This is a genomic window from Sphingomicrobium sp. XHP0239 (assembly GCF_039555325.1).
Lineage (GTDB): Bacteria > Pseudomonadota > Alphaproteobacteria > Sphingomonadales > Sphingomonadaceae > Sphingomicrobium > Sphingomicrobium maritimum.
Map to the genome: position 1 here is coordinate 1,400,755 of NZ_CP154608.1, position 54,091 is coordinate 1,454,845.

60 protein-coding genes and 2 tRNA genes (2 of these 62 running past the window's edge) are annotated in these 54,091 nt (G+C 65.6%); 20 read left to right on the plus strand and 42 right to left on the minus strand.

All coding sequences use genetic code 11. The annotated features are described in order from the left end of the window. On the plus strand, positions 1-936 hold the 3' end of the coding sequence (locus WJT74_RS07085) for an ATP-dependent helicase (RefSeq protein ID WP_432215216.1). Its footprint begins 1,458 nt before the window's first position; 936 of the gene's 2,394 nt are visible here — the last part of the coding sequence; the start codon falls outside the window, past its left edge; it ends in the stop codon at positions 934-936. A 16-nt stretch (positions 937-952) separates the two neighbouring features. Here WJT74_RS07085 and WJT74_RS07090 read toward each other — a convergent pair whose 3' ends face one another. The 5 genes from WJT74_RS07090 to WJT74_RS07110 all read right to left on the minus strand — a co-directional run bounded on the left by WJT74_RS07090 (position 953) and on the right by WJT74_RS07110 (position 5,484). Next, positions 953-1,519, minus strand: coding sequence for a hypothetical protein (locus tag WJT74_RS07090; protein ID WP_343343153.1), 567 nt, complete (start codon positions 1,517-1,519; stop codon positions 953-955). Positions 1,520-1,559: 40 nt separating this feature from the next. Further along, positions 1,560-2,570 (minus strand): sensor histidine kinase, encoded by a 1,011-nt coding sequence (locus tag WJT74_RS07095; RefSeq protein ID WP_343343155.1) that lies wholly within the window; start codon positions 2,568-2,570, stop codon positions 1,560-1,562. Positions 2,571-2,743: 173 nt separating this feature from the next. Next, positions 2,744-2,983 (minus strand): hypothetical protein, encoded by a 240-nt coding sequence (locus WJT74_RS07100; protein WP_343343157.1) that lies wholly within the window; start codon positions 2,981-2,983, stop codon positions 2,744-2,746. 269 nt (positions 2,984-3,252) lie between these two features. Then, the gene (locus tag WJT74_RS07105; RefSeq protein WP_343343159.1) at positions 3,253-4,221 is read right to left on the minus strand and encodes a L,D-transpeptidase family protein; all 969 of its coding nucleotides are present in this window, start codon (positions 4,219-4,221) and stop codon (positions 3,253-3,255) included. A gap of 30 nt (positions 4,222-4,251) precedes the next feature. Then, entirely contained in the window at positions 4,252-5,484 is a 1,233-nt protein-coding gene (locus WJT74_RS07110) for a serine hydrolase domain-containing protein (RefSeq protein ID WP_343343161.1), read from the minus strand. Between the two features lie 125 nt (positions 5,485-5,609). Here WJT74_RS07110 and WJT74_RS07115 point away from each other — a divergent pair, with 125 nt between their 5' ends. Genes WJT74_RS07115 through WJT74_RS07130 form a run of 4 tightly spaced genes read left to right on the plus strand, consistent with a single transcriptional unit; the run spans position 5,610 to position 8,817 of the window. Further along, positions 5,610-5,891, plus strand: coding sequence for a hypothetical protein (locus tag WJT74_RS07115; protein WP_343343163.1), 282 nt, complete (start codon positions 5,610-5,612; stop codon positions 5,889-5,891). Positions 5,892-5,904: 13 nt separating this feature from the next. Further along, the gene (gene pyrF, locus WJT74_RS07120; RefSeq protein ID WP_343343165.1) at positions 5,905-6,591 is read left to right on the plus strand and encodes an orotidine-5'-phosphate decarboxylase; all 687 of its coding nucleotides are present in this window, start codon (positions 5,905-5,907) and stop codon (positions 6,589-6,591) included. 55 nt (positions 6,592-6,646) lie between these two features. Then, a complete protein-coding gene (gene accD / locus WJT74_RS07125; protein ID WP_343343167.1) occupies positions 6,647-7,507 on the plus strand; it encodes an acetyl-CoA carboxylase, carboxyltransferase subunit beta in 861 nt (286 codons plus the stop codon). Further along, a complete protein-coding gene (locus WJT74_RS07130) occupies positions 7,507-8,817 on the plus strand; it encodes a bifunctional folylpolyglutamate synthase/dihydrofolate synthase (RefSeq protein WP_343343169.1) in 1,311 nt (436 codons plus the stop codon). The genes accD and WJT74_RS07130 overlap by 1 nt, the downstream gene beginning before the upstream one ends. Here WJT74_RS07130 and WJT74_RS07135 read toward each other — a convergent pair. Then, complete coding sequence (locus WJT74_RS07135; protein ID WP_343343171.1) at positions 8,814-10,526, minus strand: AmpG family muropeptide MFS transporter; 1,713 nt, start codon at positions 10,524-10,526, stop codon at positions 8,814-8,816. The genes WJT74_RS07130 and WJT74_RS07135 overlap by 4 nt on opposite strands. A 119-nt stretch (positions 10,527-10,645) precedes the next feature. Here WJT74_RS07135 and WJT74_RS07140 point away from each other — a divergent pair, with 119 nt between their 5' ends. Then, positions 10,646-11,788: an aromatic ring-hydroxylating oxygenase subunit alpha gene (locus tag WJT74_RS07140; RefSeq protein ID WP_343343173.1), complete on the plus strand. Its 1,143-nt coding sequence runs from the start codon at positions 10,646-10,648 to the stop codon at positions 11,786-11,788. A 9-nt stretch (positions 11,789-11,797) separates the two neighbouring features. Here WJT74_RS07140 and WJT74_RS07145 read toward each other — a convergent pair whose 3' ends face one another. Beyond that, positions 11,798-12,262: a response regulator gene (locus tag WJT74_RS07145; RefSeq protein ID WP_343343175.1), complete on the minus strand. Its 465-nt coding sequence runs from the start codon at positions 12,260-12,262 to the stop codon at positions 11,798-11,800. Between WJT74_RS07145 and WJT74_RS07150 the strand changes: the two genes are divergently transcribed. Beyond that, positions 12,246-13,025 carry a pseudouridine synthase gene (locus WJT74_RS07150; protein WP_343343177.1) on the plus strand — a complete coding sequence of 260 codons (780 nt, stop codon included), beginning with the start codon at positions 12,246-12,248 and terminating at the stop codon, positions 13,023-13,025. The two genes, WJT74_RS07145 and WJT74_RS07150, sit on opposite strands and share 17 nt — an antisense overlap. Then, entirely contained in the window at positions 13,022-13,567 is a 546-nt protein-coding gene (gene rsmD, locus WJT74_RS07155; RefSeq protein WP_343343179.1) for a 16S rRNA (guanine(966)-N(2))-methyltransferase RsmD, read from the plus strand. Before WJT74_RS07150 ends, rsmD begins: the two co-directional genes overlap by 4 nt. Here the strand turns inward: rsmD and WJT74_RS07160 are convergent. Then, on the minus strand, positions 13,547-13,978 hold the full coding sequence (locus WJT74_RS07160) for a hypothetical protein (protein WP_343343182.1): 432 nt from the start codon (positions 13,976-13,978) through the stop codon (positions 13,547-13,549). The two genes, rsmD and WJT74_RS07160, sit on opposite strands and share 21 nt — an antisense overlap. 10 nt (positions 13,979-13,988) lie before the next feature. After that, positions 13,989-14,579, minus strand: coding sequence for an SOS response-associated peptidase (locus tag WJT74_RS07165; protein ID WP_343343184.1), 591 nt, complete (start codon positions 14,577-14,579; stop codon positions 13,989-13,991). A 78-nt stretch (positions 14,580-14,657) separates the two neighbouring features. Between WJT74_RS07165 and WJT74_RS07170 the strand changes: the two genes are divergently transcribed. After that, positions 14,658-15,791 carry a hypothetical protein gene (locus WJT74_RS07170; protein ID WP_343343186.1) on the plus strand — a complete coding sequence of 378 codons (1,134 nt, stop codon included), beginning with the start codon at positions 14,658-14,660 and terminating at the stop codon, positions 15,789-15,791. On the opposite strand, the gene WJT74_RS07175 is transcribed toward WJT74_RS07170, so the two are convergent. After that, entirely contained in the window at positions 15,772-16,107 is a 336-nt protein-coding gene (locus tag WJT74_RS07175; protein ID WP_343343188.1) for a DUF2794 domain-containing protein, read from the minus strand. The two genes, WJT74_RS07170 and WJT74_RS07175, sit on opposite strands and share 20 nt — an antisense overlap. After that, on the minus strand, positions 16,104-16,787 hold the full coding sequence (epsC, locus tag WJT74_RS07180; protein WP_343343190.1) for a serine O-acetyltransferase EpsC: 684 nt from the start codon (positions 16,785-16,787) through the stop codon (positions 16,104-16,106). Before epsC ends, WJT74_RS07175 begins: the two co-directional genes overlap by 4 nt. A 149-nt stretch (positions 16,788-16,936) precedes the next feature. Here epsC and WJT74_RS07185 point away from each other — a divergent pair, with 149 nt between their 5' ends. Next, positions 16,937-17,851 carry a hydrogen peroxide-inducible genes activator gene (locus WJT74_RS07185; RefSeq protein WP_343343192.1) on the plus strand — a complete coding sequence of 305 codons (915 nt, stop codon included), beginning with the start codon at positions 16,937-16,939 and terminating at the stop codon, positions 17,849-17,851. Here WJT74_RS07185 and pgsA read toward each other — a convergent pair. Continuing rightward, complete coding sequence (pgsA, locus tag WJT74_RS07190; RefSeq protein WP_343343194.1) at positions 17,848-18,420, minus strand: CDP-diacylglycerol--glycerol-3-phosphate 3-phosphatidyltransferase; 573 nt, start codon at positions 18,418-18,420, stop codon at positions 17,848-17,850. The genes WJT74_RS07185 and pgsA overlap by 4 nt on opposite strands. Positions 18,421-18,502: 82 nt before the next feature. On the opposite strand from pgsA, the gene WJT74_RS07195 reads away from it, so the two are divergent. After that, the gene (locus WJT74_RS07195; RefSeq protein WP_343343196.1) at positions 18,503-19,798 is read left to right on the plus strand and encodes an MFS transporter; all 1,296 of its coding nucleotides are present in this window, start codon (positions 18,503-18,505) and stop codon (positions 19,796-19,798) included. Here WJT74_RS07195 and WJT74_RS07200 read toward each other — a convergent pair. The 6 genes from WJT74_RS07200 to cmk all read right to left on the minus strand — a co-directional run bounded on the left by WJT74_RS07200 (position 19,795) and on the right by cmk (position 24,954). Then, a complete protein-coding gene (locus tag WJT74_RS07200) occupies positions 19,795-19,968 on the minus strand; it encodes a hypothetical protein (RefSeq protein ID WP_343343198.1) in 174 nt (57 codons plus the stop codon). The genes WJT74_RS07195 and WJT74_RS07200 overlap by 4 nt on opposite strands. A gap of 93 nt (positions 19,969-20,061) precedes the next feature. Beyond that, positions 20,062-21,672: a putative bifunctional diguanylate cyclase/phosphodiesterase gene (locus WJT74_RS07205; protein ID WP_343343200.1), complete on the minus strand. Its 1,611-nt coding sequence runs from the start codon at positions 21,670-21,672 to the stop codon at positions 20,062-20,064. 126 nt (positions 21,673-21,798) lie between these two features. Beyond that, positions 21,799-21,887 (minus strand) — tRNA-Leu (locus WJT74_RS07210). 72 nt (positions 21,888-21,959) lie between these two features. Continuing rightward, entirely contained in the window at positions 21,960-22,262 is a 303-nt protein-coding gene (locus WJT74_RS07215) for an integration host factor subunit beta (RefSeq protein WP_343343202.1), read from the minus strand. A 147-nt stretch (positions 22,263-22,409) separates the two neighbouring features. After that, positions 22,410-24,116: a 30S ribosomal protein S1 gene (rpsA, locus tag WJT74_RS07220; RefSeq protein WP_343343204.1), complete on the minus strand. Its 1,707-nt coding sequence runs from the start codon at positions 24,114-24,116 to the stop codon at positions 22,410-22,412. A 187-nt stretch (positions 24,117-24,303) separates the two neighbouring features. Next, a complete protein-coding gene (cmk, locus tag WJT74_RS07225) occupies positions 24,304-24,954 on the minus strand; it encodes a (d)CMP kinase (protein ID WP_343343206.1) in 651 nt (216 codons plus the stop codon). A gap of 106 nt (positions 24,955-25,060) precedes the next feature. Between cmk and WJT74_RS07230 the strand changes: the two genes are divergently transcribed. The 3 genes from WJT74_RS07230 to WJT74_RS07240 all read left to right on the plus strand — a co-directional run bounded on the left by WJT74_RS07230 (position 25,061) and on the right by WJT74_RS07240 (position 26,842). Next, on the plus strand, positions 25,061-25,375 hold the full coding sequence (locus WJT74_RS07230; protein ID WP_343343208.1) for an FYDLN acid domain-containing protein: 315 nt from the start codon (positions 25,061-25,063) through the stop codon (positions 25,373-25,375). Positions 25,376-25,458: 83 nt separating this feature from the next. Further along, a tRNA-Ala gene (locus WJT74_RS07235) sits at positions 25,459-25,534 on the plus strand. 183 nt (positions 25,535-25,717) lie between these two features. Then, positions 25,718-26,842, plus strand: coding sequence for a glycosyltransferase (locus WJT74_RS07240; RefSeq protein ID WP_343343210.1), 1,125 nt, complete (start codon positions 25,718-25,720; stop codon positions 26,840-26,842). Here WJT74_RS07240 and WJT74_RS07245 read toward each other — a convergent pair. The 7 genes from WJT74_RS07245 to WJT74_RS07275 form a co-directional block, all read right to left on the minus strand. Continuing rightward, entirely contained in the window at positions 26,779-27,684 is a 906-nt protein-coding gene (locus WJT74_RS07245) for a glycosyltransferase family 2 protein (RefSeq protein ID WP_343343212.1), read from the minus strand. The two genes, WJT74_RS07240 and WJT74_RS07245, sit on opposite strands and share 64 nt — an antisense overlap. After that, positions 27,681-28,802 carry a glycosyltransferase gene (locus tag WJT74_RS07250; protein WP_343343214.1) on the minus strand — a complete coding sequence of 374 codons (1,122 nt, stop codon included), beginning with the start codon at positions 28,800-28,802 and terminating at the stop codon, positions 27,681-27,683. The genes WJT74_RS07245 and WJT74_RS07250 overlap by 4 nt, the downstream gene beginning before the upstream one ends. Next, a complete protein-coding gene (locus tag WJT74_RS07255; protein ID WP_343343216.1) occupies positions 28,799-30,844 on the minus strand; it encodes an HAD-IIB family hydrolase in 2,046 nt (681 codons plus the stop codon). Before WJT74_RS07255 ends, WJT74_RS07250 begins: the two co-directional genes overlap by 4 nt. A 97-nt stretch (positions 30,845-30,941) precedes the next feature. Continuing rightward, positions 30,942-31,721: a Crp/Fnr family transcriptional regulator gene (locus WJT74_RS07260; protein WP_343343218.1), complete on the minus strand. Its 780-nt coding sequence runs from the start codon at positions 31,719-31,721 to the stop codon at positions 30,942-30,944. A gap of 19 nt (positions 31,722-31,740) precedes the next feature. Further along, a complete protein-coding gene (locus WJT74_RS07265; RefSeq protein ID WP_343343220.1) occupies positions 31,741-32,265 on the minus strand; it encodes a DUF421 domain-containing protein in 525 nt (174 codons plus the stop codon). Positions 32,266-32,402: 137 nt separating this feature from the next. Continuing rightward, complete coding sequence (locus tag WJT74_RS07270; RefSeq protein WP_343343222.1) at positions 32,403-32,558, minus strand: Flp family type IVb pilin; 156 nt, start codon at positions 32,556-32,558, stop codon at positions 32,403-32,405. 185 nt (positions 32,559-32,743) lie between these two features. Then, positions 32,744-34,744 carry a transglycosylase domain-containing protein gene (locus WJT74_RS07275; protein WP_343343224.1) on the minus strand — a complete coding sequence of 667 codons (2,001 nt, stop codon included), beginning with the start codon at positions 34,742-34,744 and terminating at the stop codon, positions 32,744-32,746. 123 nt (positions 34,745-34,867) lie between these two features. On the opposite strand from WJT74_RS07275, the gene WJT74_RS07280 reads away from it, so the two are divergent. The 3 genes from WJT74_RS07280 (at position 34,868) to WJT74_RS07290 (ending at position 37,664) form a co-directional block, all read left to right on the plus strand. Next, complete coding sequence (locus tag WJT74_RS07280) at positions 34,868-36,304, plus strand: ABC transporter substrate-binding protein (RefSeq protein WP_343343226.1); 1,437 nt, start codon at positions 34,868-34,870, stop codon at positions 36,302-36,304. Further along, positions 36,301-36,714 carry a DUF4112 domain-containing protein gene (locus WJT74_RS07285; RefSeq protein WP_343343229.1) on the plus strand — a complete coding sequence of 138 codons (414 nt, stop codon included), beginning with the start codon at positions 36,301-36,303 and terminating at the stop codon, positions 36,712-36,714. The genes WJT74_RS07280 and WJT74_RS07285 overlap by 4 nt, the downstream gene beginning before the upstream one ends. 242 nt (positions 36,715-36,956) lie before the next feature. After that, positions 36,957-37,664: a L,D-transpeptidase family protein gene (locus WJT74_RS07290; RefSeq protein ID WP_343343231.1), complete on the plus strand. Its 708-nt coding sequence runs from the start codon at positions 36,957-36,959 to the stop codon at positions 37,662-37,664. 71 nt (positions 37,665-37,735) lie between these two features. On the opposite strand, the gene nadA is transcribed toward WJT74_RS07290, so the two are convergent. The 10 genes from nadA to WJT74_RS07340 form a co-directional block, all read right to left on the minus strand. Beyond that, positions 37,736-38,737 carry a quinolinate synthase NadA gene (gene nadA / locus WJT74_RS07295; protein WP_343343233.1) on the minus strand — a complete coding sequence of 334 codons (1,002 nt, stop codon included), beginning with the start codon at positions 38,735-38,737 and terminating at the stop codon, positions 37,736-37,738. Continuing rightward, positions 38,737-39,489: a DUF4230 domain-containing protein gene (locus WJT74_RS07300; protein ID WP_343343235.1), complete on the minus strand. Its 753-nt coding sequence runs from the start codon at positions 39,487-39,489 to the stop codon at positions 38,737-38,739. The genes nadA and WJT74_RS07300 overlap by 1 nt, the downstream gene beginning before the upstream one ends. Beyond that, positions 39,471-40,328 carry an MBL fold metallo-hydrolase gene (locus WJT74_RS07305; RefSeq protein ID WP_343343236.1) on the minus strand — a complete coding sequence of 286 codons (858 nt, stop codon included), beginning with the start codon at positions 40,326-40,328 and terminating at the stop codon, positions 39,471-39,473. Before WJT74_RS07305 ends, WJT74_RS07300 begins: the two co-directional genes overlap by 19 nt. A 62-nt stretch (positions 40,329-40,390) precedes the next feature. After that, on the minus strand, positions 40,391-41,986 hold the full coding sequence (locus tag WJT74_RS07310; RefSeq protein WP_343343238.1) for a M56 family metallopeptidase: 1,596 nt from the start codon (positions 41,984-41,986) through the stop codon (positions 40,391-40,393). Next, positions 41,983-42,357 (minus strand): BlaI/MecI/CopY family transcriptional regulator, encoded by a 375-nt coding sequence (locus WJT74_RS07315; protein ID WP_343343240.1) that lies wholly within the window; start codon positions 42,355-42,357, stop codon positions 41,983-41,985. The genes WJT74_RS07310 and WJT74_RS07315 overlap by 4 nt, the downstream gene beginning before the upstream one ends. Positions 42,358-42,498: 141 nt before the next feature. Then, positions 42,499-43,752, minus strand: coding sequence for a glycosyltransferase (locus WJT74_RS07320; protein ID WP_343343242.1), 1,254 nt, complete (start codon positions 43,750-43,752; stop codon positions 42,499-42,501). Between the two features lie 225 nt (positions 43,753-43,977). Then, positions 43,978-44,298: a Grx4 family monothiol glutaredoxin gene (gene grxD / locus WJT74_RS07325; protein WP_343343244.1), complete on the minus strand. Its 321-nt coding sequence runs from the start codon at positions 44,296-44,298 to the stop codon at positions 43,978-43,980. Between the two features lie 11 nt (positions 44,299-44,309). Then, the gene (locus WJT74_RS07330; protein WP_343343247.1) at positions 44,310-44,555 is read right to left on the minus strand and encodes a BolA family transcriptional regulator; all 246 of its coding nucleotides are present in this window, start codon (positions 44,553-44,555) and stop codon (positions 44,310-44,312) included. Then, entirely contained in the window at positions 44,555-44,881 is a 327-nt protein-coding gene (locus WJT74_RS07335; RefSeq protein WP_343343249.1) for a DUF1476 domain-containing protein, read from the minus strand. The genes WJT74_RS07330 and WJT74_RS07335 overlap by 1 nt, the downstream gene beginning before the upstream one ends. 70 nt (positions 44,882-44,951) lie before the next feature. Further along, a complete protein-coding gene (locus WJT74_RS07340; protein ID WP_343343251.1) occupies positions 44,952-46,271 on the minus strand; it encodes a L,D-transpeptidase family protein in 1,320 nt (439 codons plus the stop codon). 202 nt (positions 46,272-46,473) lie between these two features. Here WJT74_RS07340 and WJT74_RS07345 point away from each other — a divergent pair, with 202 nt between their 5' ends. After that, a complete protein-coding gene (locus WJT74_RS07345; RefSeq protein WP_343343253.1) occupies positions 46,474-47,397 on the plus strand; it encodes a P44/Msp2 family outer membrane protein in 924 nt (307 codons plus the stop codon). 188 nt (positions 47,398-47,585) lie between these two features. On the opposite strand, the gene WJT74_RS07350 is transcribed toward WJT74_RS07345, so the two are convergent. The 6 genes from WJT74_RS07350 to WJT74_RS07375 are packed head-to-tail and all read right to left on the minus strand — an operon-like array spanning position 47,586 to position 51,050. Next, entirely contained in the window at positions 47,586-47,879 is a 294-nt protein-coding gene (locus WJT74_RS07350; protein WP_343343255.1) for a hypothetical protein, read from the minus strand. Further along, on the minus strand, positions 47,879-48,877 hold the full coding sequence (locus tag WJT74_RS07355; RefSeq protein WP_343343257.1) for an NADPH:quinone oxidoreductase family protein: 999 nt from the start codon (positions 48,875-48,877) through the stop codon (positions 47,879-47,881). The genes WJT74_RS07350 and WJT74_RS07355 overlap by 1 nt, the downstream gene beginning before the upstream one ends. 13 nt (positions 48,878-48,890) lie before the next feature. Further along, positions 48,891-49,178 (minus strand): hypothetical protein, encoded by a 288-nt coding sequence (locus WJT74_RS07360; protein WP_343343259.1) that lies wholly within the window; start codon positions 49,176-49,178, stop codon positions 48,891-48,893. Continuing rightward, entirely contained in the window at positions 49,175-49,816 is a 642-nt protein-coding gene (locus tag WJT74_RS07365) for a 3-oxoacid CoA-transferase subunit B (protein ID WP_343343261.1), read from the minus strand. The genes WJT74_RS07360 and WJT74_RS07365 overlap by 4 nt, the downstream gene beginning before the upstream one ends. Continuing rightward, complete coding sequence (locus WJT74_RS07370; protein WP_343343263.1) at positions 49,816-50,346, minus strand: hypothetical protein; 531 nt, start codon at positions 50,344-50,346, stop codon at positions 49,816-49,818. Before WJT74_RS07370 ends, WJT74_RS07365 begins: the two co-directional genes overlap by 1 nt. Further along, positions 50,343-51,050, minus strand: a complete 708-nt coding sequence (locus tag WJT74_RS07375) for a CoA transferase subunit A (protein ID WP_343343265.1) — start codon at positions 51,048-51,050, stop codon at positions 50,343-50,345. The genes WJT74_RS07370 and WJT74_RS07375 overlap by 4 nt, the downstream gene beginning before the upstream one ends. A gap of 142 nt (positions 51,051-51,192) precedes the next feature. Here WJT74_RS07375 and WJT74_RS07380 point away from each other — a divergent pair, with 142 nt between their 5' ends. Then, entirely contained in the window at positions 51,193-52,107 is a 915-nt protein-coding gene (locus WJT74_RS07380) for an ABC transporter ATP-binding protein (RefSeq protein WP_343343267.1), read from the plus strand. Continuing rightward, positions 52,104-53,594 carry an ABC transporter permease gene (locus tag WJT74_RS07385; RefSeq protein WP_343343270.1) on the plus strand — a complete coding sequence of 497 codons (1,491 nt, stop codon included), beginning with the start codon at positions 52,104-52,106 and terminating at the stop codon, positions 53,592-53,594. Before WJT74_RS07380 ends, WJT74_RS07385 begins: the two co-directional genes overlap by 4 nt. Before the next feature lie 27 nt (positions 53,595-53,621). Here WJT74_RS07385 and WJT74_RS07390 read toward each other — a convergent pair whose 3' ends face one another. Further along, positions 53,622-54,091, minus strand: the 3' portion of a protein-coding gene (locus WJT74_RS07390) for a hypothetical protein (protein ID WP_343343272.1). 112 nt of this gene lie beyond the right edge of the window; the window shows 470 of its 582 coding nt (coding positions 113-582); its start codon lies off the right edge, out of view; it ends in the stop codon at positions 53,622-53,624.

The following is a 54,091-nucleotide window of genomic DNA, read 5'->3' on the forward strand; positions in this document are numbered from 1 at the left end:
CGCTGGCGCACGCTGGCCGCCGGCACGTCCGCCGCACCCAGCGAGAACGGCGAACGACAGGTCATGGAGAGCGGTACGCGCGCCCTCACCCCGTCCGAGCTGATGCAGCAGGCCATGGAGGAATCGGGCTATGTCGCGATGCTCCAGGCCGACAAGTCCGCCGAGGCGCAGGGCCGGCTAGAGAACCTCGCCGAACTCGCCCGCGCGATGGAGGAATATGACAGCCTCGAGAGCTTCCTCGAACATGTCAGCCTCGTCATGGACACCGACCGCGACAAGGACGGCGAGCGGGTGACGCTGATGACCATCCACGCCGCCAAGGGGCTCGAGTTTCCGATCGTCTTCTGCGCAGGCTGGGAAGAGGGTCTGTTCCCCTCGCAACGTGCGCTGGACGAAGGGGGGCAGGCGAGCCTCGAGGAGGAACGCCGCCTTGCCTATGTCGCCATCACCCGCGCACGCGAGCGGGCGACCGTGCTGCACGCCGCCAACCGACGCATCTACGGCCAGTGGACCAGCTCCATTCCCTCCCGCTTCGTCGAGGAACTGCCGGACGACCACACCGAACAGGAACAGACCATGTCGGGCGGGGCCAGTCTTTGGAAGGCTCAGTTCAGCGCCAACGACGATCCTTTCGCCCATGTCGCTCGCCCCGCCTCCCGCGGTCCGGGGTTCAAGCGGGCGATGTCATCGGGCGACGACGGGCGCCTGTCGCGCGAGGAAATGATCGCGCGCAGTCGCGGCCCTGTCGACGTGAAGGCCAGCGCCGTCAGCCTCGGAAACAAGGGTCGCGACGATCTTTCCACCGGCATGCGCGTCTTTCACGGCAAATTCGGCTATGGCACGATCGAGGCGATCGAAGGCAACAAGCTGGAAATCGAATTCGAGAAGGCGGGTCGCAAGCGGGTGCTGGACAGCTTCGTCAACCTCGACGCTTGACCTGTCCGGAGGATCTTTAGCCGAGGGCGTTGTTGAGCCAGCGGATCGGGCCGATCGCCAGCACGGCGATCAGCGTCCAATCATACCATCGCCGCCGGACGAAGACGGCGGCCAGTAGTGCGCCGGTCAGAACGAGATCGACCGAGCGGTTCAGAAGATAATATCGCCACGCCGCCCACGACTTCTCCATCGTCACGAAATTGCCGAGATGGTCGAACAGGACGAGGATGAACAGCAGCGACCATAGATAGGATCGCTCCTTGTCCCAAAACGCCCGCAAGTCGGTACCGCCGGTCGCCCCTTCCCCGCCCGCATCGGGCAGACTGGCCGACGTCAGGAGGAAGACCAGCGTCAGCTCGAACATGATCGGGACGAATTCCCCGATCGTGATCCGCCCGCTTCCCATTCCGGCCAAAGCCCACCAGATCATCAGCACGGTCATCAGCGCCATCAGCGCGAAGATCATCGGCAATGGGTCCCACCGCACTCGATGGCGGACGCGCAGCAGACGATGAAGACTCGTCAACTGGTCGGTAATCGCGACGCCCATGACGAGCGATGCAAAGACGATGGCCCCCTCCATGCCCCGACCGTTGCCGCTTTACCGCGGCGGCGCAAGGGGATCAGACCATCGCTGCGCGCAGCCGCAGCCGCGTGCCTTTGGCGAGGCTCTCCACTTCCATCTGCGCATCGGCCTGCCGAGCGAAGGCGTCCATCAGACCGGCGCCCAAGCCGCTTCCCTGCGGCGCGGCGGTTTCCTGACGGCCGACCCCGTCATCGTCGACGGCAAAGTCCCAGCCCGACGGGTCTCCCGACAGGCGAATGACGACCTCGCCCTTCCGGCCGCCCGGAAAGGCATATTTGGCGGCGTTGGTGAGTGCCTCGTTGAGGACGAGGCCGAGCGCCACGGCCTTTTCCTTGGGAAGGCGGATGTCGGCGATCTCGCCTCGCAGCGCCACCCGGTCGTCGAACAGCGCCGTGCCGAGCATGTCCATGAGGCTCTCCAGATAGGGGCGCATCGCAACGTCGAGGCTGCCGCCCTCGGTGTCCTCGCTGAAATGGGCATAGGCCTCGGCAAAGCTGTGAACGCGCCCGATGGCGGTATCGAGCGTGGCCCGCACGTCGGGACTTTCCTCGCGGCGCTTCTGAATTTCGAGCAGGCTGGCAACGAGCGCGAAATTGTTCTTCGTCCGATGCCCCAGCTCGAGCATCGCGACTTCGCGCCGCTCGATCTCCTCGTCGCGCTGGGCACTGGCGCGTTCGACCGCATCCCGAAACGCTTCGGCGAACACCATGATGACGAGGCCCGCGACCGCATTGATGAGCACGCGCGGCCCCTCGCCAGGATTTTCGAAGACCAGGCTATACTGGAACGGCAGCACCGCCCACCAGGCGTAGAGGAACGTGATGACGAAGGCGGTCAACCCGGCCCGCCATCGGCCATAGAGCGTCGCGATCATGATGGTGGGGAAGATCATCGCGAACGGCCCCGAGGTCGGCGCCCACAGATTGATCAGTTCGCGCAGGCCGATCATCACGCCCGCGCACAAGGCTCCGAGCGCCACTTGCTTGCCCAGACCCCGTGGCGTCTGCCGCGCGGGTCTGGCAAGTCGCAATTTTCCCTGATCGGTCATTCGAACCTCGTCCCCGCGACGCTACTTGGCCCCGACGGGGGCAGCGGTCGCCAGCACCCATAGCCGACTTTTCGCGCGAGCCGCAAAACAATCGACAGCGCCGTGTCCCCGAATGCCAAACGGGCGCCCCGTTTCCGGGACGCCCGCTTGAATGTCTGCCAGAACGATCAGGTTCAGGCAGGCATCGGCTGCGCTTGCTGCGCCTGGATCTGCGCTTGTTCGGCGCGCATCTCGGCTTTGCGGATCTCTTCCGCGGCGCGCAGCTTGTCGGCGGCGATGGCACGGTTGGCGAGCTTCTCCCAGCTAGCGGCGGCGCGCTCGTGGCGTTCCTTCACCTTTTGCAACGTCGCGGCATCGGCCTTGGCACGTTCTTCTTCCATCCGTTCGATCAGGAATTCGGTCTGATGGGCCAAAAGGGGTCTCCTAGTTAAAACACGGCGCGCGGCGCGCCGTCGGGGGCACGAGATACGTCAGCTCAGAACGGGCGGACGCCCACGCCGGACGGCGCGAGCTGACAGGGGCGGGTTATCGGAATCGTCGGAGAGGCTGCAAGCAGCGGGACGGCGTCATGCCAGTCGATGGGGGACGATCGAGCGATAGTGGCACTTTTATAGAACATAAACGAGAAAAACGCAAAAAACCGCCAAATCCGGGATTCATTGCAGTCTAAAACCGAATCGACTCAGACAAACTCGACGGTGGTGCCTTGCGAAACCGCCTGCGAAAGCCGTTCGGCATCCCAATTGGTCAGCCGCACGCAGCCGTGGCTGGAGGTCTTTCCGATGAGCCGTGGATCGGGACTGCCGTGGATGCCGTACCCGTCCTTGCTGAGGTCGATCCAGATCCCGCCGACGGGATTGTTGGGCCCCGCGGGAATGGTCAGCGGCTCGTCGCCGCCCCAGCTCAAGTCGCTGGGATCGAAGGTATAGTTCGCTTCCGGCGCGACTGCATTGACTTCCATGGTGCCCGACGGACTGGGAAATTCACTGCTCCCGACCGTGGCGGGAAAGGTGGCGATCAACTGACCGCTTTCATCGAAGGCGCGCAGCTCGTTCTCGTCTCCGTCGATCTCGATCCGTGCGACGGCGGCAAGCGGATCGGCGGCGACGTTGGCCACCCGGATCGTATCGCCCTGCCCGAAGCCGCTGCCGGGATTCATGGCTTTCAGGAAACTCTCGCTCATGCCGAACTTCTCGGCCAGCATTTCGCTTGCCGACCCGTAGCCGACATTGCCTGTCTCGGCCTGAGCTTCCATGCCGTCCGCCGGGTCGGTGAACCCGCCAGCGACATCTTCGGATGTGATCGTATAGTCCTTGAGCAAGGGCGCATCCCCCGCCTGGCTGGTCATCTTTTCGAGGGTCTCCTCGTCGACCGCGCCGGTCGCCTCGAGCCCGTTGGCGGATTGAAACGCTTCGATCGCGCGCGCCGTGTTGCCGCCCGGATAGCCGTCGATGACACCCGGCGAATGATGCAGACGCGCGGCGAGGATCTGGGCCGCGAGCGTGGCCGACTGACGTTCGCCCGACAGGCTCGGCGCCGATCCGCCCCATGCCCCATCAGGAAGCGACTGGGCGGCGCTCGGGTTTGCGGCAAAGAGAAGAGCGGCGGCGGTCATTCCGAGCGCCGAACGAAGCGGTTTTTTGTTGGACATATCCTGTCAACGCCCGCCCGGTGGGATGGTTCAGCCGTCGAGCTCGAGCCAGTCGCGGGTTTCCAGTCCGTAGAGCATGTCGAAAAATTCGAACTGCAGCCCATGCGGCTGCCCCGTGTCGCTGTTCCAGAAGGCGACGATGCCCGCCTCGCGCTCCGGATCGAACAGGATGAAGCTGCGATAGCCATCGACCCCGCCGCGATGCCCGACGATGCGGTGCCCGGCATAGTCGTAGGTTCGCCAGCCGAGCCCGTAACGCGCGTCCGACAAACGTTCGCGATAATCCCGCATCCGCCGCATCTCACCCGGCGTCTCGATGAGCGGCTGGTGCGCGGTCTCGATCGCCGCGTCGGGCAGGATCTCGGGGAAATGGCCCATCTGCGCCTGCAGCCAGATGGTGGCATCGATGATCGATGAATTCACTCCGCCCGCCGCGGGAACGCGATAATAGGCGTCGGTCACGTCATATTCGCGGCCGCCGCGATTGAACGGATGCGCCCAGTTGTCGTCCATCATCAACCCGTCGCGGGTGGCGCTGGCGCGGGTCATGCCGAGGGGCGCGAACAGATGCGATTTCAGCGCCGTGTCGTAGGGCGCACCGGTTACCATCTCGACCGCTTCCGACGCGGCATCGAAAGCGACGTTCTGATAACTCCAGCAGGACCCGACGGGGCAGATCTGCACCAGTTCGCCCAGTTGGCGGCGGATATCGTCGGGGTCCTGCCCGTCTTCCAGCTTGTCGTCGTAGGCGTTTCGCCAGATCCCGAGCCGATGGCTCAACGTGTCGCGCAGCGTCGCGGAGAAGTGATTGTTCTCCGGCAGGGTGAGCGTCGAGCTGTAGGACGCGATGGGGCGGTCGAGCCGCAAGGCCCCTTCCTCGTCGAGCTTCGCGGCCATCACCCCCGCCACGCCCTTGGAGACGGAAGCCCAGCGGAACACCGTGTTTACGTCCACCGGCTCGCCATCGTCGGCGGCAGTTCGGGTGCCATAGCCTTTGAGAAAGGCGATTTCGCCATCCAGCACCACGCCGACCGCCAGACCCGCCATCGGACCATGTTCGTCCATCAATTGCGTCACGCGCGCATCGAGACGGGCGAAATTCACGCTCCCACCTGATACGGCACTCGGCGCGGCCAGCGGAACATGGGCCGGTCCGGCCTGTTCTGCCGGGACCTCGGAGCTGTCCAACACGCCAATCCCGCCGAGAAAGGCGACGATCGCGGCCAGCGGCAGTCCGAATTGAGTCAGACGAATATGGTTCATGTCAGGCGTGTCATCTCCTCCCTCAACGCGGTCGCTTCGCGCACGGTCCATCATGTCCCGCGGCCCGCGACGATGTCACCCCCCATCGGCTTTACGCCCGCATGGCTTTTGGGCAAGGGGAAGCGATGCAGAAACTGAAGATCTTCGCATACGTCCTGCCCGCCATCGTGCTGACGGCCTTTTCGGTTGCCAACTGGCATGACGTGATGATCGATTTGTGGGGCGACCGGCGGCTGGCGATCAAGCTGCCGTGGCTCCTGCTCGTCACCTTCGCTCTCGGGTTTCTGCCGACCTGGCTGATCGACCGGTTCAAGCTGGCGCGGCTGCGCACGCGATTGCGCACGCTGGAAGGCGAACGCGACGCCGCGCGCCGTCCGCCGCCGCCCGAACCGTCCAGCCCTTTTTGAGGAACCGCATTCCATGTCCAGTCCGCTTTTCGTCGCCCTCGACACCCCCCGTCTCGACACCGCCCAGAACCTCGCCGTTGCCGTGAAGGGCCATGTCGGCGGGTTCAAGCTGGGGCTCGAGTTCTTCGGCGCGCAGGGTCGCGAGGGCGTCAGCCGGTTGCGCGAACGAGGTCTGCCGATCTTCCTCGATCTCAAGCTGCATGACATTCCCAATACCGTCTCCAAGGCGGTCGCCGCCATCGCCGACCTTCGTCCCCGTATTCTCACCGTCCATGCGGCGGGCGGGATCGACATGATGCGCGCGGCCAAGGAAGCAGCGAGCGAAGTCACCCGCGTCGTCGGCGTGACGATGCTGACGAGCCTGTCGGACGAGGATCTCAAGCGCCACGGCAGCAACCTCAAGTCGCAAAAATATGTCGAGCGGCTGGCCGATCTGTCTCGTGAGGCCGGTCTCGACGGCATCGTCTGCTCCGGCTTGGAGGTCGAGGCCATGCGCAAGGCTTGGCCCGAGGGCTATCTGGTCGTCCCCGGCGTGCGTCCGGCGGGCAGCGGGCAAGAGGCCGATCAGAAACGCGTCGTCACCCCAACCGAGGCGATGGAGCGCGGCGCCTCCGTCGTGGTCGTCGGGCGCCCGATCACGCAGGCCGCCGATCCGCAGGCTGCGGCCAAGGCCATCAACGACAGTCTCGACGCCCTTTGACAGGCACGGGCGGGGCACCTAGCACCGCGGCGATGAGCAAGACGAGGACAGGCGCATGAGCTGGATCGACCGCGTTCGTAACGGCATTCCCTTTCTGCCCAAGCGGCAGAGCGATGACCAGCTATGGCATAAGTGTTCGAGCTGCGAGAGCATGATCTTCACCAAGGAATGGGCGGAGAACAGCTACGTCTGCCCCCGCTGCGACCATCACGACCGCATCGGTTCGGCCGAGCGGTTCGAACAGGTGCTCGACGGCTCGCCCCTGCGGCTTCCCGCGCCCGAAGCAGCCGAGGATCCGCTCAAGTTTCGCGACAGCAAGCGCTACGTGGACCGCATTAAGGCGGCGCGCGCCAAAACGCAGGTCCAGGACGCACTGGTCACGGCCTATGGTGCGATCGGCGGGCAGCCGGCGATCGTGGCGGTGCAGGATTTCGCCTTTATGGGCGGATCGATGGGGACGGCGGTCGGCGCGGGCATCGTCGCGGGTATCCGCGAGGCGATCGAGCGAAACTGCCCGTATGTCCTGTTCACCGCCGCGGGCGGCGCACGAATGCAGGAAGGCATTCTCAGCCTCATGCAGATGCCCAAGACAACCGTGGCGCTGGCCGAACTGAAGGACGCGGGGCTGCCCTACATCGTCATCCTCACCGACCCCACCACCGGCGGGGTCACGGCCAGCTATGCGATGCTCGGCGACGTGCAGATCGCCGAACCGGGTGCACTGATCGGCTTTGCCGGACGCCGCGTGATCGAGCAGACGATCCGCGAGCAACTGCCCGAAGGCTTCCAGCGCGCCGAATATCTGTTCGAGCACGGAATGCTCGACATGGTGGTGCATCGCCACCAGCTGAAGGAACGGCTCGCGCAGCTCCTCTCTTATCTCGCTCCCCAGACCGATACGGAAGAAGCGGCCTAGTGCAGGACGGCGCACGGTCGGACGATCCGGCCGTCCAGGCACAGCTCGACCGGCTGGAGGCGCTCGGCCACGGCGGCGACCGCAGCGCGCAGGAACTGGACGTCATGCGCGACCTCGTGGCGGCGCTGGGCGATCCTCAGGACCGGCTTCCTCCCGTCTTCCACGTCGCGGGCACCAACGGCAAAGGCTCGACCATCGCCTTCCTTCGTGCGGGGTTGGAGGCGGCGGGCAAGCGCGTCCACGTCTTCACCTCGCCGCACCTCGTACGCTTCAACGAGCGGATCCGGCTCGGCGGCAGCCTCATTTCCGATACCGCGCTCGCTCCCCTCCTCGAAGAAGTGCTCGATGTAGCGGAGCGAAACGCCCTCGCGCCCAGCTTCTTCGAAGCCACGACCGCGGCTGCCTTCCTTGCGTTCGAGCGCTCGCCCGCCGATGCCTTGTTGCTCGAAGTCGGCATGGGCGGGCGCCTCGACGCCACCAACCTCGTCGACCGGCCCGTAGCGACGGGGATCGCCGCCCTCGGCCTCGACCACACGCGCTGGCTGGGCGACACGCTGCCGCAGATCGCAGCGGAAAAGGCGGGCATCGCGAAGGCCCGCGTGCCGCTCTTGGTCCAGCGCCAGCCACCCGCCGCGCTCGACGCCATCGCCGCGGTCGCCGCCAAGGTGGGCGCATCCCTCTTCGTGCAGGACCGCGACTGGACGATCGAACACCATGGCGACCGACTGCTCTATCGCGGGAACGGCGATCTAGAGCTTCCTGCTCCGGTGCTCCCCGGCCCGCACCAGATCGACAATGCGGGGCTTGCGCTCGCCATGATGCATTTCCAGACTCAAATCGGTCTCGACCGTCCGGCACTGGCCGCGACGACGCGGTTCGCCCGCTGGCCTGCGCGCCTGCAGTCGATCGAGGAAGGTCGGCTGCGCGAGCGGCTGGGTAGCGACGCGACGCTGATCCTCGACGGCGCGCACAATGCAGAGGCGGCACGCGCCGTGGCCCGGACGCTGGCAGGAAGACGGCTCCACCTCGTCTCCGGCGTGCTCGCCAACCGCGATCCGCTCGCCGTGCTGACCCCCTTCGCGCGAATGCTCGCGAGTTTCACCGCAGTCCCGATCCCGGGCCACGATCATCACGATCCCTCGGCGCTGGCGGCGATGATCGACGGAACGGACAGCGCCCCCGCCCCCGATCTGGCGAGCGCGTTCGACCGTGTCGCCCTACGCGCTGCGCCCGGCGACACGGTGCTGGTCATCGGCTCGCTCTATCTGGCGGGCGTCTTCCTCGCCGAGAACGGCACCCCGCCCTCCTAGGCGAACTCGGCCTCGGGCGGTGGGGCGTTCTGGATGCCGCGACCGCCCATCCGCCGCTGACGCCCCCATTCGACGAGGCACAGGACAAAGGCGATCATCCCGATCCCGGTCGTCAGGATGAAGACGAAATAATAGCCTTGCTCCTCGATCAGCTGCCCCAAGGGCGCACGACCGAGCGTGCCGACCAGCAGCGCGAGGCTCGACAGCAACGCATACTGCACCGCGCTATAGCCCTTGGCGACGATGCTGGAGAGGTAAGCGACGAACGCCGCCCCCGCGAGGCCGACCGCGAGATTCTCGCCCGCGATGGTGATCATGAGCTTGGCAAGATCCGGCGTCCCTCCCGGGAAACTCGTGACGAGCGCGGTGAAGCCGGTGTAGTCGCTCACCGCCTGCATCGTCGCGCCGCCGATGGCGAGGTCGGCGTACAGCAGGTTGGTAAGTGCCGCGACCAGCGCGCCGAGGCTGAGTGCCGCCATCCGCCCGATGAGCGTCAGAAGCACCCCGCCGAGCGCCAGCCCGAGCAGCAGCGCCCCGACCCCGAAGAACTTCGACGCGACCGCCACTTCGTCGTTGGTGTAGTTCAGCTCGCCCAGGTAGAAAGGATAGGCGAAACTGCCCCAGATGGCGTCGCAGATGCGGTAGGTCAGCACGAGCGCGATCACGAGAATGGCACTCGACCCCAGCCGTCCGATGATCTCCGTGAGCGGCAGCACCAGCGCCCGATAGCCGAAGTCCATCGCCCGCTCGCTTCCCGTCGCGACGGGCGCGGGTTCGTGAAGGACGTCGACGCCCTTCTTCTGCCGCGCCACCAGCCACGCCGCGATCGCCGCCGGAACCACGATCGTCGCCAGCATGATGATCGGGCCCCACCAGGTGATGAACTGCACGCTGTCTGGCCGCGATTCGGGATCCGACGACAGGCTCATCACCATGAACGTCCCCACGATCAGCAGCGCGATGCCCCACAGGCTACCGATGATCGCCAGTGCGTTGCGGCGGACACGGGGGGTCAACTGCCCCGGCTGGCGCAGCGCGGTCAGTTCGTCGGCAGCGGCATCGACCTGCGTCTGCGTCCGACGGGCATCAGGAGCGCCGATCCCGACCAGTCCGATCAGGAAGATCGTCCCCCCGAAGATCGCATAGGTCTCCGGCCAGCCGATCCGCGCGGCGAGGATCAGGGCCAGTGCCCCGCCCGCCAGCGCCGCAAGACGGTATCCCATCTGGTAGATGGTCGAGAGGATGTCGATCGTTGCCACCTCGTCCGCCACGTCCACGCGCCACGCATCGATGACGATGTCCTGCGTGGCGCTCGCGAACGCCGCGAGCCCCGCCAGCAGCGAGAACCAGCCCAGTTGCGTCAACGGGTTGAGGATTGACAACGTCAGCAGACAGATGCCGATCAATATCTGCGCGGTGACGATCCACTGCTTGCGATGGCCGAGTTTCTTGAGGAGCGGAATGTCGATGCGATCGAGCGCGGGCGACCACAGGAACTTGAAGGCATAGGCAAGGCCGATCAGCGAGAAAACGCCCATCGTCTCCAGATCGACCTCTGCCTCGCTGAGCCAGGCGTAGAGCGTGCCGAGCACCAGCGAATAGGGGAGCCCCGCGGCGAACCCGAACAGCAGCATGTAGATCGTCTTGGGATGCTTGAGCGCCCCCAGAAGCTCGCGCCATCCGGGCTTGCTCGTCGATTCGTCCGCCACTCGTCACCTCGTTCTCAATGCAATGCGCCACGCTAGGGCCGCGCAAGGCTGCGGAAAAGGGGGTGAACGCGCCGTGACTTGCGCGGGCGCGGCGATCGGCGCACGTTTGCGTCATGGACATGCCGACTTCCCGTCTCCGGATGACCCCCGGCCAACGCGCCCTCGCCGAACGGATGCTGCGCGGCGATCACGACATCGGCGACGAAGCGCGCCGGATCGAGACCAAACGTTACATCGACCCCGAACGTCACGTCCGCGAGCTTGCGCATTGCTTCCGCGGCTTTCCCACCGCGCTATGTCCGTCCGCGCTGATCGGACCCGACCAGATGATCCGCCACGACGCCAGCGGTCTCGATCTCATCGTTGCACGCGATCGCGACGGGGCAATCCACGTCCTCGGCAACAGCTGCGCGCATCGCGCCACAAGGCTGGTCGACGAGGACGGCGTCCTCCCCGCGCGCAAGATCGTCTGTCCTTACCATGCCTGGACCTACCGACCGAACGGCGACCTTGCCGCCCTGCCCCGGCCCGAGGCCTTTCCGGGCCTGTGCAAGGAAGACCATGCGCTCAAGACCTATCCGGCGCGTGAGATCGGCGGGCTGGTGTGGTTCTACGGAGATGGCTCGGGAGAGGATTTCTCCCCCATCGAACCGCTCGGACCGGACCTCGACGCGATCGGTCTCGACGCGATGCGTTTCTATCGCCGCAATCTTCATACGGTCGCCGCCGACTGGAAGATGATCGTCGATGCGTTCAGCGAAAGCTATCACGTCAAGCGGCTTCACGCCCGTTCGATCGGCGAGTTCTTCGCCGACGGCGTGGCGGTCATGGACCGGATGGGGCCGCATCAACGCTTCATCGTCGGTCGGGCGGGCCATGCCGAACCCGTCGATCTCGACGATTGGCAAGCGGTCCGCGAGACGATGACCTTCACCTACCAGATCTTCCCCAACACCGTCGTCGTGGTCAGTCCCGACTACGTCAACGTGCTCATCGTCCACCCCACGTCGGCCGGGCGCTGCAAGGTCGAGGATTTCATGTTGGTCCCCGATGTGTCGGACGCCGAGGCGAAAGCACTCGAGGGACGCTGGTCAAAAAGCTGGGAGCTACTCGACCAACATACGTTCGGTGGCGAGGATTTCCGTGCGGCGGCGCTATGCCAGCGCGGCGTCGAGGCAGGCCTCCGCGACGAGATGATCGTCGGTACGCTCGAGAACGGGATGATCGCCTTTCACGACGAACTGGATGCGCGTCTGGCCTGAGAGGCCCGATCAGCCGATATCGTAAAGCGTCAGTCCCTTGACCTCGCCCGGCTCTTCGCCGGCCAGGATTGCATCGATCGCCGCCACCGCATCCTTGAGCTGCTTGTCCGTATAGGGTTTTTCCAGCGACCCCAGGGCATAGACCGCGCAATCGGTCGGCGGCTTGCCGGTCGCGAACAGCACGGGCACGCCCTTCGTCTTGGCCAGTTCGGCGACGTCGATCCCGCTCTTCTCGCCAGCCAGGTCGATATCGGCGATGACGAGGTCCACCTCTTCCGCCTCGATGTCGCGGCGCGCGTCCTCGTAATTGTCGCGCGTGCCGACGACTTCGTAGCCCAGCCGTTCCAGCCGCTGCTCGTTGTCGAACGCCATCAAGGGTTCATCCTCGACGACGAGAACACGTTTAATCGCTCGCTTGCGCTTCCAGAACAGGATGAACGCCCCTACATACCGGCAAATGACTTCATCCGACAAGCGCCGGACGGGCCGTTCCGGTTCCCCCCAATCGCCACCGCGCGAAGAACAGCGGATCGCCAAGCTCCTGGCACGCGCTGGCGTGGCCTCGCGCCGCGAAGTCGAGCGGATGATCGAAGCGCGGCGGATCGCCATCGACGGCAAGGTGCTCGAGACCCCCGCCACACTGGTGAAGAATCTCAACGGCGTCACCGTCGACGGCAGTCCCGTGGGTCCCGCCGAACAGACCCGCCTGTTCGCCTTTCACAAGCCGCGCGGCTGCCTGACCGCGACCCGCGACCCGAAGGGACGGCGGACGATCTACGACGCGCTGCCCCGCGGCGGTCGATTGCCGCGGCTGATGCCGGTCGGGCGGCTCGACTATAACACCGAGGGTCTGCTGCTGATGACCAACGACGGCGGGTTCAAGCGCCAGCTCGAACTGCCCGCCACCGGCGTGCCGCGAACCTATCGCGCGCGTGCCTTCGGCAGCGTGGCGCAGGAGCAGCTCGAGGAATTGGCCGAAGGCATCACGATCGACGGAATGCGCTACGGCTCGATCGACGCCAATCTGGAACGCTCCAGCGGCGCCAACATCTGGGTCGAGATGACCCTGACCGAGGGCAAGAACCGCGAGGTTCGCCGCGTCCTCGAGCATCTGGGGCTCGAAGTCTCTCGTCTCATCCGCACCGCCTACGGCTCCTTCGCGCTCGAGGACATGCCCCGCGGCGCGCTCCGCGAAGTGCCGCGCGAAACCTTGTTCCAGTTCCGGCAGGGCCTGTGAGGGTCATCGCGGGACAGTATCGCGGCCGCCCGCTCGCCGCTCCGCCGGGGCGAACAACGCGCCCCACGGCGGACCGCACGCGCGAGACGCTTTTTTCCATGCTGACCAGTCGCATCGGCAGCTTCGGCGAACTGCATGTCGCCGATCTCTTCGCCGGCTCGGGAGCGCTTGGGATCGAGGCGCTTTCGCGGGGCGCCGAACGCGCCCATTTCGTCGAAAACGACGGCGCGGCACGGCAGGCGATCGAGGCAAACCTGCGAAGCTTCGACCTGTCGGACCGCGCGCAAGTCGTCGGGGGATCGGCGCTCGCGCTTCCGCCGCCGCCCCGACCCTTCGACGTCATCTTCGCCGATCCGCCCTATGCGAAGGGGAGCGGGAATGGGGTCGTGGCCGCGATCCATGCGGCCGACTGGCTCGCGCCGGCCGGCTGGCTGGCAGTCGAGACCGACGCCAAGGAAGAGGTCTCTCCCGGCCCCTTCCAGCTCGCGGTGAGCCGCAAGGTCGGACGCGCACGCGTCAGCTTACTCTTCCGCGTCCCCTGACGAGCCGTCGTCCCGTGGCTCGTTGGCCGCGCGGCGCGCCTTCGCGGCCTCCATTTCGGCCATGAACCTCTTGCCCATCGCGGCGGCTGCGGCCCTGCCCGCCAGTTTCAGCGTTTCCTTCGATCCGCCGGCGGTGCCCCGCGCCCGTGTCATCTGCCCTTCGGCAAGGCTCGCCACCGCCGCAACGGCGCCTGCCGCGACAAGGTCGGCGACCAGCGGATGATCGACAAGCTTGCCGATCGCCTCCATCCCCTCGTCCAATGACTTGCGGCTCGGCTGCTCGTCGGGCTCTGGTGCGTCGATCCGTTCCGCCTCGCGCACCTTCCTGGCCTTCTTCGCCTTCTTCTTCGAAACCTTGGCGGCTTCCGCCTCGGTCACGATCTCGTTCTTCTTTTTTTTCTTCTTCGCCATCACCGATCCCTCAAGCAAACTGCGTCATCTTCTCGTCGGGGAACGCGCGGGCGAGCGCCGACGCTTCCTCGACCGTCCCGTTCAGCCACTGGTCGTGTTCGTCGCGCTCCAGCATCACCGGCATCGCCTTGGGATGCACGGCCCCGACCATCTCGTTGGGCGCGCACGTCAGGAAAGCATAGTAGCCTCGGCTCTCTCCCGGCCGCCAAAGCCCCGCGAAGGCGAACGGCGCCTCGTCCGCGCGGCCGAACCAATGCTTCACCTTTCGTCCCGTGACGGGGTCGTGCGCCGCGCTCCATTCGGAAAAGCGGGTCACCGGCACCAGACAGCGCCGCTCCGGATTGGCAAGTGCCGAGCGCCAAAACGGCGAAGCGAGGTTGCGCACGTTGGTGACGGGCCGCCCGCCCGCCGCCTGGGGACCCGGAAATCCCCATTCCATGCGGTCTAGCCGCAGCGCGTCATCCGCGCGGCGCAAAACCGGCGCTTCCATCTTGGGATAGATCTCGTCCTGCGGCGCGACATTCGCCCGATCGCCCTCGAACGGCCCGAAGAGCTTGCGCATTTCGTCGACCGTCGCGGTCATCTGGTAGAGATTGCACATGCGCCGTCCGCCCACTGTATTGACTTGGTAATACAGTAAGAAGTATGAGCTGGAGCTTCAAGAGGGGGGATCGTTCTCATGTACAGTCAGCAGGAACTCGACGACGCGGTCGCCGCGGGTGCCATCACGTCCGACAGCGCCAACGCACTTCGCGCCTTCGTGGCCAACCAGCGCCATTCGACCATCGTGGACGAGGAGCAGTTCCGGCTGCTTACCGGCTTCAACGATATCTTCGTTGCGATCGCGGGCGTCATCCTGCTGTTCGCGGTCGGGTGGATCGGTCACTCGCTCGGTGCCGCCATCGATCTCGATTTCGACGGCAACGGCCCCTCCCCGCTCTCGGGCGCGGCGGTCGCCGCCACCGCCTGGGGCCTCGCGAGCTACTTCACTGCGCGGCGTCGCATGGCGCTTCCGTCGATCCTGTTCCTGTTCGCCTTCATCGGCGGGCTGTTCTGGGCCGCAGGAACCACGCTGGGGCTGATCTTCGAGGATGCCATTCGCGGCAACGACGACGAAGCGCTTGCCGCCTGGCTCGCTGCTGTCGCCGCTGCGGTCGCCGCCGCCGGTGCCTATCTCCACTGGCGCCGCTTCAAGGTGCCCGTCACGGTAGCCGCCGGCGCCGTCAGTGCAGCCGGCATCATCGGTGCCATCGTGGTCGCCATCTTCGCGCCCAGCGTCTCCAACGACGCACTCGACACCATTCTCCTCGTCACCGCGCTTCTTCTCGGGATCGGGGTGTTCCTCTTCGCGATGCGCTGGGACATGGCCGATCCGTCGCGCGTGACCCGCAAGAGCGACGTCGCCTTCTGGCTTCACCTCGCCGCCGCGCCGATGATCGTCCATCCCGTTTTCGCGCTGCTGGGCCTGACGGGCGGCAGCGCGAGCGTGGGGGAAGGCGTGCTCGTCATCATCCTCTACGTTGCGCTGGCGGGGGTCGCGCTGGCGATCGACCGGCGCGCGGTGCTGGTGTCGGGGCTGCTCTACGTCCTGTTCGCGCTGACCCGCCTGTTCGAGGAGTTCGGAGCGGTCGAACTCAACATCGCCTTGACGGCCTTCGTCATCGGTTCGGCACTGCTGCTGCTCTCGGCCTTCTGGCACGAAGCGCGGGGCGCTGTTCTGAAAATACTTCCCGCGGGTCTCGTGGGGCGATTGCCCGACCTCCATTCGGTGCGACGCCAGGCCGCCGCCGAGGTCAGTCCTTCACAAGCTTGATCAGCCGCCGTTCGAGCGGGGCGAGCACGGGCTTCAATTCGTGCCCCCGCTTCAACACCTGACCCTGTTCGGTGATGACCGCGTACATGCCTTGCTTGCTGCGCAAGGCGGGGCGTTTCTCGATCCGGATTTCGGGGTTCTCGGCGTGGCGCCGGAAGCAGGCGAACACCGCAACCTCGCGGTCCATGCGAACGGCATAGTCGCGCCAGTGCCCCGCCGCGACCATCCGGCCATAGAGATCGAGGATCGTCATGAATTCCTCGCGGTCCCAGCCGGTCTGACCCGACCCGGCCGGAAAGGGCATCACCACGCTCATGCCGAGCGGCTCTCCTTGCCTGTCACATCGGCGCGGTCGCCTGCCTTGGCATCGGCTTTCAACCGTTCGATCTCGCGCTCCATCTGACACAGCCGTCGTTCGACGGGGTCCGACAGATCATCGCACGGCGTACCGTAGGGCACGAAGCGGCGACTTGTGTCCGCCTCCACCGGGATGGGCCGGGCCAGCGGCCCGACCATCGTCGCGCCTTCCGGCACGTCCTTCGCCACGACCGAATTGGCCCCGATCCGGGCGCCCTTGCCGACCGTGATCGGACCCAGGATCTGCGCGCCCGATCCGATCACGACATTGTCCTCCAACGTCGGATGGCGCTTGCCCGGCACCCCGTCGAACGGGCTCGTCCCGCCCAGGGTCACGCACTGGTAGATCGTGACATTGTCGCCGATCACGGAGGTTTCGCCAATCACGGTGAAGCCATGGTCGATGAAGAAATTCTTCCCGATCGTCGCACCGGGATGGATGTCGATCGCGGTCAGCGCGCGCGAGAGATGATTGACCATCCGCGCAAGGAAATAAAGCCGCGAGCAGAACAGGTCGTGCGCGACCTTATGCAGCCCCAGCGCGAGCACGCCGGGATAGAAAAGCACTTCCCAGCGCGAGCGGGCGGCGGGATCGCGCGCCTTGACGCTGTCGAGATAGGTGATCAGCCGGATGGCCACGGGCGACGTCTTCCTTGCAGTCCTTCGGGATCATGTAGGGTCGGAACGCGCGAGGCGCAAATCGGCGCCATGACGGACGCGCGGATTGTCGAACGATCCAGCCATTCTTACATGGATGCTTTGATCGACCGAATCGATTGAGGGGAGCGATGGCCGTCCATCTGCCGACGATCAAGCAGTTGCAATATCTGGTGGCGCTGAACGAGCATGGCCATTTCGGCCGCGCGGCGGAGCATTGTTTCGTGACGCAGTCGACGCTGTCCGCCGGCATCCGCGAACTGGAAACGATCCTCGACACCGTGTTGGTCGAGCGAACGCGCCGCGTGGTGCGCTTCACCCCGCTCGGCGAGAAGGTGGCGGCGCGCGCGCGCAGCGTGCTCGCGGAAACCGAAATGCTCACCGCGCTCGTCCGCGCAGAGGGCCAGCCGCTGGCGGGCGACCTTCGCCTCGGCGTCATCCCGACGATCGCCCCCTTCCTCCTCCCGCGCCTCCTGCCCCGGGTTCGCAAGGACTATCCCGATCTCAAGCTCTTCCTGCGCGAGGAGACGAGCCAGGCGTGCTGCGAGGCCCTCCATCGGGGGCAGCTCGATTGCGTGCTGCTGGCGCTTCCCTACGCCTGCGGAGAGGTCGATCACGCGATCGTCGCCTCGGACCGCCTGTTCATCGCCTACCCGCGCGGCGAGGCACCCGATCTCGCCGCCATTCCCCCCGCCGAGATCGAGGAAGGCCGCCTGCTGATGCTCGAGGACGGCCATTGTCTCAAGGATCACGCCCTCGCGGCCTGCAACCGCCCGGAAATCCGCGCATCGGCGGCGATGATGGGGACGAGCCTCCATACTCTCGTCCAGATGGTGGACAATGGCCTCGGCGTGACCTTCATCCCCGAAATGGCGCTGGCCGCGGGCATCATCGATCATACGGGGATCGAGGCGCGACCCGTCGAAAGCGACAATGGCGCTCGCGACATCGCGCTGGCCTGGCGAAAGAACAGCCCGCGGGCGGAGGAATTCGAGATGCTGGGCGACCTGCTTCGCCGTCTGGTGGCGGAGCTTCTGGCGGCCTAGTCCATGTGGCGCAGGCCGACCCGGAGATAGTCGTAGCCGGTCACGCACGTCAGCACCGCCGCGCCCCACAGGCTGGCGATCCCCACCTGATGGATCCAGTATTGCGAGGGGAACGCACCGCCGAGGATCAGCGCACCGAGCGAGACCATCTGCAGCGTCGTCTTCCACTTGGCCAACCGACTGACCGGTACCGAGACGTTGAGAGGCCCCAGGAATTCGCGCAGGCCCGACACGATGATCTCGCGCAACAGGATGATCAGCGCGGGAATGATCGTCAGTCCGGCAATGACCGGCTCCGGCTCGTCCGCCACCCGCCGCGTGGCGAGCAGCATGATGATGACCGCGGCGACCATAATCTTGTCGGCGATGGGGTCGAGGAACTGACCCAGCCGGCTGATCTGCCCCTGCGCCCGCGCGAGGTAGCCGTCGATGTAATCGGTTACCCCGACGAGGCTGTAGAGAATGAAGGTGATCGCATAATGGATCGGGCTGGGATCCCACAGCAGCCAGACCAGGATCGGAACCGCGAAGATGCGCGACAGGGTCAGCATGTTGGGAAGCGTCAGCATGGTTGCGGAGCCTTCTAGGCAAATGGACCGGCGAGCGCCATTTTCTTTTTGCCGCGCCGATACGCGCGTCTAGGGTCGCGCGATGCCCAGTCCCGTCACCCTCCTCGCCAAACGTCGGTTCGGTCCATTGTTCGCCACCCAGTTTCTAGGCGCGATGAACGACAATCTCTTCCGTTCCGCGATGGTGTTGCTGGTGATCTTCTCGATCTACGCCGACCCGGCTCGCGAAGGAGCCTTCTCGGCGATCGCGGGCGGGCTGTTCATCCTCCCCTTCCTGTTGTTCGGTGCGCTGGCGGGACAGCTTGCCGACAGCCGCGACAAGGCGATGCTGACGCGGCACATCAAGACCGCGGAAATTCTCGTCATGCTCGGCGGGGCAGCGGGTCTCATCCTCCAGTCGGTTCCGCTCCTTCTCTTCACCCTCTTTCTGACCGGGACCCAGTCGGCCTTCTTCGGCCCCATCAAATACGCTGTCCTCCCACAGCATCTGGAGAAGAAAGAGGTGCTGGGCGGCACCGGGCTGATCGAGGCGGGGACCTATGTCGCGGTGCTGCTCGGCACCATTCTCGGCGGGCTGGTCCTCGTCGATCAGGCCGACGGCACGCAAAGCGCGGGACTGGGCGCGGCGGGGGTGCTGGTGACCGCCGCCATCGGACGCTGGTTCGCGGGCCGCATGCCCCCTGCTCCGCCCGAACCCGAAATGGCGGGGCGTCGGCTCGACTGGAACCTGTTTCGCGCGACCTGGCACCTGCTGCGCGACGTGATGCGGCAACCGGACCTCGCACTGGCGATCGTCGCGATCAGCATCTTCTGGTCGTTCGCGCTGCTGCTCGGTTCGCAATTTCCGCCCCTGACGAAGAACGAGTTGGGCGCTGACGAGAATGTCGCGGTTCTCTTCTTCGCACTCTTTTCGGTCGGGGTCGCTGCAGGGTCGGTTCTGGTCAACCGTCTGACCAGGGGCGACGTCAGCGCACGGTTCAGCGCGCCCGCCGCCATCGGCATCGCGCTGCTGCTGATCGATCTCAAGCGCCGGGTCGAAGCGCAGGCCGTGTTCGCGGGGCCGCTGCGCACCATCGAGGAGTTTCTCGCCACCAACCAGGGATGGTGGGTGCTGGTGGACATTCTGGGGATCGCGATCCTCGCAGGGATTTTCGTCGTCCCGCTCTATGCTTTCCTGACCACGCGGGTCGCGCCATCCATGACCGCGCGCGCAATCGCCGCCAACAATGTGGTCAATGCCGCACTGATGGTGACCGCCTCGCTGATCCTCGCATCGATAGTCGGCGCGGGGATCGACATCGCGGCGACGTTATGGCTGACAGCGGGCTTCTGCGTCGCCGGCGCGGCGGCGGCGTTCGCGCTGGCGCGGCGCGGCTAGGCGATGAATAGCGACGTGAACAGGAAGCCTGCGCCGAAGGTATAGCCGAACAAGCGAAGATCGTCACCGTGGCGGCCCGCACGCTCCTCGATCCCCGTATAGGCATCGCGGCTCGCGCGGCGAAGCGCGGCGAGAAAGAGGTCGAAACGGCTACGGGCACTGATCTGCATAACCAATCCCTAACGCGCCGTTTACCAAAAGGGCACCATGGATTGATCGCGCTGTTCAAAAGCGGGACAGGGCTCGAGAACCTCGTGCCGGGCTCAGCCGGCTACCTGCGTTTCGGATGACCCGTCGTCGATCGCTTCGGGCTTGGGATCGCCGGCCGTATCCGGATCGGTCAGCGCGGACGCGCCGGGCTGGCGCAGCAATTGCTCGGCCTGGTCGGCGGTCATCGGCTTTCCGAAGTACCAGCCTTGGCCGAAGCGGCAGCCCATTTCCATCACCATCGCATGGGTACGCGCATTCTCGACCCCCTCGACCACCACGGGGGTGTCGAGCGCATCGGCCAATGTCGTGATCGCGCGCACGATCGCACGGCTTTCCCGGTCGGTGGCGAGCGAGGAAACGAAGCTGCGGTCGATCTTGATGAGATCGAGCGGCATGGCGCGAAGGTGCGACAGGCTGGAAAAACCCGTCCCGAAATCGTCGAGCGCGATGCGTATTCCCTGATTCTTCATGCTGGTCACGATGGTGCGCGCCATCTCGATGTCCGCGAACAGCGACCCTTCGGTAATCTCGACGATCAGCCGTTCCGCGGGAAACCCTGTCTCGGTCAGCATGCGGACCAGTTTCTGCGCCAGCCAGTTATCGGCGAGTTGCGAGGGCGCGATGTTGATCGACAGGTCGATCTCGTTCGGCCACGCGGCCGCGATGCGGAGCGCACGGCGGAACAGCCCATCCGTCAGCGGGCCGATCAGGTGATGTTCCTCGGCCACCGGAATGAACCGGTCGGGAGTGATCAGCCCGGCGAGCGGGTGGTTCCAGCGCGCCAGCACCTCGAAGCCCGAAATCTGGCCCGTCGCAAAATCGATCTGTGGCTCGAAAAAGGGCAGGAACTGGTCGGTATCGACGCCGTGGCGAATCCCCTGCTCGATCTCCGAATGCACCAGCAGTTCGCGCTCCATGCCCTCGTCGAACCAGATCGGCCGGGCCAGTCGCCCCGCCTTGCCCGCGGCCAGCGCGATGTCGGCGCGGCGCAGTAGGTCGCGTGCCTTCAGTTCGCCGACGGGCGCCTGCGCGATGCCGACGTGGGCGCCCACCTGGATCGACTTGTCGTCGATCGAAAAGGGACGCGTCACGCGGTCCAGCAGCTCGACGGCGAGCGCTTCGATCGACTCGCGGTCATTCCTTCCGCCGGGCGATGCGATGATCGCGAACTCGTCGCCCGATACCCGCGCCACGGATGCGGAACCGTCTGCCACCTCGACGATGACCCCCGCGATCCGGCGCAGCAATTCGTCACCGACGTCGAACCCATGACGCTCGTTGATGGTCTTGAACCGATTGAGCTGGATCGAGATGACCGCCACCGAACCGGCGTCCGGTTCGCCTTTCTCGTGTATCCAATGACCCGCCTCGGTGAAGCCCTTGCGGTTGAGAAGGCCCGTCATCCCGTCGGTGCTCGCCTGTTCCTGCGCCCGGCGCTCGCTTTCCTCGCGGCGCTGGATCTCGTGCTGGACGTCGACATAGTAGCGCCATCCGAACAGGATCAGCGCGATGTTCAGCGTGATCGTGGTGGCCGAAACGCCCAATTGCGCCGTGATCCCCTCGACCCCCCGGTCCAGACGCACGAAGAAACTGGTGCCGTTGTAGAGGAGCAGCGCGAAGGCGGCGAGCAGAACGGACAGGACGACGATCTCGCGGCGACCCATCCGGGTTCGCCAGGTCAGACGCCTGGTGCGGCGCGTGTACCCCTCACTGTCCATCGGGCGGAAGTAGCGGCCCACTGGTTAAGGAATTGGTCACGGCGCTCCGCTCGAAACGCGCAAAAAAGACGGTGGTGCGGACGGCGGGACTTGAACCCGCACTCCCGGTTAAGGGAAGCCGATTTTAAGTCGGATGCGTCTACCGATTCCGCCACGTCCGCACGCGGCCGGGGTTAGCGCCTGACACGAACCCCGCCAAGCATATGCTGAGCCTCGCGGACGCCGCCGCCGGTTCAGTCGTTGTCGGCTTTTTGCGCGTTGAGGTTCAACCGTTCCCGCATTTCCTTGCCCGGCTTGAAATAGGGCACGCGCTTGGCGGCAACGTCGACGGGCTCGCCCGTCCGGGGATTGCGGCCGACGCGCGCGTCGCGCTGGCGGGTCGAGAAGGCGCCGAAACCACGCAATTCCACCCGCCCGCCATCGGCAAGGTGATCGGTGATGCTCTCGAACAGGCTGGAAACGACGCTCTCGACTTCCTTCTGAGTGAGGTCGGGAAAGTCTTCGCAGATCTTGGTGACGAGTTCGGAACGGATCATGGCAGCGGTCTCAACCCCCCGGGTTCATGTGGCGGCCGCCCCCCGGCGCCGCTCTTCACTCCGCGGATGATTGACGAAAAAAACGGGGCAGTGCAAGCCCTTGCCTGCACTGCCCCGCTTGATCTGTCCGGTGATGGGACGAGAGGCTTATTCGGCCTCGTCGCCACCCTTCTCCTTGAGCGCTGCGCCCAGGATGTCGCCCAGCGACGCGCCGCTGTCCGACGAACCGTACTGCTTGACCGCTTCCTTCTCCTCGGAGATCTGCAGCGCCTTGATCGAATAGTTGGGCTTCTTCGAACGATCGAAGCCGGTGACCATCGCGTCGAACTTCTGCCCGATCTGGAAACGCTCCGGACGCTGCTCGTCGCGGTCGCGACCGAGATCGCTGCGACGGATGAAGCCGATGGGGCCATCGTCGCCCGCCTGCACTTCCAGCCCGCCGTCGCGAACGTCGAGAACGGTGACCGTCTTGGTCTCGCCCTTCTTGACGCCGTCGGCATCCGCCGACACGCCGCCGCGCTCGAGCTGCTTCATGCCGAGGCTGATGCGCTCCTTCTCGATATCGACGTCGAGCACGACGGCCTTGACCGTCTCGCCCTTGTGATGAAGCTGGAGCGCTTCCTCGCCGGTGATGCCCCACGCGATGTCCGACATGTGGACCATGCCGTCGACGTCGCCGGGAAGGCCGATGAACAGGCCGAATTCGGTCGAATTCTTGACCTCGCCCTCGACTTCGGTGCCGACCGGGAACTGTTCGGCGAAATCGTCCCACGGATTGCTCTGCGCCTGCTTGAGGCCGAGGCTGATGCGACGCTTTTCCTCGTCGACCTCGAGCACCTTCACATCGACTTCCTGCGACGTGCTGACGATCTTGCCCGGATGGACGTTCTTCTTGGTCCAGCTCATTTCCGACACGTGGACCAGGCCTTCGATGCCCGGCTCGAGCTCGACGAACGCACCATATTCGGTGATGTTCGTGACGCGGCCCGTAAAGGTCGTGTCGATCGGATACTTGGCGCTCGCGCCTTCCCACGGATCCGCTTCCAGCTGCTTCATGCCGAGGCTGATGCGCTGCGTTTCGCGGTTGATGCGGATGATCTGCACCTTGACCGTGTCGCCGATGTTGATGATCTCGCTGGGATGACCGACGCGCTTGTAGCTTATGTCGGTGACGTGCAGCAGGCCGTCGATTCCGCCGAGATCCACGAACGCACCATAATCGGTGATGTTCTTGACCACGCCCTCGATGACCTGGCCTTCGGTGAGGCTCTGGATCAGGCCCGAACGCTGTTCGGCGCGCGTTTCCTCGAGGATGGCGCGGCGCGACACGACGATGTTGCCGCGACGACGATCCATCTTGAGGATCTGGAACGGCTGCGGGATTTCCATCAGCGGGGTGACGTCGCGCACGGGGCGGATGTCGACCTGGCTACCGGGAAGGAAGGCCACCGCACCGCCGAGATCGACGGTGAAGCCGCCCTTCACGCGGCCGAAGATCGTGCCCTCGACGCGCTCGTCGGCCTCGAATTCCTTCTCCAGCTTGTCCCACGCGGCTTCGCGGCGGGCGCGGTCGCGCGACAGCATCGCCTCGCCCTGCGCATTCTCGACGCGATCGACATAGACTTCGACCTCGTCGCCGACGCTAATTTCGCATTCCTTGCCCGGGGGCGTGAATTCCTTGAGCGCGACGCGTCCTTCGCTCTTCAATCCGACGTCGATGATGGCGAGATCGTTCTCGATCCCCGTCACCTTGCCGGTGACGACCTTGCCTTCGAAGCCCTCGTCTTCGCCGCCCAGTTTCTCGTTGAGCATGTCCGCGAATTCATCGCGCGTGGGAAATGCCGTATCGGCCATAAGCAATAATGTCTTTCGTCTCTGGTTTGCCGCCGAGCCTCCACCATCGGAGCACTCTTCTCCTCGCGGACTTGGACAAACCCCATGATTGCCGCGCGAGGCTCGTCCCCGTGCAGCATCCGACGGTTGCGAAGGGTCGTGGCGGCTTCAACGGGCGGGCGTTCGGCGAAATTCGTCGCCGAAACAGTCAACTCGCCGGGAGACGGGCCTCCACGAGCGCAATCGCTCGTCGGACGGCGCGCTCTATAGTCATTTCGCTCGTGTCGAGCAAGTCCGCGTCCGCAGCCTGAGCGAGGGGCGCCTCGGCGCGGGCGGCATCGCGTTCGTCGCGGGCGCGGATATCGACGAGCACGTCCTCGTAATGGACGTTCATGCCTTGGCCCTGCAGCTCCGCCGTTCGGCGCCGCGCGCGAGTCTCGGGCGAGGCGGTGACGTACAGCTTGGCGTTCGCATCGGGGGCGATCACCGTGCCGATATCGCGTCCGTCGAGAACCGCGCCGCCGTCGCGCGCCGCAAAGGCCCGCTGCCGCTCGAGCAGCGCCGTGCGGACGCCCGGATAGGCCGACACGCGGCTGGCGATCTCGCCCACCGTTTCGGTGCGCAGCTCCGCATCGTCCATGTCGATCTGCTCCAGCCCCTCGACCGCGCGGCGCGCCTCGAACGGGTTGCCGGGATCACCGCCGAACCGGAACAGCGCCAGAGCCACCGCGCGGTAGAGCAGCCCCGTATCCATGTGCGGCAGGTCGAACCGCTCGGCCAGCGCGCGGGCGATCGTCCCCTTCCCGCTGGCCGCGGGGCCATCGACGGCGATGACGAGCGATGAGGGCTGGCCTTTCATGTGACGGGGCTTTGACAGCGCCATGGGCCTATGGCAAGGCGCGCTCTTGCAAAGAGGGGCTTGCCGCCTCAAGTGCGGCATCGAACGAAACCCAAGAGGATATTTCATGGTCAAGCCCGAATGGGGTACCAAGCGCACCTGCCCGAAGTGCAGCACGCGTTTCTACGATCTCGGCAACGACGAGCCGGTCACCTGCATCGAATGCGGCGAGGAGTGGATCCCCGAGCCGGTGCTGAAGTCCAAGCAGCCGCTGCCGTTCGACGATGCCGACACCAAGAAGAAGGACGAGGATCTGTCGGGCGACGATCTCGATGTCGATGAGGATGATGACGGCGGCAGCGCCGACGACGACGTCGATCTCGACACCGGGGACGAGGATCTGAAGGTCAAGAAGACCTCGGACGACGACGACGACAGCTAGGATCGTCGGGGCGAGCCGCGCGGCCTATATTAGGGGTTGCAAAGCGCGCCGATTTTCCTAAACCGCGCCAGCACTTTGGATACGGGGCCGTAGCTCAGCTGGGAGAGCGCTACAATGGCATTGTAGAGGTCAGGGGTTCGATCCCCCTCGGCTCCACCATCCGAAAAATCGAAAGCCCCGGGACGCCGCCGACCCCGCGTTCCGGGGCTTTTCGCGTCGGGGGCATGCGACAGTTACTCGATGCGAACTCCACCCACGAACGCGAGACTGCCGAAGATCAGTCACGCGGCGAGGAACTTCGGAACGCGCGGCGCCTTCGTCGAGGAAGGAGCAAGCCACCCCATGATCATCCGTGACCCCGATCCTGCCGCCCCGCTGCGCATCGCGGTCGTCGGCCATGTCCGCTTTCCCATCGCCGCCCCGTTCGCAGGCGGGATGGAGGCGCACTCCCATTCGCTCGTCCGCGCGCTGATGGCACGGGGCCACGATGTCGCGCTGTTCGCGGCGGGCGACGGCGATCCCGCGCTCCCGCTGGTTCCCATCGTCGATCGCCACTATGAAGCCGAGATGCCTTGGGCGCGGTGGCACGGAACCCCCCGGTTCGCCGCGATGCAGAAGGCGATCTTCGCGCGGGCATGGGACGAGATCGAGAGGTTTGCGCCCGACGTCGTCCACAACAACAGCCTGTCGAGCGATTTCATTAAGAGCGCCGCGGCACACAGCATTCCGACGGTCACCACGCTCCACGTTCCCCCGTTCCGCCAGCTCGGCGACGCCATCGCCTCCTCTCTGACGGTCCCATGGCTTCGCTACGCCACGGTCAGCGAGGCGCAACGTCGCCGCTGGTCGCCCGACGCCCACCCCGCGTTCCGCGCCATCCCTAACGGGATCGACGGTTGGCACTGGCGTCCGCGCGGAGAAAAGCATGCCGCCGCCGTCTGGGCCGGCCGGATCACGCCGACGAAGGGCACCGGAGATGCGGTCCGCGCCGCGCGGTCAGCGGGCGTCGCGCTCAATCTGTTCGGTCCTGTCGAGAACGAACTCTTCTTCGACGAACATGTCGCGCCCTTCCTGTCCGATACCATCCGCTTTCACGGGCCGGTCGGTCCCGACCGCCTGAGCGAGGAGGTCGCGCGCGCCTCGGTCGCACTCGTCACCCCCTGCTGGGACGAACCCTTCGGTCTCGTCGCCGCCGAGGCGCTGGCCTGCGGCACCCCCGTCGCCGGCTATTCGCGCGGCGCGATCCCCGAAGTTGTGGGGTCCTGCGGCGTGCTGGTCGAGGAAGGCGACGTCGAAGGGCTCGCGCGCGCCATTCCCAAGGCGCAGGCGATCGATCCCGTTTCCTGCCGCGAGCGCGGCCTCGAATTCCGTCACGATGTCATGATCGACACGTACGAGCGGCTCTATGCCGACGCCATCGCCGCCTTGTCCTCCAGCGCTTCGAGCACGCGGCTCGAACTGGCGTAAGGCATGTGCGCCTGCTGGCGCGTCAGATCGAGATCGGCCTCGCGCGTCGGGCGCAGCCGCTGCCAGCGCCCGTCGACGATGCCCGCCAGCCCCATCAGTTCGAAACAGCGCAACCAGTGCTCCATCGTATGATGGCCCCATTTCTCGCAGAAACGCTCGGCATTGGCGATCACGCTGTCGAGATGGTGGACCGGTGGCATGTGGTGGGGATGATATTGATGATAGACGCGTGCGCCCCGCACCCATCGGAATTCCAGCGCCGCTTCGGCGGCACTGCGACCGAAATCGGTGTCCTCGCCGCCATAGCCGTCATAGGTCTCGTCGAACCCGCCGACCTGCGCCCAGTCCTGCGCCGTCATGGCGAAGTTCAACGACCAGAAGCAGCGGTAGTCGGTGCATTCTCCCAGCGGCGTCGTGGGCGGACCCGCACGCTCGGAATGCTCGACCGAAATGGCGTCGAAGCGGTTCCAGTCGATCCCCTCGTCGGTCGCTCCGTCGGGAAGATAGCGCACCTCGCCCATCAGGACGCCCCCGGCATCCGCGACGTTCGCATAATCGGCGGTCAGAGTCGGGGTCGGAATGCAGTCGACGTCGAGAAACACGAGAAAGTCGCCGCGCGCGCTCTCGGCGGCGAGATTGCGCGCCCGGGCGAGCGGCAGCCCCTCGCCGCCGACGAACAGCTGGCGGACAGGGAATTCGCAGTCGGGAAGATCGTATTCCTCGTCCTGCATCAGGGCGATGACCAGCTCATCGGGTTGCCGCTCGGAAGCGCGCAACCCGCGAACGAGATTTTCCATATGGTTCGCCCGGCCCCCGCCAAGCGTCAGAACACTCAATTTCATGCCGGGATCCGCCGTTCCTTGCTCTCCACACCGCCCCACAGGTCATGCCCCAGGCGGTCGAGCCATCGTGCCGCCTTGATGGCAGCGGAAGGGTCGTAGAGCGCACGCTGCGCTTCGGGATCGATCGCCATGGCCTCGTCGACCGTAGTGCGCCACGCGGCCACATGGCTCGGCCAGTCGGTCCGTGCGGCGGCCACGCGGGCGCGGCCCAGTGCCGCGACTTTCTCGCTCTGCTCGTCAAAATAGCGCCATTCGGGCACCACCACCCACGGCCGGCCCAACGCCAGGATCTGGTGCACCGTGCTATTGCCCGCGCTCGACACGACGAGATCCGCGGCCGCCAGCCAGTCGGACACATTGTCGACCCAGCCGCGATGGGAGAGGTTGCCGGGCGGCGTCGAATGCCATTCGTGCCGAACCTTCCCCAGCGTGACCCAGTCGATATCGGGAAAGGCGCGCGCCGCGATGGTCACGGGCGTGGTGCAGAATCCCTCGCCGCCGCCACCGCCGAACACGACCGCCAGTCGCCGTCCTTCGGGGACACCGATCGCCCGTCGCGCCTCTTCGCGCGTGCGATCGGGTCGCGTCACCCCCACGCCCGGAAAGAAACGGGTGCGGTCGGCAAGATGTCGGCGATCGGGCTGGTCCAGCGCTTCGTGATAGGGGGCCAACAATCCCGCGGCGGCCGCATAGGATGCCTCGTGCCCCGGGTCGCTCCGGTCGCCATGTTGCAACACCGCGACGTGCGGGACCGACGCGATGCGCGCTAACTGACCCAATTCGGCGCTCACGTCCGTCACGAATAGCGCGGGCTCCTCGCGATCGAACCAGTCGGTGATCCGCGCGACCGCATGGCGGATCGTCGACCAGCCGAGCGGCGCGCAGTGCAAGGTGTCGGGCGTCGGCGCATCGGCCATCGCGGCGGGTGCGCCCTCGGGTTCCTCGAACAATGACGGCAGGGCCATCCGCTCCACCCGCCCGTCGAGGTCGGGGAACTGGTCGATGTCGGCGGACATCAGCGTCACCGGCCGTTCCCCGATCAACTGGTTGGCGATGGCGGCGGCGCGATTGGCATGGCCGCGTCCTTGGTGATGCACGAACATCCCGATCGGTTTCACGATGCCACCCGTCGTTCGGCCTGCGCGGCGGCGACCAGCCCCTCGACCACGCCGAGCGCATGGGGGTGACGGGCCACGCGCACGTTGGCCCGGTCGGTCAGATAGGACAATTCGTGGCTGTGGTTCGACACCAGCACCGCATTGGCGCAGCTTTCGAGCATGTCGGCATCGTTGCCGCTGTCGCCGACGGCCACGATCTTGCGCTCGTCGAGCCCCATCCGATTCGCCGCCCACCGCATCGCCGCGCCCTTGCCGGCCCGTGCGGGAAGGACATCGAGCAACCGGTCGTGGCTCGCGATCACGCGCGCCGCCACTCCCGCTTGCTCGAGCGCTCGCTCGACCCGTCCGGGCACGTCAGGATCGTCGAAGAAATAGGACCGTTTGTAGGTCCGCTGCTCGTGGGCGTCCTGCGGCTCGAGACCGTCCATTTCGGCCAGAGCAGCGATCACTCCTTCGGGGTGCCAGTCGTGCGCGATATGCGCCGAATAATCTTCGTCGCGTTCGAGCGATCCTCCGCGACGCCAGTAGATCTCGCTTCCCACCGAGGTGATCAGCAGTGTCGGCGACGGCAGGTCCCATTCGCCGAGAATCCGCCGCGCCTGCTGCAGCGAACGGCCCGTCGCCACCCCGAACCGCCATCCCTTCTGCGCGCTCAACAGGCGCGACAGACGGGCGGCACCGCGGCGGCAACCGGTTAGGGTATTGTCGATATCGCACAGCGCCAGCAATTCGATCGGCGGCGCAACCGCCACCGGCTTCTCGTCGAGGTCCCTGACGATGCGAACGAACTCGCCCGCATAATCGTCCCAGCTCCACTGCGCCGCCCGTTCGCGACCGCGTCGGGCATGGATCTCCCACCGCTCGGGATCCTGCAGCAATCCGATCATCGCCTTGGCGAAGGCCGGCTCGTTCTCCGGGTCGATGGCCACGCCGTGGCCCAGCGTCTCGATGATATCGCGCGGCCCGCCGCGGGCGGTCGCCACGGTCGGTACGCCGTGGCTCGCCGCCTCCACGATGGTCAGACCATAGGGTTCGAACAATGCCGGGTTGGCGAAGATGCCGCGCTGCCGCGACGCGAGACGATAAAGCCCCTCCACCGTCTCGCCGTCGTGACGCTTGGGGATCGCAACATGGCCGTACAGATCGTGCCGGTCGATCGCCTCCAGCAACGCCCGATGCACGCTCGCGCTTTCCGCATCCTCCTCGGCGATATCCGACCGCAGACCCGCCAGGATGACGAGGTTCGCCGCTTCGCGCAGCGAGCGATGGTCCCCCATCATCCGCACCAGGCTGACGAGGTTCTTCTTCTCGACCGGCCGCGCGACCGCGAAGATGAAGGGCCGCTCGGGATCGGTCAGAAACGGTGCGATGGCCTCACGCGCCTTCGCGATCGCACCCACGCTCACATCGCGCCGCTCGATCCCCGGCGGCACCTGATGGATCGTCTCGACCCGCGCGCCTTTGTAACCGAGCAACTGACGCTCGCATTCGTCTCGCGAGCTGCCGATGATCGCATCGGCGCCCGCCACGGCGGCGCGTTCCTGTTCGAGGCGCGGACAGAGCGACGCGCGGCTCTCGGGCATCGCCTCGGCCTTGTCGAGCGCGAGGCTGTGCGCCGTATAGACGACACGGCATCCGAACCGGTCGCGCGCCGCGAAGGCCGCTTCGGCCGCATCGGCAAAATGGGCATGGAGAACGTCGGGCGCGCCATTTGTTTCGAAATGGTCGAGCAGCGCGTGCGTGAAGGCGGGAAGATCGGCGGCCAGTCGTTCCTTCGCCAGATAGCGGGGATCGCCGCTGTCGATGCGCACGATCCGGCACCGCTCGCTCACCCTCTCTTCGGCAAGTGCATGAAACGGGCCCAGAGCCCGGTCGTCGAACCGGCGCGTGTAGATATCGACGCCGGTGACCCCCGGCGTCCGCGCCAGCGCCTGCGCCTCGCCCAGCAGATAGGTGATGTGGCCGCCCGTGTCCGGCGTGAGACCGTAAGCGACCGGCGGCGCCTTGATGCAACCGCCAAGAGCAATCAGCCCGATCCTCATCGCCAGGAAACCGATTTTCGAATGAAACCCATAAAGAACAAGACGCTAGGTGATCGTCCCCGTTCCTTCGAAATGCGCTGATCTTTGTTAGAAGGCCCTAATAAGGGTCGCGCAGCGACAGTTCGCCCTCGCCGTACAGATAGTCGGGCCGGAACTCGCCGAGCTTCGCCAGGCCTTCCCGATCGAGGATGGCGATCCCCGAATCCTCCTCGCGATTGTCGATCAGCCCCTGCTCGCGCAGCAGCCGGAACGTGCGGTTCGCATGAACGGCGGTGATCCCCGACGCCTCGGCGAAGTCCTGCTGCCGCATCGGCACGTCGAGTATCCGTCCATCGAACCGGTCGATAAACTCGAGCCGGCAGGCAAGTTCGCTGATCAGGTGCGCGATCCGCCCCTCGGCGTTCAATCGGCCCAGACGGAACACCCACTCCCGATGGATAGCGGCGTCGAGCAACGTCGAGAACCACATGATGCGCGTCAGTCGCGGATGCTCGTCCACCAGCTTCTGCAGTGCCGTATGCTCGAAAACCGCCAAAGTCGCGCGATCGAGTGCGGCCACATCATGGTCGAGCCGCTTCATGGGAAAGCTGTGCAGATCGACCCAGTCGCCCGCGACCTGGATCCCGACGCTCTGTCGATAGCCGCGCCGGTCGTCGAGATAACGGGTCATGAAACCGTCGACGAGATAGTAGCTGCGATCGACGAGGTCGCCGCGCTTGATGAGCACCTGGCGCGGTTCGATGGTGACGATTTCTTCGATGGCATTTTCCATCGCGTCGATCTCCTCACGCTTCAGCACATGGCGAAGCCGGCTTTTCAGGAATAGTTCGGTCGTGACCCCCGTCTCGCTCATCTGGCTGGATACCCCTTCCTGCATGATGTCCTTTTCGCTCCCCTTATTTTTTGTCGAGAACCTCGACACTCTCCAACAGCATCTCGTCGAGCGTGTCGCCATGAAGCACGCTCACGTCGCCCGTCGATTCCAGCACCGCCGCGCGCACCTTGCTGAGATCGAGGACGTTGGCCTCGCGCAGCTTGGCGACCATGTCGTCGCGGCTCACCCGTGTCCGGTCCAGCGCCTCGTCGAGAAACGCGCCATCGCGCATCAGCATGATCGGACTGTTGCCGATCGCATCCTCGAACGGATCGCTCGACTTGCGGATCCGCGAGATGACGAACTGCACCACGAACAGGGCCGAGATGGCGACGATCGCCTGCGCGAAGCCCGACCATTCGGTCGCCTGCGCCGACCCCGCGAGGAGCGAGCCGACCGCCACGGTCATGACGAAATCGAAGCTGGTCATCTTGGAAAAGCTGCGCAGCCCCAGGATGCGGACGTTGAAGGTGACCCACACGAGTCCGATCGCCCCGAGCAGAAGGCCGCGCAAGGCGACGTCGATGACGGGGTCTGTGCTGAACATGATGCCCCAATGCGCGGCGCGGCTCTTCGGGTCCGTGCCCCGCGAAAAGCGAGACCCCGTCTGTCGCGCACCAAAAAAGAGGCGGCGGAAGCTTGTCGCTCCCGCCGCCCCTCTTTGGCTCTGAAAGTCGCTTGGACTTAGAGTTCGTTGGCAACTTCGTTGAAGGTGTTGCCGAGGTTCGAACCGATCGAGCTCATCGCGGCGATCGCCGCAACGGCGATCAGCGCGGCGATCAGGCCGTATTCGATCGCGGTCGCACCCTTGTCGTCAAGCATCTTGAAAATCTTGGTCATCACTGGTCTCCTAATGGCTCCACAATTTACTTCGGAAGGGCTTCCCCTGCCGTGTCCGCCGACACGGGAATTGCCCGCATCCGGTAGGTCCCAAATAAGGAGGTAGAGGTTGAGAAACCTTTAAAGTCGGGGGTTTCGGTTTGTTAACCTTTGGACCCGGAAGCGGCGCGAAACCGCGCTATTTTCTAAAGACGTCCGAAAAAGTCTTCGATTTCCCGCACCATATCGTCAAAAATATCGGGCTCGCGTCGGTCGGGTAGCGGCACGACCGGCGGGTCTGCACGGACGGGGGGCGCGGGCCGGAAATCGCGCGGCAACCGCGGCCCGGCCGTTCCGTCCACGCGCAGCGCCGCCGACATGAAATCCCTGAAGATCGATGCCGGCAGGGTGCCGCCGGACACGTCGCCCAACGACTCGTTGTCGTCGTGCCCGACCCACACTCCTACCACCAAATTGCCCGCGAAGCCGATGAAGATGGCGTCGCGATTGTCCTGGGTCGTGCCGGTCTTGCCGAACGTCGGCGTGCCCAGCGCCGCTCGCCGCCCGGTGCCGTCGTTGGCGGCGGCATAGAGAAGGTCGAGCATCGGCTCCCATTCCTGATAGGGATCGAGCCGTGCGCGCCGACCGAGCATCGTGTCGTCCTCCTCCGAATCGATCCCGCGGACCTCGACCGGATAGCGCCCGCTGGCGATCGCGGCATAAGCGGCCGTCATCTCGATCAGCGGCACCCCGCCGGTACCGAGCGCGTAGCTGGGGCCGTCGGGAATGTCCGACACGATCCCCAGTTCGCGCGCGGTCCGCACGATCCGCTCGCGGCCGACCTCGCGCGCCAGCCGGACGGTGGCGGCGTTGGAGGACCGGGCGAACGCCTCGCGCAGCGTGATCGACCCTCGATACTGGCCGTCGCTGTTGCGCGGGCTCCACCCGTCGATGGTGATCGGCGCGTCCTCGATCCGGTCGTCGGGGTCCCACCCCGATCGCAGCGCCGCGAGATAGACCGCGAGCTTGAATGCGCTCCCCGGCTGGCGCCGCGCCTGTGTGGCGCGATTGAAGGGACTGGCCTTGTAGGAGCGTCCGCCGATCAAGGCGACGACCTCGCCCGTCGGACGCATCGCGACGAACCCGACCTGCCGGTCGCCGAGGTTGGCGTTGACCGTCGCGCGCACCGCGATCCGCTGCAGATCGCTGTCCAGCGTCGTCGGCACCCGCGCCAGCCCATAGTCCGCGCGCATCCGCCGCGCGGCCTGCGGTGCCACCCAGTCGGCAAAATAGGTTCCCGTCGGCAGGGTCGAGCGCCGGCCGCGCAGCTCGGCGAGCGGCATCCCGCTCGCCTGGCCCTGCGCCAGCGCACCCGTTTCCTCCATCGCGCCGAGGACCACGCGGCTGCGCGCCTGCGCCGCGTCGAGATCGCGCGTCGGGGCCAGCCGCGTCGGCGCCTTGACCATCCCCGCCAGCATTGCCGCCTCGGCGACGCTCAACTGTTCGGGAGCCCGGCCGAAATAATGTCCCGCCGCTGCGCGGAGCCCATAGACGCCGTCGCCGAAATAGATGCTCGACAGGTAACGCGACAGGATCTCGTCCTTGGTCAGCCAGCCCTCCAGCCAGAACGCGATGATCGCTTCCTGCGCCTTGCGGCTCAGCTTGCGTTCCCCGTCGAGAAAGGCGGTCTTGGCGAGTTGCTGGGTGATCGTCGATCCGCCCTGTCGCACGCCGCCCGCCTGCGCATTCTCGATCGCCGCCCGCGCGATGCCACGCGGATCGATACCCCAGTGCGAATAGAAGCGCCGGTCCTCGATCGACACGAACGCCTGCGTCACGTGCGCCGGCAACTGCGTCACGTCGACCGGTTCTTCCTTGAGCGCGCCGCGCCGCGCGACCGGATTGCCCTCATTGTCGAGGAACAGCATCGCCGGACTTTCGAGCGGCTCGAGGCTACGCCCGAGGGGCGCGGTCACGATCAGCCAGATTAGCGTCGCGAGCAGCAGCGCGGCGAAAGCGGTGAACCCCCAGCGCAGCCAGCGGCGCTTGCCGCGGCGACGGGGCGGCGGCGGGGCACCTTCCTCGTCGTGCAACCACGGTTCGTCGTCCGCGCCGTCGTCGAAATAGTCGTCGGCAACGCCGTCGTGAGGCGTGTCGAACGCCGCATCCTGCGCGCCGAGACGGTCCAGATAATCGCGCTCCGCCATACTCGTTGCGGGCCTGCTCCTTCGTCGTTGCCTTCCGAATAGGTGTGTTATAGAATTAAAACACCCATGTCCATGTCATCCGCCGCTTGCTGAACCACCTCTGAAACACCACATCTCCTCACGATGGTCCCGCCTCTCGCCACTCCTTTGCGACTTCTCCCGGCCCTTGTCGCGCTGGCACTGGCCGGTTGCGCTGGCGAGCGGTCGAGCCAGACCCATATTCTCGTCCTCGACGAAGAGACAGCGAACGATCTGGAAACCGCCGCACTGGCGCAGGGACTGGTCGCTTTCGACGCCGAAGGAGGCATCGTCCCCGCGCTCGCCGCAAGCTGGCATGTCAGCGACGACGGGTTGAGCTACATCTTCCGCCTCGACGATGCCCGGTGGAGCGACGGGGACCCGGTCGCCGCCGATCGCGTCGCGCGCACGCTGGCCCGCCAGTTCGAGGAAGCCAGCGTTCCCTTCGGCGATACCGTCGGCGCGATCGAGGACATCGAGGCGATGACCGACCGCGTCATCGAGATCCGCCTGAACAGCCCCCGGCCCTTCCTCCTCCAACTCCTCGCCCAACCAACGTTCGCGATCCGCGACGGCGACGTCGCGACGGGCCCCTTCACCGTCCTGCCCAGCGAGGCGGACGACGACGAGGAAGGCGCCATTCTTCTCGGCCGGCTCGCCGACGACATGGACGAGGAGGTCGTGAGCGAACAGCGCTTGATGATCGAACAGGCGGGCATTGTGGACGCGCTCGAACGATTCGCGGCGGGCGAGGTCGATCTCGTGACCGGCGGACGCTTCGACACTCTTCCCCTGGCGCAGGAGGCGAGCGGCCTGTTCGGGGCGCCGCGGATCGACCCGGTCGCCGGACTGTTCGGCCTGCGCCCGGTCAGTGACAGCGCTCTCCTTGCGGATCCGGAACTGCGCGGCGCGCTCAACCGCGCGATCGACCGCGACGCGCTCGTTCGATCGCTGGGCGTATCGGGGCTGCTTCCCCGCGCCACGATCCTGCAATCGGGACTCGACGTTCCCAGCGACGCGACCGTCCCCGACTTCGTCCAGGCCGATCTGGAGGCACGGCGTTCCGGCGCGCGCGCACTGCTCGAGGAACGCGACCTCGACGGGTCGACCGTCACCGTCGACCTGCCCCAGGGCCCCGGCGCTGACACGCTGTTCCAGCGGCTCGTCGCCGACTGGGGGACGATCGGGTTGCGGGTCGAGCGCGCCAACGGGCCATCGAACGCGGATTTCGTCCTCGTCGATGCGGTCGCACCGGCGATGAACGCGGGCTGGTATCTCAACCACTTCCGCTGCGACCGCAGCACGATCTGCAGCGAGGAAACCGATTCGCTTCTGGATCGCGCCCGCGATACCCGCGATCTCGCGGAGCGGCGTCAGGCGCTGCTCGAAGCCACCCTGCGGATCCAGAACGAGGCCCTGTTCCTGCCGCTGGCCGCCCCGGTGCGCTGGTCGCTGGTGGGAGCCGGGCTCGACGGATTTGTCGAGAATCGTTTTGCGCGGCATGATGCCGGCTTGCTCCGTTCGAGAGAGGGCCGCCGATGACCGGAACCGACCTGTACGACCGCGCCCGTCTGTCGAAGGAACCGGGCGACGTGCGCCGCCGGATCGAACGGCTCGAAAAGCTGCTCGAAAACCTCTTCGTCGTTCCCGGCATCAACCGCCCCGTCGGCCTCGATGCGCTCTTGAGCCTCGTTCCCGGCGTCGGCACCCTCTCGGGCGCCGCGCTCGGGAGCTATCTGGTCTGGGAAGCGCGCAACCTCGGCCTGTCGAAATGGCAGCTGGCGCGGATGAACCTCAACACGCTCCTGGACATGGGTCTGGGCGCAATCCCCGTGATCGGCGTCGTCCCCGACTTCTTTTTCCGTTCCAACAGCCGCAACCTGCGAATCGTGCGCAAGCATCTCGACCGCCACCACCCGGCGAGCGACCCTGCCGCCTTGCCTCGCGAATAGGCGCGTTACCGCGCCGTTCGCGGCGATCATCGACCTTCCCGCCGTCGATTTCCCGATCTCGCTCGGACGCCATCGACAAGGTACTCAGCCCAACGCCTCACCCGCGAGCTTCAGGCGTATCTAACCCCTCACACCCTGCCGCTCTCCGATGAACAGCTTGGCGTTGCGGTAGCGTAACGAAAGGAACCTCACCCGTCCTGCGGCTTTGATTGGGTGAACTCGCTTTGAAAAAGGTCAATATTATGAAAACGCTAGCTGCATTGCTGGCGACCGCCGCGCTCGCTCTGACGACCCCCGCGACTGCCGCCAACTCGATCGATACCGCGACTTCCGTTTCCAAGAACGCGAAGGAAGTCGAGGCCGAAGTGACCTACGACGCCTCGACCACCGAACGCACCTATTTCTATAATGGCGTCGCCTACGATTATACTGCCGCCGACGTGCGCATCACCGGCGACATTGCCGGCGGGACCAACACGCTCGAAACCCATGCCGCGCGCACCGAGGCCGCCAAGCAGGCCGAACGGGGCTTTCGCGACATGAAGGACAAGTTCGGCGTATCGTCCATCTCGGCCAACAAGTATCGCTGGGATGACGACGGAGCGTCGGGCGACATGCGCATCGTCGTGTCCATCTCGAAGCAGCTAGCCTTCGCCTACAAGGGCGACACGCTGGTCGGCGCCGCATCGGTTTCGACCGCCCGTGACAACAAGCTCACGCCGCAGGGCATCTTCCCCATCTGGATGAAGAAATCGATGCATTACTCCAAGGCCTACGACAACACGCCGATGCCCTACACGCAATTCATCGACAAGTACGGCATCGCGCTGCACGCTGGCCCCAATCCCGGCTATGCCGCGAGCGCGGGTTGCGTCCGACTGCCCAAGCAGTTCGCCAAGAACATCTTCTCGATGACCGATATCGGTTCGACGGTGCTGATCGGCGCGTAAGGCGCGCCACCATGGCACCGCACCAGGCGGTCCCCGCAGGCGAGTGCGGGGACCGCCTTTCTTTTATTTGCTCAGTCGCCGTCCATCTGCGGTTTGCCGACGTCGCCCTGCCCCACGGTCCGTCCGGCCATGTCGAGCATTCGGTCGAGGGGCTTGCGCGCCGCGTCCATCAATTCTGGGCTGAGGTCGATCTGGGGCTCCAGATCGCGCAGCGCGACGTAGAGCTTCTCCAGCGTGTTGAGCGCCATGTACGGGCACATGTTGCAATTGCAGTTCCCGTCGCCCCCCGGCACGCCGATGAACGTCGTATCGGGCCGCGCCTTCTCCATCTGGTGGATGATGTGCGGCTCGGTGGCGACCAGCACCGTGTCGGCCTGCGCCTCGGCACAGAATTTCAGGATCGAACTGGTCGACCCGACATGATCGGCATGCTCGACGATATGCGGTGGGCATTCGGGATGCGCCGCCACCGGCGCGTCGGGATGCTCGGCCTTCAATTTAAGAAGTTCGGTTTCCGAGAACGCCTGGTGCACGATGCAGATGCCCGGCCACAGCAGCATGTCGCGCCCCGACTTGCGCGCCAGATAGCCGCCGAGATGCCGGTCGGGCGCGAAGATGATTTTCTGGTCTTTCGGAATCTGGTCGAGGATGACCTGCGCCGAACTCGACGTCACGATGATGTCCGACAGCGCTTTCACCTCCGCCGAACAGTTGATGTACGTCAGCGCGATATGATCGGGATGCGCCTCGCGGAACGCCTTGAACTGGTCCGGCGGGCAACTGTCTTCCAGGCTGCACCCGGCATCCATGTCGGGCAGGATGACGGTCTTCTTGGGCGACAGGATCTTCGCCGTCTCCGCCATGAACCGTACCCCGCAAAAGGCGATCACCTCGGCATCGGTCGCCGCCGCCTTGCGCGACAGATCGAGACTGTCGCCCACGAAATCGGCGAGGTCCTGGATTTCGGGCTTCTGATAGTAATGCGCCAGAATGACCGCATTGCGCTCCTTCTTCAGCCGCTCGATCTCGGACAGCAGCTCCTCGCCCACGGGCGGGCGTTCGATTGTGCTCATCAATTCGCTCCTTGGCGCGCTCGGCGCTCGTTGCGGTCGCGGATCGCATCGGCCGGTCGGCGCGAGGCGTCCAGATATTCGTCATTGTCGGGATCGGGGTCGCTGGCGAAGCGCGCCACGACCCGTGCATTCTCCATCCCCGCCACGGCCAGCGGAAGCTCGAAATTGCGCGCCACCGCATCGCGGGCTGCCTCCCGCGCCGCGTTCATCGGGACCGCGCTGCGGGCCTGGGCGCGAAGATCGCGCAGCGCCGCGGCCTGATTGGCGTCGCTCAACACCTCCTCGGCATCGGTCACCGCGCCGAGGATCCCCTCGTCGGCATATTCACGCGCGCCTTCCAGATCGACGTCCGGCCCGGCGATTTCCAGTTCGGGCAACGTTACCGTCAGCGTCGAACTGGCCGGATCCCACTCCAGATCCTCGCGCGTCAGGCTCGCCATGTCGATCTCGTAGCGCGCGGTCCCGGGCAGGATCAGCGTACGCTCCGCCGACAGCAGCCCGCCGAACCGCCGCTGGCGCGACGTCACCACCGCCACGAAGCGGGCGGTAAAGGGCGTCAGCCGGTTCTGCGCCTGCATCGCCTGCAGGCTCGTCGACACGATCGTGTCGGGGTCCGGTCCCCGCTCGGCCTCGCCGAGCAACCGGCTCGCGAGCGTGTAGCCGATCAGCAGGACCACCACGACCAGCCCGGTCAGGATAATCGGGCGCCACACGCCCTGCTTCTTTTCCATTTCTAGGTCGCCGATTGCCATACGCCCTCCTCGACCTCCTCAACGCGGCCCTGCCGCCGAAGTTCTATGAGATGCGCATGCACCGATCCCCCCGCGGCGGGCACCAGGCGCTCGTCCAGCCCGGGATAGCAGTTCGCGACGATCGTCGGGATGTCCTCGTCTCCCGCCGCGACCCGGTCCATGATCTGTTTCTCGCGACTTTTCCGATGGCCCAGCAGGTGCCGGACCAGCCGCCGCGGCTGTTCGATCGGCTTGCCGTGCGCCGGGAAATAAATCTCGTCCTGTTCGCGATCCAGCAACGTCTCGAGGCTCGCCAGATAGGCGCCCATGTCCCCATCGGGCGGAACCACCACCGTCGTCGACCAGCCCATGACGTGATCGCCCGTCAGCAACGCCCCGCGCCACGCGTAACAGAGATGGTTCGACGTGTGCCCCGGGGTCGCGACCGCCACCAGCATCTCCTCCCCGATCGCCAAGCCCTCACCGTCGGCCAGTACCCGGTCGGGACTGTAGTCGTGATCGAAGCTCGCGTCCGCGCGCGGCCCCGTGTCCTCGAGCGCCAGCGGCGCGCAGCCGACGATCGGCGCCCCGGTGCGCGCCGCCAGCGGCTGGCTGGCGGGGCTGTGATCGCGGTGGGTGTGGGTGCAGGCGATGGCGACCGTCTCGCGCGCGCCGATCGCGGCGATGATCGCCTCGACATGATCGTCGAGATCGGGACCGGGGTCGACCACCACCACCCGCTCGGTATCGCCGACCAGATAGGTCTGCGTACCGGTGTGGGTATAGGGCGACGGATTGCGCGCCAGCACGCGCTCGATCCCCGGATGCACGGGCTCGGCAAGGGTGTAGGGAGCGTCCACGGCACGGGTGTTGCCATGAACGCTCCCCGCGCGCCAGAGCCTCGGGGGTTCGGGACAGACCCTCAGCGGTTCCGGCGGGCTTCCATGTCGCGGAGCGCCGCGGTCATCCCGACTTCTGCGGCATCGAGAGACTGGACGACAATCGACTCGTCGACCGACGACAGCGAGCTTTCGATGATCGCCCCCATGTCCATCGCCGCGAGCGTGCTGCGTGCCGCCTGAAGACCGGCGATTACCGCTTCGGGATTGCCGCCTTCGGCCCGGATCTCGGCGGATTCGGCCCGGACTTCGGCGATCGCCTCGTCGATCTCGCGCAGGCCCTCGGCGATTTCCGCTTCCGCCTCGACGCTCTCGCGCCGCGCTTCCTCGCGCGCTTCGCGCATGTCGACCCGGAATTCGCGCATGACCTCCGGGCGCTCCGCGCGCAGTTCGGCCAGTTCGCTGCGCAATTCGCGGATCACCGCGTCGAACTCGGCGCGCTCGGCGGGCGTCATCTGGCTGTAGGGCTTGGACCCACCGCGCGTCATGACGCGGCGAGTCTCGCTCTCGCCCCACTCGCCCTCGTATCCCTCGCCCAAGTCCTGCATCGCGGACAGGCTGGCGGCGAGCGGCGCCAGCGGCGCTTCGGGCGGCTTCGGTGCTTCGGGAGCCTTCGGCGGCCTTGGTGCCTCGGGCGGCAAGGGCGCTGCGGGCGCTTCGGGCGCATCGCCATCGACATAAGCGACCGCGCGGCTGGCGGTGGCGGGAACGATCACCACCGCGGCGGCAGCGATCAGCAGGACGCCCAGCGGGCGGTGCGACACATTCTTCATCATGGTCAGTCTCCGTTTGAGATCGGTGTCGCGGGCATTGGCGGTCAGGATGCGCAGCGGCGCGGCGGAGCGGGCGATGGCGCGGCCGTAGTCGGCCCGTGCCGCGCTTCCCCGCCGTGCCAGGACGCGAGCGTCGCAAGCGGCTTCCTGGTCGAAATGAAAGGCGGCGTAAGCCTTCCAGGCGATGGGGTTGAACCAGTGGAGCGAGAGGAGGACGAGCCCCGCCTGCCGCGCCCACAGATCCCCCGAACGGTGATGCGAAAGTTCATGCTCGAGCGCCAGCTCCAGCTCGGTGTCGCTGCACGCGTCGAGATAGGTCTGGGGGAGCGCGATCACGCGGCGAAGCGTGCCGAGCGCCATCGGCCCGGGCGCCTCGGGCGAGACGATCAGTTCGATCCCCCCGAACCGTCCGCGCCGCGTTCCGGCGGCGAGCACCGCGCGGCGATCACGGTAGTAGCGCAGCTGGTGCCAGCCGAAGGTCGCGATCGCTCCGGCGCCCCACACGGTCAGGAACAGCAGCCCGACGTCGATCGTCTCGAGCCACGCCGTCAACGTGTCGAGCGCGCTCGTGCGCACCGCACCGGCGGTCTTGTTCATGACGGCGACATCGACCCCGATCCCGTCCGTCGACAGAGAGAGCCCCGCTCCGGACCCCGCGCCGACAGCGGCGGGTTCGCGCTCCAGCGTGGTCGTCATTGTCGGCATCGTCAGCCGCGCGATCGGCAGCAACCACAACGCATAGGCGACCCGCGCCCCGAACTTCTCAGCAACGGCGCCGCGCACGGCAAGCACCGCCACCATCAGGACTGCGGTCCACAACAGGGTATCGAGCAGCCAGTCGGTCATTGCTTGAGCTCCTTCAGCAGCGCCTCGATCTCGGCGATCTCCTCGTCCGAAATCGCCTCGTCCTCGGCCAGCCTTGCGATCATCGGCGACAGCCTGCCCCCGAACAGGCGATCGACCAGCCGCCGCGATTCATCGCCGACATAGGCCTCGCGCCGGATCGCGGGGGAATAGAGATAGCGCCGTCCGTCGGCCCGATAGGCAACCGCACCCTTGGTCGTCAGCCGCGATAGCATCGTCTTGATCGTCGGCAGGCTCCAGCCGCGCTCCTCGACCCCCGGGGCGTCGGCCACCGCGGTCGCGGTCAGCGGTTCGTCCGCTGCCCACAGCGCTTCCATGATTTCCAGTTCGGCTTCGCTGACACGTTTGTCCATCGGGAATCGCCCCTTTCGATTACTCCTGTAGTCATTACGACTATAGATGTAAACGTCAAGCGTGTTTCGACGGATGGCCTGCGGTCATTCGGGCAAGTAGAAAAACGCGAACCGAGGCGTATTCGGGGTTCGCTTTCGCGACTAGCTGGAAACCAGTTCGGCGGCCTTGCGCGCCCGTTCCTCGCCGGGGCCCCCGCCCTCTGCGGCGGCGCGGTCGGCCGCATTGGCCAGCGCGGCGGGATAGATGGTGCCGAACAGTCGCTGCATCGCCGCAGCCCAGCTATAGGGTTCGGCCAGCGCGCGCGCCGCGTCGCCCATCGCGGCGCGATCGCCGTTCCACAGTTCCAGCGCGGCCTTCGCCATCGCATCCGCGTCGCCGACCGGGACCAGGGCCCCGGCCTCGGGCGGCACGCGGTCGATCATCGCACCGGCCGCGACGCCCACGACCGGAAGCCCGCACGCCTGCGCCTCGATGATGGAAATGCCGAACGTCTCGAACGCCATGCCGGTCAGATAGATGTCCGCGCTCGCCAACCACCGGGCGAGCAGGTCGCGATCCGCAACATAGCCGGGCGCGTGAAGACGGGGATGCGAGGCGGCCAGCGCATCGCGCATCGGCCCCTCGCCCAGCATCAGAAGGTGCGCGCCCAGTTCCTCGGGCAACCGGCGGAAGGCCGCACCCACCACGTCGGCACCCTTCTCCGCGTCCAGCCGTCCGGCATAGATGAACAGCGGCGCGTCGGCGGCGACGCCCAGACTGTCCCGCAGCGCCGCGTCGCGCAGCGCGGGGCGGAAGCTGCGCAGCTCGACGCCGCGGTGCATCCGGTGGACGGGATCGATGCCCAGCGATTCCAGTCGCGCGCCCCCGCCATGGACGCTCATCGCGTAGACCGCGTCGAATTTCTTGTAGAGCCGCTCGCAATAGGCATAGGCGCGGTTGCGTCCCCATGCGGCCATCCGCGGCCAGCCCCATCCCTCGATCGTCTCGCCGATATAAACGGTCGGAAAATCGGTGCAGTAGCCGCCGACCGTCCCCGTTCCGGGATGGGCACGCGCATGGCGCAAAGCCGCCCACGGCAGGTTGTAGGCGTCCTGACACTCGATGATGTCCGGCAGATGCTCGCCCAGCAATTCGCGCACCGCATTGTTGCGCAGCAGCAGCCGATAGTTGGTCCTTTTGGGCACCAGCGGCGACTTGATCGTGCAATGGATCGAACGCCCCTCGACCCGCACCGCGTCGCGGTCCCCCGGGACGATCAGCAGGTGCCGGAAATCGGTATTCTCGAGAATGTGGCGTCGCTTGCGCCGGATATAGGTCCCGATCCCGCCGCCCGTCTCCGACCAGCTTTGCGTCAAATCGCAGATCGTCAGCGGACGGGGGCTCTGCTGCAGCATCAGGCCGCGCGGCCCCACTTGTCGGAAAATTTGACAACCTTGATCGCGGACGCATCACGCGCACTGCTATTTATCGCCGATTTCTGCCGTTCCGGCAAACTGGCACGCGCCGTGCAATGTGTTGGACGTCCACATTGGTTCCACAAACCAAGCCAAAGGGACGGTGAAAGAGGTATCTGGTCCCCTTTCACCGTCCCTTTTTCTTTACCGGTCGCGAGAATGGGCTCAGCCCTTGGTCTTCTGGTCGATCAGCGTCTTCAACTCGCCGCTCTCGACCATTTCCATCATGATGTCCGACCCGCCGACGAACTCGCCACCGACATAGAGCTGGGGAATGGTCGGCCAGTCCGAATAATCCTTAATGCCGGCGCGGATCTCCTGATCGGCGAGCACGTCGACAGTCTCGAATTCGGTCTCCAGATGGTCGAGTATCGCCACCGCCCGCGCGGAAAAGCCGCACTGCGGAAACAGTTTCGATCCCTTCATGAACAACACCACATCGTTGTTCTTCACGGTCTCGTCGATCTTGGTCTTGGCGTCGCTCATGCTCGGGTCCCTTATTGCTTCGTGTCAGAGGGACATTTGGTGGTCAGTTGCAACGCATGCAACTCCCCGCCCATCTTGCCCCCGAACGCGGCATAGACCTTCTGGTGCTGCTTCACCCGGCTCAGCCCCTCGAACTGGGCGCTGGTCACCACGGCGGCCCAATGGTCGTTGTCGCCCGCCAGATCGGTCAGTTCGACGGTCGCATCGGGCAGCGCATCCTTGATGTGCGCCGTAATCTCCTCGGCGCTCATCGGCATCAGTCCATGCTCTCGATGAAATGACGACGGGCCTCGACCTGCTTGTTCTCCAGCGCGGCGCGGATGTCGGCTTCGCTGACATCGCATTCGGCGTTGGTGAGATCGCCCAGCACCTTGCGGATGACGTCCTCGTCGCCCGCTTCCTCGAAATCGGCGCGCACGACTTCCTTGGCGTAATTGTCCGCCTCGACGTCGGTCAGGCCCATCTTTTCCGCCGCCCAGTGACCGAGCAGCCGATTGCGGCGCGCGGTGATCTTGAACTGCATTTCCTGGTCGCGAGCAAACTTGTTCTCGAACGCCTTTTCGCGATCGTTCATGTCGGCCATCGGCTGTCCCCTTATATACTATAGAGTGCGTATCGTCCCGCGCGATAAGCCGCGCGGGACCGACAGGCAACTAGAGGTTCGCGGCCTCGTCGCGATTGGCCTGCTCGGCCGCCGCATCGATTTCGGCGACCCGTTCGCGATTGCCGTCGAAGCCGTAGACGTCGGCGGCATAGCTCATCGACCCGTCGACCGCCTGCGCCGTCATGTAGGTGACGAACACCGGCACGCCCTCGGGCAACGTGTCGTGCGTTTCGGCCGCGTCGATATCGGGAACGCCCTGGCCTTTATACAGCCAGCTAGCGAAACGACGCGCATCCTCGAGCCGGATGCAGCCGTTCGACCGTGCGCGATCGGTCTCGTTGAAATACGTTTTCATCGGCGTGTCGTGCAGATAGATGCCGGTGGCGTTGGGGAAGTTGAACTTGAAGTTGCCCATCGAGTTCGCCCCGCCCGGCAGCTGCCGGACCTTCAGCGCATCGGGAACCGACAGTGCGGTCGACCAGTCGACGTCCGCCGGACTGAGGATCGCGGCATCGTTCGCCCACCTGTCCACGATCTCGTACCCGCGGCTCTTCAGATAGCTGTTGCCCTGGTTCTTGATATTGTTGCCGACGGTCTTGCGCAGCACCGCGAACGGGACGTGCCAATAGGGATTGTGGGTCGCGTAATGGATCGTCGACATGATCATCGGCGTACGGGAATCGATGCCCTGCGAGATCTCGTTCCGACCGACGACGACCTTCATACTGTCGACGGGTTGTCCGCCGTCGTACATCCACAACCGCTGGCTGGCGATGTCGACCAGCACGAAGCGGTTGCGCTTCGGCAGCGCGCGCAAGCGCATCAGCGTGCCGCGCAGCGCATCCTTCGCCTCGGGCTCGAGGCTGCGGCCATAGGTATGGGCCTGTTGGCGCAGACCTTCATAGACCACGTTCATCGTCGTCTGCTGGCGCACCAGCGTGTCGAGGTTCGGCGCGTGGGTCAGCAGCGTCTGGTGATCGGTGCGCGAGAAACGGCGCGGGATCTGCGCTCCGTCGCCATATTCGACATAAGGCACTTCGGCCTGCAGCGTCGTGACATAATCGAGGTAAGCCCGGTCGAGCAGCGTGGCGAGCCCTCGGGCCGCCATCGCGTCGCCCGCGGCGGCCTTGCGTTGAAGTTCCTTCGCCTGAGCCGCGAGCGCGGGCCCCTCGGCGTAACCTTCGAAATCGGCATATTCGAGCAGGCCGATCAGCCGCTCGGCGGCCGCAGTCTGCTCGGGCGCACCCGACCAGCGGGCGTCGCTGGCCTGGACGGCACCATTGGCGGGGGTCGAACGGTCCTGCGCGAGCGCCGGATGAGCGGCCAGAAACAGCGCAGGAATGGCGGCAAAGAGAGAAATCTTGTTCATGGGTCTCACTGTTACAGGAAATAAAGTTGGTTTACGATGAACAAGATAGCCTTTCGTTCGCTCCATGTCTTGTTCTGACGGCTCGAAAAGGCTTGAAGAACTGTGTCGTCCATGCAACGGAACTTGGCGAAGCGGGGGCATCGTGGAACGTTACCTCGTATCGCGCTTTGGCATGAAACCAGCAGTAAGAGGGTATTCATCTATGAAAAAAACATTGGCACTTGCAGCGCTCGGCGCCGCGACGTTTATGACGTCGCCCGCGCTTGCGCAGGATCGTGGGCCGTATATCGGCATCGAAGGCGGCTTCCTGTTCCCCGATGAACAGGACGCGGCCATCACGGCGAACGTTGGCGGAACCACGGTTTCGAACTTCTACGTTCGCGACTATGAAGACGGCTACGACATCGACGCCATTCTCGGCTACGATTTCGGCTTCTTCCGGGTCGAAGTCGAAGGCGCCTATAAGAAGGCCAACATCGACCAGCTCCGCAACTTCGAAGGTTTCGGCAGCGCGTTCAACGCCGCCCTGCTCGATACCATCGACGATGACGATGACGGCTCGACGGTTCCGGTCTTCCTGACCAACGACGATTTTGACATCCTCAACATCGATGCCGACGCCAAGGTCTGGTCGGTCATGGCCAACGGCCTGCTCGACTTCGGTGGTGGCGGAATCAACTTCTACGGTGGTGGCGGTATTGGCTACGGCCAGCTCGACCAGCTCGGGTTCAATGACGGCGGCCTCGCCTACCAGGGCATCGCCGGCATCCGTTTCGCGATCACCCCGAACGTCGAAATTGGCGCGAAGTATCGTTACTTCGTCCTCGAACTCGATGGCGACGAATTCGGTCCGCTCTTCTCGAGCGCGAACAGCAACCAGCTGGTGCAGACGAGCTTCAACGACGAGTGGGAATCGCAGTCCATGATGGGCTCGGTGATCTTCAACTTCGGTCGCGAAGCTGCTCCCCCGCCGCCGCCTCCCCCGCCGCCCCCGCCGCCGCCGCCTCCGCCGCCGGCGACGATTACCTGCCCCGACGGCACGGTGATCTTGGCGACGGAAGACTGCCCGCCGCCGCCGCCGCCGCCGCCGCCGCCGCCTCCCCCGCCGGAGCCGGAGCGTGGCTAACGCCCGCGGCACCCGGTAACGGGCGCCAGAACAGGGAAGGGTCGGTCTTCGGACCGGCCCTTTTTTGTTGCCAGCCTGGGAGAGATCCGGATTCCGCGAACCGAACTACGGACGGCGTCGCGCTTGTCGGACAAATCCAACAGCCGGCACCTTCCACCTGCCGATCAGCTATCCGTTGAAGTGTCGGGTCAGCGGCTGAAGAACCACAGGCTGAGGAACAGCCCTGCCAGTGCCAGCGCGATGAACGCGCGGTACCATTGCCGACGAGCGAAACCGGCCTCGCCCCGCCGCCGCGCCATGAACGCGCGTTCGCCGTAGGCGTAGCCGAACAGGCCGAACACGACGCCCAGCGTCAGCGTCACCCACGACGGATCGAACCCGTCGTTGCCGAAGATGATTGCCGCGATCACGAGCCCCAACGGCACCGCCCAGCAGCCTACCGGCATCAGCGGCAACGCCTTGGGGTCGTTCAGTTGCGCCATCAGTCCATCGTGACGACGATCTTCCCGATCGCCTCGCGCGATCCCAGGGTCGCGATCGCCTCCCCACCTTTCTCAAGCGGGAAGGTCTCGGTCACGACCGGCGCGATCTTGCCCGCGTCCCACAGGCGGAAAAGCTCGGCGACGTGCGCGGCGTTGGCCTTGGAATCGCGTTGCGCAAACGCGCCCCAGAACACGCCCGAGACCTCCGCTTCCTTGAGCAGAGTGAGGTTGAGCGGCGGCGCGGGAATGCCCGCGGGAAATCCCACCACCAGGTAGCGGCCCTGCCAGCCGAGACTGCGCAGCGCGGGTTCGGCATAGGCCCCGCCGACGGGGTCCATGACCACGTCGAAACCTTCGCCCCGTGCAGCATCCTTGAACTGCTGCGACAACGCCTTTTGCGCATCGCGGTCGAGGTCGCCGCGTGGGTAGACGATCGCCTCGTCCGCGCCGGCTTTCTTCGCGGCATCGGCCTTGTCCTCGTTCGATACGGCCGCGACGACACGCGCACCCATCGCCTTGCCGAGTTCGATCGTCGCCAGGCCGACTCCGCCCGCGGCACCGAGGACGAGCATCTCGTCGCCTTCGGCCAGTCGACCACGGTCCTTCAAGGCGTGGATCGCCGTTGCGTAGGTCAACAGCATCGCTGCCCCGTCGGTGAATGAATGGCTTTCGGGCAGCGGGATCGCGCTCTTCGCCGGAATGACGACCTGTTCGGCCAACCCGCCGAAGCCGGGCACCGCGATAACCCGGTCCCCGACCGAAATGCCCTCGACCCCGTCACCCAGCGCGTCGACAACACCCGCGATTTCGCCTCCCGGGGCGAAGGGGCGCGGCGGTTTCATCTGATACTTGTCCTCGATGATGAGGACGTCGGGATAGTTGATTGCGCTCGCCTTCACCGCGACACGAACCTCGCCCGGGCCGGGTTCGGGCGGCTCAATGTCGTCGAGTTTGAGCGTTTCGGGGCCACCCACTTCGTGGCTGCGAAGAATGCGCATCGGTCTTTCTCCTCTAGTCGATCCCGCGGGCGTGGGCCTCGGAGACGACCTCTTCCGCGGTCATGCCGTCGAACGTGCGGCGGCGCAGCAGGTCCTTGTCGGCGGTCCGGTGCGATCGCTGGCCCACCGAATTCATCGCCTCATCGAAGACCAGCCGGTCTTCGAGCGGCAGTTGCGCACGGGCGGCGGCGGCAGAAGCCACGAACGCTTCCTCGCTCGATCCGTCGAGCGTCACCGCCTCGCCCCCGCCCTCGCAGCCCGCGACGGCCAGCGCAGCAGCGGCGGCGATCGCCAGCCTCAAAGCGCGACCTCGTACGCCGCGGTCGTCTTCTCGGCGATCTCGTCCTCGGTCACGTCGGGGGCCAGTTCGATCAGTTCGAACGCGCTGTCGTGGTCCTTGCGGCGGAACACGCCGAGATCGGTAATGATCATGTCGACGACGTTCTGCCCGGTAAGCGGCAGGTCGCATGCGGGCTTGAACTTCGGATCGCCGCCCTTCGACACATGTTCCATCACCACGATGATCTTCTTGACCCCCGCGACGAGGTCCATCGCGCCGCCCATGCCCTTGATCATCTTGCCGGGGATCATCCAGTTGGCGATGTCGCCGTCCTCGCTGACCTCCATCGCGCCCAGGACGGTCAGATCGATATGTCCGCCGCGGATCATCGAGAAGCTGGTCGCGCTGTCGAAATAGCTCGACTGCGGCAGCTGGCTGATCGTTTGCTTGCCCGCGTTGATCAGGTCGGCATCGACCTCGTCCTTCGTCGGGAACGGTCCGATGCCGAGCATCCCGTTTTCCGACTGCAGCGTGACCGTCTTCCCCTCGGGAATGTAGTTGGCGACCAGCGTCGGAATCCCGATACCGAGATTGACGAAATAGCCATCCTGAAGCTCCTTGGCGGCGCGCTCCGCCATCTGATTACGATCCCAGGGCATCAATCGCCTCCTTGATTATCCATGTCGATCGGCAGCGGCATCGTGGGCGTTTCCTGCTGCCAGAGAATGGAGTGGACCTTCCAGGTCCCGCTTCCGTCCTGCATCAGTTGAAAGCTGTTGATCCCGCGCACCCTGCGCAGTTCGCCGTCCATCGTGAAAGTACCTTCATACGACGACCAGACCTGCGCCAGATTGCCGTAGAGTTCGAGCCGATGACCGATCTCGCGCTCCGTAAAGCCGTTCTCGATCAGGAACGGTCCGCTGCTGGTGATGTAATCGTCGACCGTCCCGCCGCGTAGCCCTTGCGGCGTGATTGCGTAGAGCCGGGCGTCGTCAGTGAACATCGCGCGCATCGCGTCCCAGTCGCGTTCCTGCCCGGCTGGTCCGGAGATGACGGCATAGACGTCGCGCATGACCCGATCGATCGCGGCGACATCCTCGGCGTCGTGCGGGGCAACGATGCTGGCTTCCTCGGCGGGTTGGGCGGCCAGTGGCACGGCGGCGGCCAGAAGGGCGGCGATCAGCATCATGCGTCTTCCTTCTCGCGGGTCGTCACGAATTCGATCTTCTTGTCGTAGGGCGCGCCGGTGATCAGGCGATCGACGAATACGGCGGGCAGATGGATGCAGTCGGGATCGAGCGAACCCGTCGGGACGATTTCCTCGACCTCCACGACGCAGATCTTGCCGCAGGTCGCGGCAGGCTGGTTGAAGTTGCGCGCGGTCTTGCGGAACATCACGTTGCCCGCCTCGTCCGCCTTCCACCCCTTCACGATCGACAAGTCGGCGAAGATGCCGCGCTCGAGAATGTAATCCTCTCCGTCGAACTGCTTCACTTCCTTGCCCTCGGCAACGACCGTGCCGACGCCCGTCTTGGTGTAGAAGCCCGGGATGCCCGCCCCGCCCGCGCGCATCCGTTCAGCGAGCGTTCCCTGCGGGCAGAATTCGACTTCGAGCTCCTTGGCGAGGAATTGCCGCTCGAACTCCTTGTTCTCGCCGACATAGGACGAGATCATCTTCTTCACCTGCTTGGTACGAAGCAGCTTGCCAATGCCCTCGTTGTCGATCCCGGCATTGTTCGACGCGAAGGTGAGATCCTTCACCCCGCTATCGCGGATCGCGTCGAGCAGTCGTTCGGGAATACCGCACAGGCCGAAGCCTCCAGCGGCAATCAGCATCCCGTCTCTCAGGACCCCATCAAGCGCCGCGGTGGCGGAATCGTAAATCAGTTTCATGTCGGACGGCTCCTTCGTGGCTTGCCCCCGGCCTAGGTTCGCAGAACCATGCTGACAAGCCGTTCGTCGAACCCGAACTTGACTTGGCCGGGTGGGACGCCCTTTCGTGAGGGCGAACGCAAAACACGGGGGGTGAACGTCGATGGCATTGCTGTTGATGGACGGGGTGACGAAGCGGTTCGGCGATATTGTTGCCGTCGACGATGTCGGGTTCGAGGTCCGGCCGGGGGAGATCTTCGGATTTCTCGGCGGCAACGGAGCGGGCAAGACGACCAGCATGCGCATGGTGCTCGACATCATTCGCCCGACGAAAGGGCGGATCGAGGTACTGGGCGGCCCGCCGGGTCCCGAACAGGGCGACCGCATCGGCTTCCTTCCCGAAGAACGCGGCCTCTATCCCAAGATGAGCGCGATCGAGACGGTTGCCTATTTCGGACAGATGAAGGGCATGAGCCCCGGCGACGCCAAGCGCGAGGGGCTGGCGCTGCTCGAACGTTTCGGTCTTGGCGACCGCGCCAAATCGCCGATCCAGGACATGTCGAAGGGCATGGCGCAAAAGGTCCAGCTGGCGACCTCGATCGTCAATTCGCCCGAGTTGCTGATCCTCGACGAACCCTTCTCGGGCCTCGATCCGGTCAACCAGCAACTGCTCGAGGACGAGATCCTGCGCGCCCGGGACAAGGGTGCGGCGGTCGTCTTCTCGACCCACGTGATGCAGCATGTCGAACGACTGTGCGACCGGATGCTCGTGCTCAAGAAGGGTGCGAAGCAGTTCGAGGGGACGCCGGACGAGGCGCGCGAACTGCTTGCCACCAAGGTTCAAATGACCAGCCAAGTCGATCCCACGACCCTGCCTGGCGTCGCGAAGGTCGAGGCGGTCGGCACGGGTGCCGGCGGCTGGAAGGACTATGAAGTCACGCTCCGATCCGACACGCGCGCCATGGACCTGCTGGAACGGTTGACCGCTTCCGGGACCGCGCTGCGACGGTTCGACGTCGACCGCGCGAGCCTGCACGACGTCTTCGTGCATCTCGTCGGCGAGGAGAATGTGAAATGAAGAACGTCCTGCTCATCGCCGCGCGCGAATTCCGTCACATCGCCCGCATGAAGAGCTTCTGGGTGACCATGTTGCTGCTCCCCGCGCTCTTGTTCGTGGGTCCGCTGATCACCGATCTGCTCGATGACGACGAAGCCGAACGGATCGTCCTCATCGACCGCGACGCCGGACCGGTCGGCGAAGCGATCCAGCAGCGCATCGAGATCGAGAACGACCTGGAAACTCTACGCTCGCTCTCGCGCTACGCCAGGCGTCACGATCTGGAAGAACGGATCGAGGGAGTGGTGTGGACCGAATATGCGCGCGATTTCACGCCTGCGGACGCTGCGGCGTTTCGCGAAAGCGGCGGGATCGAGGCGGCGCAGGAGCGGATCGATGCGGTGCGCGACGAAACGACGCCGCCGTTCGAGGCGCCCGCGCCCTGGTACGAGATCGTCGATACGCCCGAGACGCTCGCCGGATTGTCGGCAGAGGCGATCGAGGAGCAGCGCGGCACCATCTTCGACGGGGGTGACGAAGCCAATCCGCCCCCCGATCTCGTCGTCCTGATCGACGAAGATTATGCCGAGACTCCGGCGATCCAGCTGTTCGCGGACGACACCCCCAGCCGGACGCTCGTCGGACTGATCCAGGGCGTGTCGCAGGGCGAACTTCGCGGTCGCCTGATGAGCGAGCGCGGTATCGCGCCCGCCGACATTCTCGCGATCGACGGCGCGACGCCCGTCATCACCACGTCGACCCCGCCGCCGGGCGGCGGCGCCGAAGATGTCACCGTCATCCGGTCCCTGCTGCCGTTGGCGCTGGCCTATATGTTGATGATGAGCATCATCCTGTCGGGCAACTGGCTCGTCCAGGGTGCGGTCGAGGAACGGTCGAACAAGCTGATCGAAAGCGTGCTCGCCTGCGTGCGGCCACAACAACTGATGGCGGGCAAGTTGCTCGGGACCGTCGCCATCGGCCTGTCGATGACGCTCGTATGGGTGGCCTGCGCGGTTTTCGTCGGACTTACCCAACAGAACGCCATCGCCGAATTCATCGGCACCGCGATCGAGCCTGTCGCCAACGTCGGCGCCGTGACGACGATCCTGTTCTTCTATATTCTGGGATATGTCGCGCTTTCCACCATCTTCCTCGGTGTCGGCGTGCTCAGCGACGACATGAACGAGGCGCAGGGCTATCTCATGCCGGTGATGATCGTCCTGCTGCTGCCCATCACCTTCCTGCTGCAGGCTGTCATCTCAGGCGGCGCATCGAAAATCGTCGAGGCGATGACGTGGATTCCGCCCCTGACGCCCTTCGTGGTGCTTGCACGGCTCGGCAGCGGGATCGGCGCGCTCGAGCTGATCGGGGCGGCAATCCTCCTCGTCGGGTTTACCGCTCTGATGCTCCACCTGCTTGGGCGCTTGTTCCAGCAGAGCCTGCTGTCCTCCGGGCAGAAGCGCGGGCTTTCGGCCATCGTCGGCCGGTTCAAGGCCCCCGCCGACTGATAGACGGTTCGCTGCGCCCTGCCCGCGTCAGGGTAGCGGCGGTCGTGCGATCACGATGCGCGCGGCGTCGGGTGCAGGAATCGGGCGTGCAGGCTCGACGGTCGGGTTGTCGGCATATCCCGTCGTCTCGTGCGGGACCTCCATCACCTGTTCGGGCATGCCGCCACCGGAAACGGTCACCCCTAGAGACGCCCAGCCGTCGTCGCCGGGCGACAACCGGAAGACGGGGAGTTGCGACGGTCCGATCTCGTCTAGGATTCGATAGCCGCTGCCCGCGCGTCTCAGTACGTAGAGGCTGCACCCACCCGTCCCGCAGATCATCGGGGACATTGCATAGGCCAACACTTCCGCCGTGCCGTCACCGTCCAGGTCGGCGGTCCCGATTTCCAGACTTAGCGACGACGGATCACCGATTGCGTCGCGCAATTCGTTGTAGAGCAGCGTTGCGACAGCCTGTTCATCGACTTCGCTCTGCGCATCGGGTGTCGGCGCCGCGG

Excerpts from the sequence above, each read along its gene's own strand:
- WJT74_RS07110 (WP_343343161.1), bottom strand. The coding sequence starts at position 5,484 with ATGAACCATATTCGTCTGACTCAATTCGGACTGCCGCTGGCCGCGATC.
- WJT74_RS07090 (WP_343343153.1), bottom strand. The coding sequence starts at position 1,519 with ATGGAGGGGGCCATCGTCTTTGCATCGCTCGTCATGGGCGTCGCGATT.
- WJT74_RS07330 (WP_343343247.1), bottom strand. The coding sequence starts at position 44,555 with ATGCCGATGAGCGCCGAGGAGATTACGGCGCACATCAAGGATGCGCTG.
- WJT74_RS07265 (WP_343343220.1), bottom strand. The coding sequence starts at position 32,265 with ATGTTCAGCACAGACCCCGTCATCGACGTCGCCTTGCGCGGCCTTCTG.
- WJT74_RS07370 (WP_343343263.1), bottom strand. The coding sequence starts at position 50,346 with ATGATGCTGATCGCCGCCCTTCTGGCCGCCGCCGTGCCACTGGCCGCC.
- WJT74_RS07165 (WP_343343184.1), bottom strand. The coding sequence starts at position 14,579 with ATGTGCAATCTCTACCAGATGACCGCGACGGTCGACGAAATGCGCAAG.
- WJT74_RS07245 (WP_343343212.1), bottom strand. The coding sequence starts at position 27,684 with ATGAAATTGAGTGTTCTGACGCTTGGCGGGGGCCGGGCGAACCATATG.
- WJT74_RS07195 (WP_343343196.1), top strand. The coding sequence starts at position 18,503 with ATGCCCAGTCCCGTCACCCTCCTCGCCAAACGTCGGTTCGGTCCATTG.
- WJT74_RS07345 (WP_343343253.1), top strand. The coding sequence starts at position 46,474 with ATGAAAAAAACATTGGCACTTGCAGCGCTCGGCGCCGCGACGTTTATG.
- accD (WP_343343167.1), top strand. The coding sequence starts at position 6,647 with ATGAGCTGGATCGACCGCGTTCGTAACGGCATTCCCTTTCTGCCCAAG.
- WJT74_RS07215 (WP_343343202.1), bottom strand. The coding sequence starts at position 22,262 with ATGATCCGTTCCGAACTCGTCACCAAGATCTGCGAAGACTTTCCCGAC.
- WJT74_RS07230 (WP_343343208.1), top strand. The coding sequence starts at position 25,061 with ATGGTCAAGCCCGAATGGGGTACCAAGCGCACCTGCCCGAAGTGCAGC.
- WJT74_RS07320 (WP_343343242.1), bottom strand. The coding sequence starts at position 43,752 with ATGCTGCAGCAGAGCCCCCGTCCGCTGACGATCTGCGATTTGACGCAA.
- WJT74_RS07300 (WP_343343235.1), bottom strand. The coding sequence starts at position 39,489 with ATGGCAATCGGCGACCTAGAAATGGAAAAGAAGCAGGGCGTGTGGCGC.
- pgsA (WP_343343194.1), bottom strand. The coding sequence starts at position 18,420 with ATGCTGACGCTTCCCAACATGCTGACCCTGTCGCGCATCTTCGCGGTT.
- WJT74_RS07270 (WP_343343222.1), bottom strand. The coding sequence starts at position 32,558 with ATGACCAAGATTTTCAAGATGCTTGACGACAAGGGTGCGACCGCGATC.
- WJT74_RS07240 (WP_343343210.1), top strand. The coding sequence starts at position 25,718 with ATGATCATCCGTGACCCCGATCCTGCCGCCCCGCTGCGCATCGCGGTC.
- WJT74_RS07175 (WP_343343188.1), bottom strand. The coding sequence starts at position 16,107 with ATGAGCGTGGTGATGCCCTTTCCGGCCGGGTCGGGTCAGACCGGCTGG.
- WJT74_RS07260 (WP_343343218.1), bottom strand. The coding sequence starts at position 31,721 with ATGCAGGAAGGGGTATCCAGCCAGATGAGCGAGACGGGGGTCACGACC.
- WJT74_RS07185 (WP_343343192.1), top strand. The coding sequence starts at position 16,937 with ATGGCCGTCCATCTGCCGACGATCAAGCAGTTGCAATATCTGGTGGCG.
- WJT74_RS07335 (WP_343343249.1), bottom strand. The coding sequence starts at position 44,881 with ATGGCCGACATGAACGATCGCGAAAAGGCGTTCGAGAACAAGTTTGCT.
- WJT74_RS07200 (WP_343343198.1), bottom strand. The coding sequence starts at position 19,968 with ATGCAGATCAGTGCCCGTAGCCGTTTCGACCTCTTTCTCGCCGCGCTT.
- WJT74_RS07160 (WP_343343182.1), bottom strand. The coding sequence starts at position 13,978 with ATGGCGAAGAAGAAAAAAAAGAAGAACGAGATCGTGACCGAGGCGGAA.
- WJT74_RS07205 (WP_343343200.1), bottom strand. The coding sequence starts at position 21,672 with ATGGGTCGCCGCGAGATCGTCGTCCTGTCCGTTCTGCTCGCCGCCTTC.
- pyrF (WP_343343165.1), top strand. The coding sequence starts at position 5,905 with ATGTCCAGTCCGCTTTTCGTCGCCCTCGACACCCCCCGTCTCGACACC.
- WJT74_RS07150 (WP_343343177.1), top strand. The coding sequence starts at position 12,246 with ATGACTTCATCCGACAAGCGCCGGACGGGCCGTTCCGGTTCCCCCCAA.
- WJT74_RS07115 (WP_343343163.1), top strand. The coding sequence starts at position 5,610 with ATGCAGAAACTGAAGATCTTCGCATACGTCCTGCCCGCCATCGTGCTG.
- WJT74_RS07255 (WP_343343216.1), bottom strand. The coding sequence starts at position 30,844 with ATGAGGATCGGGCTGATTGCTCTTGGCGGTTGCATCAAGGCGCCGCCG.
- WJT74_RS07095 (WP_343343155.1), bottom strand. The coding sequence starts at position 2,570 with ATGACCGATCAGGGAAAATTGCGACTTGCCAGACCCGCGCGGCAGACG.
- WJT74_RS07275 (WP_343343224.1), bottom strand. The coding sequence starts at position 34,744 with ATGGCGGAGCGCGATTATCTGGACCGTCTCGGCGCGCAGGATGCGGCG.
- WJT74_RS07170 (WP_343343186.1), top strand. The coding sequence starts at position 14,658 with ATGTACAGTCAGCAGGAACTCGACGACGCGGTCGCCGCGGGTGCCATC.
- WJT74_RS07380 (WP_343343267.1), top strand. The coding sequence starts at position 51,193 with ATGGCATTGCTGTTGATGGACGGGGTGACGAAGCGGTTCGGCGATATT.
- grxD (WP_343343244.1), bottom strand. The coding sequence starts at position 44,298 with ATGAGCGACGCCAAGACCAAGATCGACGAGACCGTGAAGAACAACGAT.
- WJT74_RS07140 (WP_343343173.1), top strand. The coding sequence starts at position 10,646 with ATGCCGACTTCCCGTCTCCGGATGACCCCCGGCCAACGCGCCCTCGCC.
- rpsA (WP_343343204.1), bottom strand. The coding sequence starts at position 24,116 with ATGGCCGATACGGCATTTCCCACGCGCGATGAATTCGCGGACATGCTC.
- WJT74_RS07105 (WP_343343159.1), bottom strand. The coding sequence starts at position 4,221 with ATGTCCAACAAAAAACCGCTTCGTTCGGCGCTCGGAATGACCGCCGCC.
- WJT74_RS07310 (WP_343343238.1), bottom strand. The coding sequence starts at position 41,986 with ATGACCGACTGGCTGCTCGATACCCTGTTGTGGACCGCAGTCCTGATG.
- nadA (WP_343343233.1), bottom strand. The coding sequence starts at position 38,737 with ATGAGCACAATCGAACGCCCGCCCGTGGGCGAGGAGCTGCTGTCCGAG.
- WJT74_RS07365 (WP_343343261.1), bottom strand. The coding sequence starts at position 49,816 with ATGCCCTGGGATCGTAATCAGATGGCGGAGCGCGCCGCCAAGGAGCTT.
- WJT74_RS07280 (WP_343343226.1), top strand. The coding sequence starts at position 34,868 with ATGGTCCCGCCTCTCGCCACTCCTTTGCGACTTCTCCCGGCCCTTGTC.
- WJT74_RS07315 (WP_343343240.1), bottom strand. The coding sequence starts at position 42,357 with ATGGACAAACGTGTCAGCGAAGCCGAACTGGAAATCATGGAAGCGCTG.
- WJT74_RS07285 (WP_343343229.1), top strand. The coding sequence starts at position 36,301 with ATGACCGGAACCGACCTGTACGACCGCGCCCGTCTGTCGAAGGAACCG.
- WJT74_RS07340 (WP_343343251.1), bottom strand. The coding sequence starts at position 46,271 with ATGAACAAGATTTCTCTCTTTGCCGCCATTCCTGCGCTGTTTCTGGCC.
- WJT74_RS07355 (WP_343343257.1), bottom strand. The coding sequence starts at position 48,877 with ATGCGCATTCTTCGCAGCCACGAAGTGGGTGGCCCCGAAACGCTCAAA.
- WJT74_RS07350 (WP_343343255.1), bottom strand. The coding sequence starts at position 47,879 with ATGGCGCAACTGAACGACCCCAAGGCGTTGCCGCTGATGCCGGTAGGC.
- WJT74_RS07290 (WP_343343231.1), top strand. The coding sequence starts at position 36,957 with ATGAAAACGCTAGCTGCATTGCTGGCGACCGCCGCGCTCGCTCTGACG.
- cmk (WP_343343206.1), bottom strand. The coding sequence starts at position 24,954 with ATGAAAGGCCAGCCCTCATCGCTCGTCATCGCCGTCGATGGCCCCGCG.
- WJT74_RS07375 (WP_343343265.1), bottom strand. The coding sequence starts at position 51,050 with ATGAAACTGATTTACGATTCCGCCACCGCGGCGCTTGATGGGGTCCTG.
- WJT74_RS07385 (WP_343343270.1), top strand. The coding sequence starts at position 52,104 with ATGAAGAACGTCCTGCTCATCGCCGCGCGCGAATTCCGTCACATCGCC.